46 protein-coding genes and 1 pseudogene (1 of these 47 cut by a window edge) are annotated in these 49,124 nt (G+C 68.2%); 25 read left to right on the forward strand and 22 right to left on the reverse strand.

Features of this window, described 5'->3' with window-relative positions:
• A protein-coding gene (locus LCL87_RS01050) for a hypothetical protein (RefSeq protein ID WP_225015696.1) crosses the window boundary here: on the forward strand, positions 1 to 59 show its 3' end. It extends 1,378 nt beyond the left edge of the window; 59 of the gene's 1,437 nt are visible here — the last part of the coding sequence; the start codon falls outside the window, past its left edge; its stop codon occupies positions 57 to 59.
• Here LCL87_RS01050 and LCL87_RS01055 read toward each other — a convergent pair.
• Complete coding sequence (locus LCL87_RS01055) at positions 8 to 619, reverse strand: AAA family ATPase (RefSeq protein ID WP_225015699.1); 612 nt, start codon at positions 617 to 619, stop codon at positions 8 to 10. The genes LCL87_RS01050 and LCL87_RS01055 overlap by 52 nt on opposite strands.
• A gap of 118 nt (positions 620 to 737) precedes the next feature.
• On the opposite strand from LCL87_RS01055, the gene LCL87_RS01060 reads away from it, so the two are divergent.
• Both LCL87_RS01060 and LCL87_RS01065 read left to right on the forward strand, forming a co-directional pair.
• A complete protein-coding gene (locus LCL87_RS01060; RefSeq protein WP_225015800.1) occupies positions 738 to 1,697 on the forward strand; it encodes a pseudouridine synthase in 960 nt (319 codons plus the stop codon).
• Between the two features lie 216 nt (positions 1,698 to 1,913).
• Positions 1,914 to 2,417: an Rv1352/Rv1906c domain-containing protein gene (locus tag LCL87_RS01065; RefSeq protein WP_225015701.1), complete on the forward strand. Its 504-nt coding sequence runs from the start codon at positions 1,914 to 1,916 to the stop codon at positions 2,415 to 2,417.
• A gap of 46 nt (positions 2,418 to 2,463) precedes the next feature.
• Here LCL87_RS01065 and LCL87_RS01070 read toward each other — a convergent pair whose 3' ends face one another.
• Both LCL87_RS01070 and LCL87_RS01075 read right to left on the reverse strand, forming a co-directional pair.
• Positions 2,464 to 3,852, reverse strand: coding sequence for an FAD-dependent oxidoreductase (locus tag LCL87_RS01070; protein WP_225015703.1), 1,389 nt, complete (start codon positions 3,850 to 3,852; stop codon positions 2,464 to 2,466).
• Between the two features lie 12 nt (positions 3,853 to 3,864).
• Positions 3,865 to 4,752, reverse strand: coding sequence for an AurF N-oxygenase family protein (locus LCL87_RS01075; protein ID WP_225015705.1), 888 nt, complete (start codon positions 4,750 to 4,752; stop codon positions 3,865 to 3,867).
• 1,183 nt (positions 4,753 to 5,935) lie between these two features.
• Here LCL87_RS01075 and LCL87_RS01080 point away from each other — a divergent pair.
• Entirely contained in the window at positions 5,936 to 6,799 is an 864-nt protein-coding gene (locus LCL87_RS01080; RefSeq protein ID WP_225015707.1) for a hypothetical protein, read from the forward strand.
• Positions 6,800 to 6,942: 143 nt separating this feature from the next.
• Here the strand turns inward: LCL87_RS01080 and LCL87_RS01085 are convergent, their stop codons facing one another.
• Positions 6,943 to 7,947 carry a glycoside hydrolase family 43 protein gene (locus LCL87_RS01085; RefSeq protein WP_225015716.1) on the reverse strand — a complete coding sequence of 335 codons (1,005 nt, stop codon included), beginning with the start codon at positions 7,945 to 7,947 and terminating at the stop codon, positions 6,943 to 6,945.
• Between the two features lie 148 nt (positions 7,948 to 8,095).
• Here LCL87_RS01085 and LCL87_RS01090 point away from each other — a divergent pair, with 148 nt between their 5' ends.
• Positions 8,096 to 8,350: a hypothetical protein gene (locus LCL87_RS01090; protein WP_225015718.1), complete on the forward strand. Its 255-nt coding sequence runs from the start codon at positions 8,096 to 8,098 to the stop codon at positions 8,348 to 8,350.
• A 140-nt stretch (positions 8,351 to 8,490) separates the two neighbouring features.
• Here the strand turns inward: LCL87_RS01090 and ychF are convergent, their stop codons facing one another.
• From ychF to LCL87_RS01120, 6 genes are all read right to left on the reverse strand, one after another.
• Positions 8,491 to 9,570 carry a redox-regulated ATPase YchF gene (gene ychF, locus LCL87_RS01095; protein ID WP_225015726.1) on the reverse strand — a complete coding sequence of 360 codons (1,080 nt, stop codon included), beginning with the start codon at positions 9,568 to 9,570 and terminating at the stop codon, positions 8,491 to 8,493.
• Positions 9,571 to 9,644: 74 nt separating this feature from the next.
• Positions 9,645 to 10,058 (reverse strand): CD225/dispanin family protein, encoded by a 414-nt coding sequence (locus LCL87_RS01100; protein ID WP_225015728.1) that lies wholly within the window; start codon positions 10,056 to 10,058, stop codon positions 9,645 to 9,647.
• A 66-nt stretch (positions 10,059 to 10,124) separates the two neighbouring features.
• Positions 10,125 to 10,712, reverse strand: a complete 588-nt coding sequence (locus LCL87_RS01105; protein WP_225015730.1) for a class I SAM-dependent methyltransferase — start codon at positions 10,710 to 10,712, stop codon at positions 10,125 to 10,127.
• Between the two features lie 83 nt (positions 10,713 to 10,795).
• Complete coding sequence (locus tag LCL87_RS01110; RefSeq protein WP_510850677.1) at positions 10,796 to 12,415, reverse strand: MDR family MFS transporter; 1,620 nt, start codon at positions 12,413 to 12,415, stop codon at positions 10,796 to 10,798.
• Positions 12,416 to 12,542: 127 nt separating this feature from the next.
• Positions 12,543 to 12,998 carry a MarR family transcriptional regulator gene (locus LCL87_RS01115; protein WP_225015734.1) on the reverse strand — a complete coding sequence of 152 codons (456 nt, stop codon included), beginning with the start codon at positions 12,996 to 12,998 and terminating at the stop codon, positions 12,543 to 12,545.
• A 75-nt stretch (positions 12,999 to 13,073) separates the two neighbouring features.
• A complete protein-coding gene (locus LCL87_RS01120; RefSeq protein ID WP_225015736.1) occupies positions 13,074 to 13,505 on the reverse strand; it encodes a MarR family transcriptional regulator in 432 nt (143 codons plus the stop codon).
• A gap of 97 nt (positions 13,506 to 13,602) precedes the next feature.
• On the opposite strand from LCL87_RS01120, the gene LCL87_RS01125 reads away from it, so the two are divergent.
• Positions 13,603 to 15,180: an FMN-binding glutamate synthase family protein gene (locus LCL87_RS01125; RefSeq protein ID WP_225015737.1), complete on the forward strand. Its 1,578-nt coding sequence runs from the start codon at positions 13,603 to 13,605 to the stop codon at positions 15,178 to 15,180.
• 12 nt (positions 15,181 to 15,192) lie between these two features.
• Here LCL87_RS01125 and LCL87_RS01130 read toward each other — a convergent pair whose 3' ends face one another.
• A complete protein-coding gene (locus tag LCL87_RS01130) occupies positions 15,193 to 15,690 on the reverse strand; it encodes a hypothetical protein (RefSeq protein ID WP_225015740.1) in 498 nt (165 codons plus the stop codon).
• A gap of 229 nt (positions 15,691 to 15,919) precedes the next feature.
• Here LCL87_RS01130 and LCL87_RS01135 point away from each other — a divergent pair, with 229 nt between their 5' ends.
• A complete protein-coding gene (locus tag LCL87_RS01135) occupies positions 15,920 to 17,083 on the forward strand; it encodes an AI-2E family transporter (protein WP_225015802.1) in 1,164 nt (387 codons plus the stop codon).
• On the opposite strand, the gene LCL87_RS01140 is transcribed toward LCL87_RS01135, so the two are convergent.
• Positions 17,080 to 20,061 (reverse strand): AAA family ATPase, encoded by a 2,982-nt coding sequence (locus tag LCL87_RS01140; protein ID WP_225015742.1) that lies wholly within the window; start codon positions 20,059 to 20,061, stop codon positions 17,080 to 17,082. The genes LCL87_RS01135 and LCL87_RS01140 overlap by 4 nt on opposite strands.
• The gene (locus LCL87_RS01145) at positions 20,058 to 21,251 is read right to left on the reverse strand and encodes a metallophosphoesterase family protein (protein ID WP_225015744.1); all 1,194 of its coding nucleotides are present in this window, start codon (positions 21,249 to 21,251) and stop codon (positions 20,058 to 20,060) included. The genes LCL87_RS01140 and LCL87_RS01145 overlap by 4 nt, the downstream gene beginning before the upstream one ends.
• A gap of 146 nt (positions 21,252 to 21,397) precedes the next feature.
• Here LCL87_RS01145 and LCL87_RS01150 point away from each other — a divergent pair, with 146 nt between their 5' ends.
• Entirely contained in the window at positions 21,398 to 22,294 is an 897-nt protein-coding gene (locus tag LCL87_RS01150) for a DUF6542 domain-containing protein (RefSeq protein WP_225015804.1), read from the forward strand.
• A 12-nt stretch (positions 22,295 to 22,306) separates the two neighbouring features.
• On the opposite strand, the gene LCL87_RS01155 is transcribed toward LCL87_RS01150, so the two are convergent.
• Positions 22,307 to 23,311, reverse strand: a complete 1,005-nt coding sequence (locus LCL87_RS01155; RefSeq protein WP_225015746.1) for a 4-hydroxy-3-methylbut-2-enyl diphosphate reductase — start codon at positions 23,309 to 23,311, stop codon at positions 22,307 to 22,309.
• A gap of 119 nt (positions 23,312 to 23,430) precedes the next feature.
• On the opposite strand from LCL87_RS01155, the gene LCL87_RS01160 reads away from it, so the two are divergent.
• Genes LCL87_RS01160 through LCL87_RS01170 form a run of 3 tightly spaced genes read left to right on the forward strand, consistent with a single transcriptional unit; the run spans position 23,431 to position 25,513 of the window.
• Positions 23,431 to 24,033, forward strand: a complete 603-nt coding sequence (locus tag LCL87_RS01160; protein ID WP_225015748.1) for a lipid droplet-associated protein — start codon at positions 23,431 to 23,433, stop codon at positions 24,031 to 24,033.
• A complete protein-coding gene (gene xseA / locus LCL87_RS01165) occupies positions 24,030 to 25,286 on the forward strand; it encodes an exodeoxyribonuclease VII large subunit (protein WP_225015750.1) in 1,257 nt (418 codons plus the stop codon). The genes LCL87_RS01160 and xseA overlap by 4 nt, the downstream gene beginning before the upstream one ends.
• Entirely contained in the window at positions 25,283 to 25,513 is a 231-nt protein-coding gene (locus tag LCL87_RS01170; RefSeq protein WP_225015752.1) for an exodeoxyribonuclease VII small subunit, read from the forward strand. The genes xseA and LCL87_RS01170 overlap by 4 nt, the downstream gene beginning before the upstream one ends.
• A gap of 17 nt (positions 25,514 to 25,530) precedes the next feature.
• Here the strand turns inward: LCL87_RS01170 and LCL87_RS01175 are convergent, their stop codons facing one another.
• A complete protein-coding gene (locus LCL87_RS01175; RefSeq protein ID WP_225015754.1) occupies positions 25,531 to 26,097 on the reverse strand; it encodes a DUF4245 domain-containing protein in 567 nt (188 codons plus the stop codon).
• A gap of 182 nt (positions 26,098 to 26,279) precedes the next feature.
• Here LCL87_RS01175 and glpX point away from each other — a divergent pair, with 182 nt between their 5' ends.
• From glpX to LCL87_RS01200, 5 genes are all read left to right on the forward strand, one after another.
• On the forward strand, positions 26,280 to 27,320 hold the full coding sequence (gene glpX, locus LCL87_RS01180; protein ID WP_225015756.1) for a class II fructose-bisphosphatase: 1,041 nt from the start codon (positions 26,280 to 26,282) through the stop codon (positions 27,318 to 27,320).
• Between the two features lie 108 nt (positions 27,321 to 27,428).
• A complete protein-coding gene (locus LCL87_RS01185; RefSeq protein ID WP_225015759.1) occupies positions 27,429 to 28,838 on the forward strand; it encodes a class II fumarate hydratase in 1,410 nt (469 codons plus the stop codon).
• A gap of 69 nt (positions 28,839 to 28,907) precedes the next feature.
• Positions 28,908 to 30,497: a serine hydrolase gene (locus LCL87_RS01190; protein WP_225015761.1), complete on the forward strand. Its 1,590-nt coding sequence runs from the start codon at positions 28,908 to 28,910 to the stop codon at positions 30,495 to 30,497.
• A complete protein-coding gene (locus LCL87_RS01195) occupies positions 30,494 to 30,916 on the forward strand; it encodes a limonene-1,2-epoxide hydrolase family protein (RefSeq protein ID WP_225015762.1) in 423 nt (140 codons plus the stop codon). The genes LCL87_RS01190 and LCL87_RS01195 overlap by 4 nt, the downstream gene beginning before the upstream one ends.
• Before the next feature lie 64 nt (positions 30,917 to 30,980).
• Complete coding sequence (locus tag LCL87_RS01200) at positions 30,981 to 31,403, forward strand: carboxymuconolactone decarboxylase family protein (protein WP_225015764.1); 423 nt, start codon at positions 30,981 to 30,983, stop codon at positions 31,401 to 31,403.
• Here the strand turns inward: LCL87_RS01200 and kstD are convergent.
• Both kstD and phoH2 read right to left on the reverse strand, forming a co-directional pair.
• On the reverse strand, positions 31,390 to 33,093 hold the full coding sequence (kstD, locus tag LCL87_RS01205) for a 3-oxosteroid 1-dehydrogenase (protein ID WP_225015766.1): 1,704 nt from the start codon (positions 33,091 to 33,093) through the stop codon (positions 31,390 to 31,392). The genes LCL87_RS01200 and kstD overlap by 14 nt on opposite strands.
• Before the next feature lie 377 nt (positions 33,094 to 33,470).
• Positions 33,471 to 34,781, reverse strand: a complete 1,311-nt coding sequence (phoH2, locus tag LCL87_RS01210; protein ID WP_225015768.1) for an RNA 5'-3' helicase PhoH2 — start codon at positions 34,779 to 34,781, stop codon at positions 33,471 to 33,473.
• Between the two features lie 297 nt (positions 34,782 to 35,078).
• On the opposite strand from phoH2, the gene LCL87_RS01215 reads away from it, so the two are divergent.
• Entirely contained in the window at positions 35,079 to 35,696 is a 618-nt protein-coding gene (locus LCL87_RS01215) for a nucleoside/nucleotide kinase family protein (protein ID WP_225015770.1), read from the forward strand.
• A gap of 51 nt (positions 35,697 to 35,747) precedes the next feature.
• Here LCL87_RS01215 and glyA read toward each other — a convergent pair whose 3' ends face one another.
• Both glyA and LCL87_RS01225 read right to left on the reverse strand, forming a co-directional pair.
• Complete coding sequence (gene glyA / locus LCL87_RS01220) at positions 35,748 to 37,058, reverse strand: serine hydroxymethyltransferase (protein ID WP_225015772.1); 1,311 nt, start codon at positions 37,056 to 37,058, stop codon at positions 35,748 to 35,750.
• A 42-nt stretch (positions 37,059 to 37,100) separates the two neighbouring features.
• Positions 37,101 to 38,369 (reverse strand): DUF885 domain-containing protein, encoded by a 1,269-nt coding sequence (locus LCL87_RS01225; protein WP_225015773.1) that lies wholly within the window; start codon positions 38,367 to 38,369, stop codon positions 37,101 to 37,103.
• Between the two features lie 183 nt (positions 38,370 to 38,552).
• On the opposite strand from LCL87_RS01225, the gene coaA reads away from it, so the two are divergent.
• Entirely contained in the window at positions 38,553 to 39,485 is a 933-nt protein-coding gene (gene coaA / locus LCL87_RS01230) for a type I pantothenate kinase (RefSeq protein ID WP_225015775.1), read from the forward strand.
• Positions 39,486 to 39,538: 53 nt separating this feature from the next.
• Here coaA and LCL87_RS01235 read toward each other — a convergent pair whose 3' ends face one another.
• Positions 39,539 to 40,678 carry a serine hydrolase domain-containing protein gene (locus LCL87_RS01235; protein WP_225015782.1) on the reverse strand — a complete coding sequence of 380 codons (1,140 nt, stop codon included), beginning with the start codon at positions 40,676 to 40,678 and terminating at the stop codon, positions 39,539 to 39,541.
• Positions 40,675 to 42,009, reverse strand: a pseudogene (locus LCL87_RS01240) (flavin-containing monooxygenase). The gene LCL87_RS01235 and the pseudogene LCL87_RS01240 overlap by 4 nt, the downstream one beginning before the upstream one ends.
• Positions 42,010 to 42,156: 147 nt before the next feature.
• On the opposite strand from LCL87_RS01240, the gene LCL87_RS01245 reads away from it, so the two are divergent.
• Positions 42,157 to 42,786, forward strand: coding sequence for a TetR/AcrR family transcriptional regulator (locus tag LCL87_RS01245; RefSeq protein WP_225015784.1), 630 nt, complete (start codon positions 42,157 to 42,159; stop codon positions 42,784 to 42,786).
• 34 nt (positions 42,787 to 42,820) lie between these two features.
• Here LCL87_RS01245 and LCL87_RS01250 read toward each other — a convergent pair whose 3' ends face one another.
• A complete protein-coding gene (locus tag LCL87_RS01250; protein WP_225015786.1) occupies positions 42,821 to 43,588 on the reverse strand; it encodes an isoprenyl transferase in 768 nt (255 codons plus the stop codon).
• Positions 43,589 to 43,766: 178 nt separating this feature from the next.
• Here LCL87_RS01250 and trhA point away from each other — a divergent pair, with 178 nt between their 5' ends.
• From trhA to LCL87_RS01275, 6 genes are all read left to right on the forward strand, one after another.
• Positions 43,767 to 44,435, forward strand: a complete 669-nt coding sequence (gene trhA / locus LCL87_RS01255) for a PAQR family membrane homeostasis protein TrhA (RefSeq protein ID WP_225015788.1) — start codon at positions 43,767 to 43,769, stop codon at positions 44,433 to 44,435.
• 94 nt (positions 44,436 to 44,529) lie between these two features.
• On the forward strand, positions 44,530 to 46,014 hold the full coding sequence (locus tag LCL87_RS01260) for a wax ester/triacylglycerol synthase domain-containing protein (protein ID WP_225015790.1): 1,485 nt from the start codon (positions 44,530 to 44,532) through the stop codon (positions 46,012 to 46,014).
• Between the two features lie 144 nt (positions 46,015 to 46,158).
• Complete coding sequence (locus LCL87_RS01265) at positions 46,159 to 46,350, forward strand: hypothetical protein (protein ID WP_225015792.1); 192 nt, start codon at positions 46,159 to 46,161, stop codon at positions 46,348 to 46,350.
• Between the two features lie 619 nt (positions 46,351 to 46,969).
• Entirely contained in the window at positions 46,970 to 47,128 is a 159-nt protein-coding gene (locus tag LCL87_RS01270; RefSeq protein ID WP_225015794.1) for a hypothetical protein, read from the forward strand.
• Positions 47,129 to 47,229: 101 nt separating this feature from the next.
• Positions 47,230 to 47,352 (forward strand): hypothetical protein, encoded by a 123-nt coding sequence (locus tag LCL87_RS25700; protein ID WP_510850676.1) that lies wholly within the window; start codon positions 47,230 to 47,232, stop codon positions 47,350 to 47,352.
• Between the two features lie 156 nt (positions 47,353 to 47,508).
• Positions 47,509 to 48,549, forward strand: coding sequence for an alpha/beta hydrolase (locus LCL87_RS01275; RefSeq protein ID WP_225015796.1), 1,041 nt, complete (start codon positions 47,509 to 47,511; stop codon positions 48,547 to 48,549).
• Positions 48,550 to 49,124 lie beyond the last annotated feature (575 nt).

Genomic DNA, 49,124 nt, shown 5'->3' on the forward strand with positions numbered 1-49,124 from the left:
AGACACTCTACTTCTCCGACGCCGCAACCGACGGGGTGTTTCGGCTCGCGCTGAGCTGACGCACCGAGAGTACGAAGTCCGCGGAATCGACCGCCGCCGCGACCCGCGCCACCGTCGCGTCCACGTCGAGGCCGCCGGTATCGAGGGCGTGCTTCTCGAGGACGCCGAGGTCCGCGAACTGGCGCCACATCTGCGTGATCGGGGCCGGATCGGTGAGCGCGTCCGGCCCCGTTCGCGCCATCGCGCGCGCGATCGTCGTGGCCTGATCCGGCCGAAGGACGACGTAGTGGCGCGTGGCGTGCACGTCGTCGCTCCCTCCCGGGGTGAAATGGCCGAGCATCCACGGGCCGACGATTCCGTCGACGATCGTGGTGAATCCGCCCCGCGCGTATCCCTCGGCCGCGGCGGCGATGACACCCAGCACCGTCTGGTTCTGCTCGTCCGCCTCCACCAGGTACGGCGGTACGCCGCCGCTGACGATGGCGTGCCAGAAATCATCCGTGTGGAGGTGCACGGCCTTGGGGTATTGCCTGGCGAGCCGCCGTGACACAGCGCTCTTGCCAGCACCGGGCGGACCCGTCACGATGACGATCCGACCGGGAGCCGAGTCCGCATTCACGGGCCCACCGTAGCTCGGCATTCGTCGGCCTGTCTTGCCATTATTCGGCATCCGACCTCGGTCGGAAATCGCCTCGTCGCGACCGCGCCGACGTCGGTGGGATGATGGCCTGGTGCCGATGCCTTCACCGCTGCCCGTCCGAGACGGGGTCGGGCCGACGCGACTGCGGGTCCCGACGTCCGGTCCGTGGGCGACGATCGCCGAGTACGTGATCACGAGATTCGACCACCTGGACGCGGACGACCTGTACCGACGATTCGACGCCGGCGAGATCGTGGGCGCCGACGGCGGCCCGATCGGCCGCGACACGGCGCTCGGCGACCAGGTGTTCGTCTGGTACTACCGCGACCTGCCGGTCGAGGAACCGATTCCGTTCCGGGAGGAGATTCTGCACGTCGACGACGACCTCGTCGTGATCGACAAGCCGCACTTCCTGCCGACCACCCCGGGCGGGCGCTATCTGCGGGAGTCCGCGCTCGTCCGATTGCGGACCCGGCTCGACAACCCCGATCTGACGCCGATCCATCGGCTCGACCGTGCGACCGCCGGCCTGGTGATGTTCTCGGCTCGTCCCGCGACGCGCGGCGCCTACCAGTCGCTGTTCGAGAAGCGTCGGGTCGCCAAGGTCTACGAGGCGGTGTCGGCACTACCGGCCGAGTGGAACCCGGACGCACCGGCGCTGGCCGGTCACGCCGTTCCCGTGGTGTACCGCAACCACATCGAGGCCCGACGCGGTGAGCTGCGGGTCGTCGTCGACGAGTCCCGCGAACCCAACTCCGAGACGCTGATCGAGGTCCGGGGCACCGGGATGAGCGCCTCCGGACGCGCTGTGCTGCACACGATCCTGCGCCCGCACACCGGACGGATGCACCAGCTGCGGGTACACCTGTCGGCACTCGGCGTCGGGATCCTCGGCGACAGTTGGTATCCCGACCTGCTGTCCGAGGCACCGGACGACCACGCCCTCCCACTCCAATTGCTCGCGCGGGAACTGGAATTCACCGATCCACTGTCGGGTGCACGGCGGCGCTTCGTCACCGAGCGGACGCTGAGCGAGGCGCCCGAAGCGGAGCTCTGACACGCGGCACTGCCTGGCCACGTGCACTCGAGGCCGCCGGCGACACCGTGACCCGCGGCGCACCGTTCGGCGAGCGTCGTCGGGCATGTCTTCACTCCGTGCACGTGAACACGCGCACCGTGCACCCGCAGAATCACCCCTCAAAACTGCCCGATAGGTCGACACTGCCCACTACAGTCGCCGGGACCCCCCACGGAACCTCAGGGAGAAAACGGAATGCGCAAGTCCATCGCTGCCGGCGTAGTCGCAGCAGCATCGGTAGGAATCGTCCTCGGCGGCAGCGGAATCGCCTCCGCAGCATCCAAGACCATCCCTGCGGGGACCGGGTTCTACTACGTGAACACCGACATCCGGCCCGGCATCTACACCACCGAAGGTGCACTCGTCGACGGAGACCAAACCTGCACCTGGGTACGCGGAACGATGAAAACGCTCCGTATGGAACCGATCGCATCCGGTATGACCAAGGGCCCGACCACGGTGAAGATCGAGGACACCGACGACGTGTTCATCACCTCCGGGTGCGGTGAGTGGACGCGCGAGACCCAGCTGGACGGCGGCTTCCTCCATTCGCTGTTCGGCTCACTCGACTTCGGCTCCCTGACGGATGGCCTGGTCGGATCGCTCGAGGTCGGTTCCGCAGCAGGGTCGCTCGGCGGTTCCCTCGCCACCGGTTCCATCGTCAACGGATCACTCGCGAACGAGTCGCCCGGCTCCTGATCTCGGCAACCGGCCCGTCGCGCATGCGGCGGGCTTCGACCCGACGTCACACCCGTGAACGGAAATCCGCGGCGAGTTGTGTCACGGTCTCGGCCGCGCAGCCTCGGTTGTCACCGACACCACCGGACGCGCCTCGCTTCGCCCAGCCGACCACGTACAGCCCCTCGAGCGGTTCTCCGGTCTCGTGGGAGATCACCTGTCCGCCAAGGTTCGGCACGACGCCGCGGGCGCCCAGCGGGACTCCGTCGATCGGTTTGGTGGTGAATCCGGTGGCACAGATCGCAGAGTTCGTGTGGAAGGTCCGGCCGGCGGTCGTGGTGACCGCGACGACACCCCGGTCGGTCGCAGCGAGGCCTGCTACCTCCTGCCCGAACGACAGGACGATGCGCAGGGGTCCCACTGCACCGGCCGGAGCGGGGGGCACCCCGCCGACATCGGTGGCGGGCAGACGCGACAACGCACGCAGCAGCGGGCTGTCCGCGGCGGCGCTGGGTGCGCTGCCGGCGCGATCGATCAGCACCTCGGTGTGGTCGAGGTCGAGAAGCTCGTAGAACGCCGAGGGCGTGAAGGCGGCGCCGTCCGCGGCCGACCGCGACAGGATCACAAGTTCGCGGAGTTGTTCACTCGCGGGCACCCGGTCGCGGGTCTTCGCGGCCCACCGGACGACATCGAAGGCAACGTTGCCCGCGCCGATCACGACGCACCGTGGTCCGGCGGGCGCGGGCGGCGGGAAGGTGCCGCAGTTCTCCGCGACCAGGATGTCGATGGCCTGACGGATCTCGTCACCGGCACCGGTGGACGCGATCCGGCGAGGCTGCGAGGCTCCGCAGGCGAGGATCACGGCATCGAATCTCGTTCGCAGCTCGTCAATCGAGATATCCACGCCGACTTCGGTTTCGGGAACAACCGTGACGCGGTCGTCGCCGAAGGGCACATCGAACAGCCGGATCATCTCGCGCACGCCGACGTGGTCCTGGGACACGCCTCGGTGCAGCAGTCCCCCGATCGTGTCGTGCTGCTCGTAGACGGTGACGCGGATCGACGACGACCGCTGCAGGAGCTCGCGAACGGTGTACATCGCGGCCGCACCCGCCCCCACCACGGCGATCTCGCGTCGGTCAGTGGGGCGGGCCAGCGGCAACTCGAAGACTGCGCGCGGCCGGGTGCGCGGCGCCGCGGGTACCTGCGCGAAGAACTCACGGTTACGCGCGGCGTACGGGAGTTCGGTCGAGGTCAGTGCGTGCTCGGGTTTGATGGCCGAGGCCGGGCAGGCCTCGACGCACGCGGTGCAGTCGATACACGAATCGGGGTCGATGTAGAGCGTCTCGGAGGACATGAAGCCGTCCTCGCCGGGGGCGGGATGGATGCAGTTCTGTGGGCACACCCGCACACACGAGGCGTCCTTGCAGCAATGTCCCAGGATGACATGGGCCACGACGACTCCTAGTCAGAGAAGGTTCGACTTTCGGTAGACCCATCGGGCGCCGGGATTGAGCAGTCCTTCCTTGCTCATGAATTCGATGAACGGCTCGGCGGCCCTCCGGAACATCATCCGATGATGTTCGTTCCCATCGATGTTCGCCTTCACGACGTCCCAGTCGAGGCCGAGATCGTCGTACACCCGGCGATTGATCAGGCTCCTCGCGATGAGGTGCATGCCGGCCGCGATGGTCAGGGTGCTGACGAATCGCCTGAAGCGGGAGCGTCCGACCAGGAGATCACGGATCTTCCGACGCGCGAACGCCATGTGCCGGGACTCTTCGACGACGTGAATGTAGGCGGACCGGCGGATGGGTGCGGCGACGTCGTCGCTGTTCATCCAGTCGCGTTGCATGACGTCGAAGACCTCCTCGCCGGCGAGGACGATTCCGTATGCGACTTCGTCCCAAGCGATGTGGCGGAACACCCAGCCGAAGAAGTCCACCGAGCGGTCGCGCGGATAGAAGTGGGACCCGATGCTCTCGACGGCATTGGCGAACATCAACGAGTGCAGGTTCTCGTCCGCGCATTCGTTGAGGAGGAACTTGACGTCCGGTCGTGCCGGATCCGCGCTGTGGCTCGCCCTCAGCAGAGCCACCTGCAGGCCCACTTCGAGCCAGATGCCGATGCCCAGGAAATGCGCGACCTCGCACCTGGTGAGCCGGACCCGCTCCGACTCGGACATACCGTCCCACAACGGGGTTCCGTAAAGGGGCGACCACTGCGGTGTCATACCGTGGCGTTCGTCGTCGCCGGGTTCGGACTGGTAGACCAGAGGACTTCGCGAATCGAACGACAACCGCCTGGCAGATTCCAAAAGGGTCTCGAAAATTGCGTCGCTTTCGGAACCTGCCATCGTGCCCTACTCCTCCGATCACCGTGCCGCTGTGGACACGGGGGTGCCCGAGCTTCCACTCGTACGGGCATGGAACCACACGTTCGGGGTGCTGTCGCGACGGAGCGGCGCCTCGAACATCGACAGCGGTTCGCTGTCGACATCATGCCGGCAGAGCGTAACCCGAATCACACCGATCGAGGGCATGCCTGGCCGATGCAGACGAGAGAACGGCGAGCGCACTGCGAGCAACGGCGTTGATCAAACCTCTGACCAGTGGATCCAGAAGCTGGGGCGGAACGCGAGCAGGTGGCCCGATGCACCGGCACCTGTCGCGGCACGTCGTTTCGAGCTTTACGAGCACTTGACGGTAACCAGGGATCAGCTCGAGGATCCCGATGCGATCTTGAACGAGGCGCGCCCCAGCGGCGGCCTGATCACCGGCGCCGACATCGGCCGCATTCAACAGCGCCGCGCAGCATGCCTGACGCCGTCGTCGCGGAGAGCCACGTCGAGACACTCCGAATTCTCCAGATATCATGGGCCCGAACATGTTCCGGCAAGCTCGAGACCCAAACACTCGATTCTCCGCAGCTGCGCGGCCCGGCCGCCGACCCGCTAGCAGCCATCGGCGAAACCGACTGCACAGCAACCGGACTCGCGTTCACCCCACCCATCAGTCCCGGCACCTTCACGCCACACCTCGCCGGGCGTCACGCACCCGCGCCGCCCTCCGCGCACCCCTGGTTTCGACCCGCCCCGAAGCACCCCCGTCGGCGTGACCGCCTCTGGCGACGGGCGACTGCCCAGAAACCACCGGGCGACCCGATCGACGCAGCTCCTACGAAGGCAGGAGATCACCTCCTCCGAAAGTAGGAAACATGCTCCAGAGCAGCCCTTTCTTCCCGATCCCCGCGCGCCCCCGTGCTACATCTACACACCGAGCCCAATCCAACGAGTTTATAAAGACCGACCAGTCTCCTTGATATCTGTCGGTTGATTGTCTACCGTCGGGACGGTCGCTCGACTGTTCATCGACATGAGCAGAGAACGACGCCTGTGACTTATGGGGGCCACAGGGGGTTGCGTCGGCTGTTGCGACAGTGCAGACGCTTGTAATGACTTGAAGACATCGAGGCGGGACTTCCACATTCCCGCCCCGACGTCGAACCGTGTCCGCGACTCCCAACGAGGTGAGTGAAGTATGTCCAAGAACGCATTCCGCATCGGCTCGGCCGCTGCGATCATCAGCGCCGCCGCGCTCGTCGTGCCCGCGCTCGCCGGAGCCGAGCCGACCGGATCCCTCGGCTCACTCGGCTCGAGCGACGCATCGACCGGATCCGCAGGCTCGCTCGGTTCGAGCGAGGTTTCGGAAGGAGTTGCTTGCGAGCAGCTTTCGACCGAGAACACCCCCAACGGGTGGGGTATCCCGTTCGAGGACGAGAAGCGACAGGTCGCCTACTACACCGCCGAGAATGTGCTCGACACCGACGGCGCCCTGAAGCTCGAGGTCGAGAGCACTGCCAACAGGTCGGTCAGCTACCGCGAGGCCGGCGGCATCAAACTGTCCGACGCCATCAAGAAGGAGATCGGCTTCTCGGAGTTGGCCGAGAATCCGACCGCTTCCTTCCAGCTGCGGCTGACCGGCACATTCGAGAACGAGAAGTTCCCGGACAACGGTTTCACCACCCTGGTCTGGGTGCCGGACGAGAACGCGGCCAATACCTCCGAGGGCGGCGTTCATGCCAACCTGCAGAACGGAAAGTGGTGGAGCACTTCGAACATCGCGGGAGCAACCGGCCGCGCACTCGTGCCGCTCACCGAGATTGCGGCGGCCAACCCGAATGCGGTCGTCGACCACTACGGCGTGAGCATCGGACGCGGCCTCCCGGCCACCTCGACGCTGGTCGACGCCGTGAAGTTCAACGGCTGCACCACCAACTTCGCCAAGAACGATCCGGAGCCTCCGGCCGAGGAGTCGACGGGCTCGCTCGGGTCGCTGGGCTCGCTCGACCTCTTCGGCTCGCTCAGCACCGGTTCACTGGACACGGGTTCGCTCGGCTCCTGATCTGAAGCAGGCAGGACGCTCGGACCCTGCCCGATGATCGGCGGGAATCCCACGGTCGTCGCAGCATCCTCACGATAAGGATGCTGCGGCGGCCGAGTCGTTCCCGAGCTGGCGCCACGGCCCCAGCTCGGTTGGACCGCTGACTATGCCGGCTCTCGGATCACCCCGAAGTGGCGCACCTCCCCCGAAAGGCCGGGGAGCTCTTGCACCGGCGACCAGGTACTCAGCCCATCCGTGCTGTCGGAGTAGAAGTACTTTCCTTCGGTGTACGCGTCGAGGTAGATCCGCCAGGCCCCGTCGGGCAACTGGACGACGGAGGGCCCCTCCACCAGCGTGCCCCAGTTTCCGGGCGGGACGAAGGTGTAGGGACCGGTCACCGACGGGGCGACCGCATGCTCGACGACCTTCGCCGCCTCGTTCTTGGTGAACGCATGGTAGGTCGATCCCACTTTGACCACGGTGGTGTCGATGTGGTCGGCTCCGATGCCGGCGAGCGGAACGGGCAGACTCCACTGTCGGAGAGAGGGTTCCAGCGCCGTCATCAGATACGGCACGAATCCCCCACCTGTCGACATCGACAGGATGACGTTCACGCGGTCGCCCTCCACGAACCATTCGGGCGCCCAGGCTTTCGTGGTGAAAGGTGACAGCGAGGGCCCGTCGGCCGAACCTGCCGACCCCGAGGAGCCCAAGAAGTCCGAGGAGCCCTGCAGGATCGCCGAACCCGTGCCGTCGCCTGTCCCCGGCATCAAGGCGCAGCAGAACGGGACCGGGAGGTCGCCAATGTGCGTCCAGTTGACGCGGTCATTGCTGCGCGCGAAGCCGATGCTCGCCCCGCCGCCGTTCGTGTACGTGATGTAGTACAGCCCGTCCGTGTTCCGAAAGATGCTCGGATCGCGCACAAGACCGGACGGGGGCCGATACGCCGAAGGTCGGACCAGCTGGAACTGGGAGCCGTCCCCGGATTCGAACACATCCATGTCCTGACCGCTGGTGTTGCTGAACGCCACCATCGTGTATCGCCATCCCGACGGCGGTGCGGCCCCACCGGCCCCGGACGCCGCGACCAACAGGCCTGCGACACAGAGCATCACCATCGGTACGGCGAGAAGGCTTCGCTTGGCGAGCGTCACCTCTGCAGCATCCATGACGGCAGTCGCACCACGCCCGGCTTCCGCCACAGGGATTGGCAGATCGTTACCGACGAAGCGATGACGACGCCCGTCGACGAGTTGTCGCGATCGACAAGCTCGCGCTGCCTTCGGGCCGCTCCGGCAACCGATGCATGATGAACCCGTGCCGGAACTATTCCTCCCACTGGTGTGGCTGGTCCTGCTGTCGGCAGCCACTTTCTGGTGCCTGACGAGCCCGTCTGCGCTGTCCGCCACGACAGCCCTGGTCGCGGCCGCCGCGTGGCTCCCCGTGAACGGCCCGGTCGAAGGCCCGGTATTGTTGGTGGTCACGCCGAGCCACGGGCTCACCGCGGCAGATCTGCTGTCGGCGGTCGCCCTGCTGGCTGCCCTCCGGGCCTACCGACGCGTCCGGTCCTGACCACCTCGGCTACCTCGAGACGACCATCCGTTTCGGCACCCAGGAACGACAGAACCCGCAGGGCTGCGGACGAGATGTTCCGAGCCTCTGCGGGTTCTGCTGCGTACCGAGGGCCAAAATTAGCCCTCTGAACAGGGCCTCTAGACGTTGAAGCGGAACTCCACGACGTCGCCGTCCTGCATGATGTATTCCTTGCCCTCCATGCGCACCTTGCCGGCGGCCTTGGCGGCGTTCATGGAACCGGCCTCGACGAGGTCGTCGAAGGAGACGATCTCGGCCTTGATGAAGCCGCGCTCGAAGTCGGTGTGAATGACGCCGGCGGCCTGCGGGGCGGTGTCGCCCTTGTGGATCGTCCAGGCGCGCGATTCCTTCGGCCCAGCGGTCAGGTAGGTCTGCAGGCCGAGGGTGTGGAAGCCGACGCGCGCGAGGGCGTGCAGGCCGGGCTCGGACTGACCGATGGAATCCAGCATCTCCTGGCGGTCCTCCTCGTCCAGCTCGAGCAGCTCCTGCTCGACCTTTGCGTCGAGGAACACGGCGTCGGCGGGCGCGACGGAGGCACGCAGCTCGGCGACCTTGGCCTCGTCGGTGAGGACAGCCTCGTCGGCGTTGAAGACGTACAGGAACGGCTTGGTGGTGAGCAGGCTCAGCTCGCGCAGCAGCGAGAAGTCGAGCTTGTCCTTGACGCTGAACAGGGTCTTGCCCTCGTCGAGGAACGCCTGAGCCTTGAGCGCCTCGTCGTGCTGCGCCTTGAGTTCCTTGTTCTTGCGCGCTTCCTTGTCCAGGCGCGGGAGCGCCTTCTCCAAGGTCTGCATGTCCGCGATGACGAGCTCGGTCTCGATCACCTCGATGTCGGACGCCGGATCGACGCGACCGTCGACGTGCACGACGTCGTCGTCGGCGAAAACGCGGACGACCTGGCAGATGGCGTCGGCCTCACGGATGTTGGCGAGGAACTTGTTGCCCAGGCCCGCGCCCTCGGAGGCACCCTTGACGATGCCGGCGATGTCGACGAACGACACGGTGGCCGGGAGAATGCGCTCGGAACCGAAGATCTCGGCGAGCTTCTTCAGCCGCTCGTCCGGCAGCTCCACCAGGCCGACGTTGGGCTCGATGGTGGCGAACGGGTAGTTCGCGGCCAGCACGTCGTTGTTGGTCAGCGCGTTGAAAAGGGTCGACTTGCCGACGTTGGGGAGGCCGACGATTCCGAGGGTAAGGCTCACGGTATAGGGATTCTACGGCGTCACCGGGCGATGGCGGTGATCGGCCACACTCCGGCGCCGACCACCGCCACCGTTCACCACTGGTAGGTGGTACTCGTACCCGCGTCGTCCACCGAGGCGGCGAACGCCGCGACCATGATGAACCACATGATGATGGACAGCACGAACAGTCCGATGCCGATGCCGAGCGCGATCTTGCCGAGCGTCTTCACCCGCTCCGACGCGTACTGCGCGCCCTGGTAGTCGCCCATCGACCACTTCGGGAAGATCGAGTGCAGGTGGTTGAACGCGGCGAACGCCAGCGGCCAGAAGAAGATGATCGAGGCCACGGCCCACCCGGCGTTCGACGCGGGCGGCTGCGGCTGTCCGCCGTACTGGCCCGGGGCCGGTGCGGTCGGATACTGCTGCGCCGACGGGTACGCCTGCTGCGGGTAGGCAGGTGCGCCGTACTGCTCGGACGGGCCGGCGTTGTAGGTCGGTTCGGACATGGGGTCCCCCCTGGGTTCTGACGAACGTTCTGTCGGCAGAGACCGTAGCCCAAACCGACGCGTCGGTTACAGGTCAGGTTTGCGGGCCACCGTGACCGCCCAACCGGCGCCTTCGTGCCACGGTCGCAGGTCCCACGTCGAGAAGCGGTGCTCGCGCACCAGGCCGACGGCGGCGAGGTCGGCGTCGAACTCGTCGACCGCGTACTCGTAGTCGGTCGCGAACCCGGTGACGAAGATGCCGCCCGGCACGAGATGGTGGGCTATGCGCCCCAGCACCTGACGTTCGGTGCCACGTGCGACGAAGATGAGCACGTTGCCGGCCGCGACGACCGCGTCGAACCGCTCCCCCGGCAGGTCCAGCGTCGCGAGGTCGGCCTCGTGCACGGTGAGGGCGGTCTTCTTGCGCGCCTCCGCGACCAGCACCGGATCCAGGTCGACGGCGGTCACGCGGTGTCCCCGGTTGGCGAGTTCGGCACCGAGTCGCCCTGTGCCGCAACCGGCGTCGAGCACTCGGGCGCCGCGCGGCAGCATCGCGTCGACCGCCCGCGCCTCACCGTGCAGGTCGGTCCCGTCGGCCTCGAGCCGATCGAAGCGCGCGATGTACGCGCGGGAGTCGGATGCGGATCGTTCACGCTGCCATCGAGTGTCGGCCATGCCGTTCACGATAGGTGCAACGCGAAAGCGGGCCGGGTGCGCGTCGTCGACGCCCACCCGGCCCGCTGCCTTCGTGTCTTGCACTACCTGCGCGTCTTCTCCGACGGCTCCGCCGGCACCGGATCCACCAGGACCGGATCGCCCTGGACGATCTCCGCCAGTTCGGCGTCGATGTCCTCACCGGACGCTTCGGCGCGACGCTGCTCGTCGGCGCTGAAGGTGCGGAGCGCAACCTCCTTGATGAAGAAGATCGCCGCCAGGCTGAGCAGCGAGACGATGCCCGAGATCAGGAAGATCCGTGCGGTCGCGTCGCCGTAGGCGCCGCGGACGATGTCCGCGATCGGGCCCGGCAGTTCGTTGAGGTTGGACAGTCCGGCACCCGAACCGCCCGCGTGGCTCATGTCCACGCCGGCCGCCGTCAGACCCTTCGTGGTCAGGTCGGCGACGTGGCTCGACAGGACCGCACCGAGGACGGAGACGCCGGCCGCGCCGCCGAGCGAGCGGAAGAACGACACAACCGAGCTCGCCGAACCCAGATCGTCCGGGCTCACGGTGTTCTGGACCGCCAGCACCAGGTTCTGCATCGTCAGACCCATGCCGACACCGAGGATGAACAGGAAGACCCCGAGCACACCCATGTTGGTGGCGTGATCCATCGTCGAGAGCAGGAAGAAGCCGACCGTCATCATGATCGCGCCGCCGAGGATGAAGCCCTTCCAGCGACCGAACTTGGTGATCAGTGCGCCGGAGACCGCGGACGCCACCATCGAACCGATGACCATCGGCAGCGTCAGCAAGCCTGCAACGGTCGGCGAGTAGCCGCGCGCGATCTGGAAGTACTGGCCCAGGAACACCGCGCCGCCGAAGAGGGCGATGCCGACCGCGACGCTCGCGAGGGTCGCCAGCGCGGTGGTGCGGTCCTTGAACAGGCGCAGCGGGATGATCGGATCCTTGGCCTTGGTCTCGGTGAAGATCGCGAGCGCCAGCAGCGCCACGCCGAGTGCGACGAGCCCGAAGGAGACACCCGACGCCCAGTCGAAGTTCTTGCCCGCCAGCGTCACCCAGATCAGCAGCGTGCTGACACCGGACGCGATGAACAGGGCGCCCATGTAGTCGATGCTGACGTTCTTGCGCACGACCGGAAGATTGAGGGTGCGCTGGATGACGAACAGTGCGATCACCGCGAGCGGGACGCCGACGAAGAACGTCCAGCGCCAGCCCAGCCAGCTGGTGTCGACGATGAGTCCGCCGATCAGCGGGCCCGCGACGGTCGCGATCGACATGACGCCGGCCATCGGACCCTGGTAGCGGCCACGCTCACGCGGGCTGAACATCGTCGCGATGACGATGACGACCAGCGCCTGCAGGCCACCGAGGCCCAGACCCTGGACGGCGCGAGCGCCGATGAGCATGGGGACCGACTGCGACAGGCCAGCGAGCACCGAGCCGACCGTGAAGATCACCAGCGCCAACTGGACCAGCATCTTCTTGCTGACCATGTCGGAGAACTTGCCCCAGATCGGCGTCGTCGCGGTGGACGCCAGCAGCGTCGCGGTGACGACCCACGTGTACTGGTCCTGAGTGCCGTGCAGATCGGTGATGATCGTCGGCAGCGCGTTGGAGACGATCGTCGACGACAGGAACGCGACGAACATGCCGAGGAGCAGACCCACCAGCGCCTGGATGCGCTGCGGATGGGTCATCGGCGCGTCCGCCGCCTGATCAGGCTTCCCGGTGTCCCGGGTAACGGATGTACTCATGCAGAAACCTCACGAATTCTTCGAACGATCTCGAAAACGATTACGTAGAAAATGAATTGACGATTCGGCGTCAGAGCGCCGAAACCTTGGCCCGAAACGACGACTTCAGGTGCGACAACCCATCCACGAGCTGTTGCACCTCCTCGTCCGTCCAATCGGAGATCGAGTCGAGCAGCCACTCGCGCTGGCGCGACCGGTACCGCTCCAGGACGGCGTCCCCCGCGTCGGTCAACGCCGGCAACGTGGCTCGACGATCGGCGGGGTCGGGAACCCGTGTCAGGTACCCGAGCTCCTCCGCATGGGTGATGTGCCGACTCAACGTCGACGGGGTGATCCGCATCCGGTCGGCGAGCGCGTTACAGCGACTGCCCTCGGTCGACGAGACCAGCGACAGCAGCGCGCCCAAGGGCTCGGTGAGGAGTTCGCCGTCGGCCTCCCGCGCCAGATGCCCGTTCAGTTCACGCCCGCGACGGATGACGTCGCGAAGGAGTCCGATCAGGACCTCCGCCGTGTTCGCCTCGGCCACGACACCTCCCAATTAGTTGCGTGGTGCAACCATACTCCAAGATGGTTGCACCACGCAACTAATTATCGAAGAGGCTCAGTCCGCGCTCTCCCCCAGGCGGTGCAACAGGGTGGTGAGCTGCTTGACGTCGGCCGGATCCCACCGCGACAGCCGCTCGTGCCACTGCGCGATGACGGCCTGGCGCTGCGCAGTGAGCCGCTCGCGACCGGAGTCGGTGAGGACCACCAGGCGGGCCCGCGCGTCCTGCGGGTCGGGGCGGCGCTCCACCAACTCCAGCCGGACCAACGCATCGATCTGCCGCGTCAACGTCGACTTCTCCAGACCGAGTTCGCACACCAGCGCGGACATCGGCGCCGCGTCCGTGCGGGCGAGGATCGCCAGGAGCGGGTAGCAGGCCGGGTCGAGCTTCGGATCGATCTGGCGGGCGCGTTCGCGTGACTGGATCCGCCCTCGCCGCCACATGTCGACCAGTTCGGCCTCCAGGTCGGTGATCGGATCCGACTCCATGCGCGCACGCACCCTTCTGTTCGATCGGCGTCGGCGGACACACCGACGCGCAATGCCCGTCAGGGTACGGCCCGACGTCTCCGCCTACCATCGCCGCATGGTCCGTTGGTCGATTGTCGTCTCGGTCTGGCTGGTCGGTCTCGTCGCCACGGCGGCGGCCGTGACAGTGGCGTGGGGGTGGTGGTTCGCCGCGGTTCCCGTCCTCGTGCTGGCCGGCCTCGGCACCCGAGATCTGTTGCAGCGCCGCCACAACATCCTGCGCAACTATCCGATCCTCGGGCACGCGCGGTTCGTCCTCGAGGGCATCCGCCCGGAGATCCAGCAGTACTTCATCGAATCGCCCACCGACGGAACACCGTTCGATCGCGAGACCCGAGACCTGGTGTACGAGCGGGCGAAAGGCACGAAGGACGACGAGCCGTTCGGCACCGAACGCGACGTCCACGCGATCGGCTACGAGTTCGTGACGCACTCGCTGCGCGCCCGCACCGCCCCGACGGCCGCGCCCACCGTCCGGCTGGGCGGGCCGGACTGCACCCGCCCCTACGACATCGCGCTGCTCAACGTCTCCGCGATGAGCTTCGGGGCGCTGTCCGCGAACGCGATCGAGGCACTCAACGCCGGCGCCGCGCGGGGCGGCTTCGCCCACGACACCGGCGAGGGCAGCATCAGCCGCCACCACCGCAAGCACGGCGGCGACCTCATCTGGGAGATCGCGTCCGGCTACTTCGGCTGCCGCACCCCGGACGGCGAGTTCGACCCCGACCGATTCGCGGCCCGGGCGTCCGACGACCAGGTCAAGGCGATCTCCATCAAGCTGTCCCAGGGCGCCAAGCCGGGCCTCGGCGGCGTCTTGCCCGGCGCCAAGGTGACGGCCGAGATCGCCGAGGCGCGCGGCGTGCCGATCGGGCAGACGGTGATCTCACCGCCCGCCCACACCGCGTTCGGCACCCCGTACGAACTGGTCGATTTCGTCGCCCGGTTGCGCGAGCTGTCCGGCGGCAAACCGGTCGGGTTCAAGCTGTGTGTCGGCTCGCGCATCGAGTTCCTCGCGATCTGCAAGGCGATGCGCGAGCGCGACGTCACCCCCGACTTCGTCATCGTCGACGGCTCCGAGGGCGGCACCGGCGCCGGGCCCGTCGAGTTCGAGGACCACATGGGCATGCCGCTCACGGAGGGCCTGATGACGGTCCACAACGCACTCGTCGGCACCGGACTGCGCGACCGCATCAAGATCGGCGCATCCGGCAAGGTGGCCAGCGGGGCGGACATCGTCAAGCGGGTCATCCAGGGCGCAGACTTCACGCTCGCCGCCCGCGCGATGATGTTCGCGGTCGGCTGCATCCAGGCTCAGCAGTGTCACACCAACCGCTGCCCGGTCGGGGTGGCCACCCAGGATCCGCGGCGCGCGCGGGCGCTCGACGTGCCCGACAAGAGCGCGCGCGTGTACCGGTTCCAGAAGGCGACCGTCGCCAGCGCGGCGCAGATGGTCGCGTCGATGGGCCTCGACGGCTTCGACGACCTGCACCCGTCGATGCTGCACCGCCGGGTCGACGGCGTCACCACCCGCACGTACGCCGAGCTCTACGACTGGCTCGAGCCCAAGGAACTGCTCGACCACGCCCGCGAGTCGTGGCGACGCGACTGGGCCGCGGCCGACCCCGCCAGATTCTGACCGCGCCGCCCGCTACGGGCAGGCCGGCCGCACCAACTGCAGGATCCGGTCGACCTGGTCGTCGGTCGGAACCGTGCCGTCGTTGGTCGCGGTCTCCTTGACCTTCGCGGTCAACTCCTCGTCGCTCGCGCCCGACTCCTTCGCCGTGCACGTCTCCTTGACGATCGACTCGATCGACTCGTCGTCGCGGTCGCTCGACAGGTTGGGGTACGCGGTCCGGAAGGTTGCGACGAAGGCCGTCAGCTTGGCGTTGTCCCACGCCCCGCCGATCCCGGACACCGCACTCGACGCCGTCGCCTGGATGCTCGACACGATCCCCGACGCCGTGGACTGGACGCTCGACTTCAAGGCCTCCCCCGGGCCGGTCTCCGGCGTGGACGTGACCGCCGAACTGATCCTCTCCTTGGTTTCCTCGGAGGTGCCGTTGTCGTTCGAGCACGCTCCGAGCGCGAGCACGACGGCCGTTGCTGTGACGATTGCTGCGGTGAGTCTCCCGTTGATTCTCGTCATGCGCCGGATACTACGGACGCCGCGGACGCCGAATGTCGGCTTTAACCGGGCCGTGACCGGATCGATTACTCGCGCCTTCCTCGGAGAAGTGCGCGAGAAATGCGTAGATTCGACGACGACCGCATCAGCCTGCCGGAAGGACCCTCGCCCTGTGAGCGTGAAGAAGACCGACGATTCCAACACGCGTGCGCGTCTGCGGGACCGCGGCGAGGTGATCGGCGCAGGCGGGATGTGGTTGGCGAAGTGGTCGTTGTGTCTCGCCGCAATCGCCATCGGAGCCCTGGTCGTCGGCTGGATTCTCGAGAAGCTGTGGGTGATCGCACTCCCGGTGCTCCTGGCGATCGTCGTGTGCACCGTGCTCTGGCCTCCGACCCGGGCACTCACCAAGCGCGGCATGCCCCCGGCCGGTGCCGCGTCCATCACGCTCCTCGTCTTCTTCGCCGTGGTCGGTGGGATCATCGCGCTCGTCGTGCCGTCCGTCGTGGACCAGGCCCCGGAACTGGCGAACAAGGCGACCCAGGGCATCCAGCAGGTCCAGGACTGGCTGAAGGGCCCGCCGATCAACCTGCAGGACGAGCAGATCGACACCGCGGTCCATGCGCTCACCTCGAAATTGCAGGAGAGCGGTACCGCGATCGCGTCGGGCGTTTTCAGCGGCGTCACCACCGCGGGATCGATGATCGTCACCCTCGGTCTGGTCCTCGTCCTGGCGTTCTTCTTCATCAAGGACGGCCCGCGGTTCATCCCCTGGTTGCACAGCGTCAGCGGAGGGCGCGCCGGACGACACCTCGAAGAGGTACTAGGCCGGATGTGGGACACCCTGGGCGGCTTCATCCGCACGCAGGCGCTCGTCAGCCTCATCGACGCGGTGTTCATCGGCGCGGGTCTGCTGATCCTCGGGGTGCCACTCGCCCCGGTGCTCGCGATCCTGACGTTCATCGGCGGGTTCGTCCCGATCGTCGGTGCGTTCGTCGCCGGTGCCCTCGCCGTCCTCGTCGCCCTGGTCGCGAACGGCCTGACGACCGCCTTGATCGTGCTCGCGATCATCCTCGCGGTGCAGCAGATCGAGGGCAACGTGCTGCAGCCGGTGCTGCAGAGCAAGAGCATGAAACTGCACGCCGTCGTCGTGTTGCTCGCGGTGACCGCCGGCGGCTCGCTCTTCGGCATCGTGGGCGCCTTCCTCGCCGTCCCGGTCGCGGCGGTGGGCGCGGTCGTGATCCGCTACCTCGGCGAGCAGATCGACGAGCGGCTCGAGGAGGATGCCCTCCTCGACGCCGGCGACGCGACCGCGACCGGCGAAGTGAGCACCGAGCGCGTGGAACCCGAGGGCCCGCCCAGCCCGTTGGCGGAAGACTCGGAACCCAGCCCGAATTCGTCGGGACCGAGGGCCTAGCCGGCGATCATCTCCAACGTGGACCCGGTCCGGCCGCGCAGCACGTGCAGCCGGCTCGGGATCCGCTGACGCATCTCGTCGACGTGGCTGACGATGCCGACCACGCGCCCGCCCGCCCGCAGTTCGTCGAGCACACCCATCACCAGGTCGAGGGTGTCGGCGTCGAGCGTGCCGAATCCCTCGTCGATGAACATCGTGTCGAGCACCACGCCACCGGACTCGGCGGCCACGACGTCCGCGAGGCCGAGCGCGAGCGCCAAGGACGCAAGGAACGATTCACCACCCGACAGCGTCTTCGCCGAGCGAACCACCCCGGTGTAGTCGTCGCGGATGTCGAGTCCGAGCCCGCCGCGACGGCCGTGGGAGCCCGCCTCGTCGGAGTGGACGAACTCGTACCGGCCCGCGGACATGCGGCGCAGCCGCACGGAGGCCGACAGCGCGACCTCCTCGAGCCGGGAGGCCAGCACGTACGAGCGCAGCGACATCTTGCGTGAGTTCTGCCCGCGTCCGGCGACGACGTCCGCCAGGCCCGCCAGTTCCTCGTGCTCGGCGAGGACCGGCCCGAGTCCCGTCAGGGTCTTCTCCAACTGGTCGACGTAGTGCTCGAGATTCCGTCGACGCGTCTCCGCCTCGTCGGCCGCGCCCGCGGCCACCTCGATGTGGCGTGCGGCCTCACGTTCGGCGATTTCCGGGGCCGTCAGATCCACCGGCTCCAGGCCGTCGATCGCGACGACGTCGGGTTCGGAGAGCACGGCGCGGGCGGCCGCGAGCCGGTCCCGGGCCGCGGCCAGCACGGACTCGATCTGCGCGATCCGCTGCGCCGGGCGCACCGACTCCAACGCGTCGGCGATCGAGGCGAACCCGGCACCGGTGGCGGCGTCGAGCGCCCGGGCGCGGGCGTCGTGCGCGGCGGTGTCGAGGGCCGCGGCCCGATCGCGGACGTCGAGCAGTTGAGCCGCACGCGTCGTGAGGTCGTCGAAACGCTCCCGCCGGGCCGGCACGCTCGCGTCGTCTCCGGCCGCGGCGAGGAGTCGGGTGCGCAACTCGGCTACCTGGGCCTCGGTGGCCTCGATCCGGGCGCGGAGCGCCGCCTGATCGGTATCGACCGAACGAGCCTGGTCCTCCAACTGCGTTCCCCGGGAACGAAGCTCGTTGACCGACGCTGTCGCCCTCGCAAGGCCGGCTGCAACCTTGCGCGTCTGCTCGACGTCGGCCACCGCGGCGGTGTGAATCCTGCGCAACTCGTCGCGGTCGCCGCCACCAGAGCGTTGGGTCAATCGGTCGACGTGCCGCTCGGCCTCGGCCAGACGTTCCGTCTCGCGTTCGAACGCCGCCGCGGCCCGCTGCTCGGCGCCCCGAGCAGCCTCCTCGTCGTCCTTGGTGACCGTGACACCGGCCGGGCTGGCGGGCGCGGGATGCTCAGTCGAACCGCAGACCACACACTGCTCGCCGTCGACGAGCTGCGCGGCCAACTCCGCGGCCATGCCCGCGATGCGCTGCTCCCGCAGATCCAGCAGCCGGGCCCGTGCATCCTGGTGGGCGTCGCGCGCCTGCGCGACCGAGCCACGGCGATCGTCCAGCATCTTTGTCGCCGTGATCAATTCGTCGGCGGCGGCGGCAGCGTCCGCAGCACGCGCGGCCGCTTCCTCCGATCCCGGCAGGACGCTCTGTGCCTGTTCGGCCCGGCGCAGCAACTCCTCCGCGGCGACCATGTCGTCGGGCAGGCGGGCGCGCGCATCCGCAATCTGCTCGACCTGCCGATCCAAGTCCGCACTGCGGCGGCGCATCTCGTCGAGCTCGCGCTCGCCCTGCGTCATCGTGCGCGCCTCACCGAGCAGCGAATCCAGGCGGACCACCTCGGCCGCCCAGTCTCGCTCCTGGGCTCGGATCGTCGCGCGGTCCGCGTCCGACTGCGGCCACGAGAGCCGCGCCACCAGACCCGCACCGTCCTCGGACACTGTGAGCCGCTCGGCGGCCGCCTGCGCCCGCCGCGCTGCCGCCTCCGCGGCACTCGCCGCCGAATCGGATTCCGCCGCGGCGGATGCGACCACCTCGGCCCGCACCGCGCGCGCCGCCTCGGCCGCCAGCACCTCGCGTTCTGCGCCGCGCTCGTCCAGCTCGGCGATCGCACCACGGGCAGCATCGCGACGCCGCTGCAGGTCGAGCACCCGCCGCGCCTTCGCTGCCGCCGCACGCGCCTGCTCGCCCACGCCCCGCACCCGGACCAGATCCGTGGCGGTCAGCTCCGCGGTCTCGACGGCCTGGTCGAGCAGACGCCGCGCCCAGGCCAGGGGCTCCCCGTCGGCGCCTGCCTCGATCCCCGCCGCCGCCGATACCTTCGCCAACGCCAGATCGACCTGCTTGCGCTGGTCCGCGACCCGCGCGTCACTGGTCTTCTTGCGGTCGACGAACCACTCCTCGACCGTCTTGAAGCGCGTCGTGTCGAACAGCTTCTCGAGCAGCTTGCCGCGTTCCTCGTTGTCGGCGCGCAGGAACTTCGCGAACTCCCCCTGCGGGAGCAGCACCACCTGGAAGAACTGGTCCGCGGTCATGCCCAGCAGACGTTCGATCTCGCGGGCGATGTCCGGGATCCGCGACAGGTTCTCGCCCTCACCGTCCAGCCACGCCAGGGTGGCCTTGGCGTTCTCGGTGATCGTTCCGGTGCCGCGCTTCTTCGCGCGCTGGTACTCGGGACTACGGGTGATCCGGATCCGTCGGCCGCCCACGGTCGCCTCGAGCGTCACCGTCGGGACCGCTCCGGCCGGCGCGTGGTCCGACAGCAGTCGCTTGCCCTCCTTGCGGGCACCGGGCACCGTTCCGTAGAGCGCGAACGCGACCGCATCCAGGATCGTCGTCTTGCCCGCGCCGGTCTGCCCGTGCAGCAGGAACAAACCGTCCGCGCCGAGTTCGTCGAAGTCGACCGTGACGGTGTCGGCGAACGGGCCGAACGCCGTCACCTCGAGGTTGTGCAGCCTCACGCGGACACCTCCGTCACGTCGGCCGGATCGACGGCGCGCGTGGACGACTCGGCCGCGGTGGCACTACGGAGCGCCTTCTCGAACAGACGCACCTCCCCCGCCGTCGCGTCGCTGCGCACGTCGGTCAGGAAGCCCTCCGCGATCTCGAGATCGGAGCGGCCGCGCACCCGGTCGCGGTACCTCAGCTCCGGATTTCCTTCGGGGCGTTGCCATTCCATATGGACTGCATGTGGGAAGCGGGACTGCAGGGCGCGCATGGCGTCGACAGGACGGAGCGCGTCGGTGAGCACCGCCGAAACGTAGTGGTCCTCCGCGGTCGCGAACGCGGCGTCGTGCAGCAGTTCGTCGAGCGTCCCGGTGACCTGACTGAGCCCGCGGACCACGGGCAGGTCCAGCCGCTCCACCGCCGCGAGACCGGTGGCATCGACGTCCACCAGCCACACCGACTTGCGATGGGACCGCTCCCCGAACGAGTACGGCAACGGCGAACCGCTGTAGCGGACGTTCTCGGCGAGCGTCTGCGGTGAGTGCAGGTGCCCGAGCGCCACGTAGTCGACCCCGTCGAATGCCGACGCCGACACCGTCTCCACTCCGCCGACCGAGATCGACCGCTCCGAACCGGTGGCCTCGCCGCCCACGACGAAGGCGTGCGCCAGCAGCACCGAGCGGAGTCCGGGTGCGACCGCGCGACGTGCGTCGAGGTCGGCCCGGATCCGCGTCATCGCGACGTCGAGGATCTCGGCGTGCGACCGCGCCTGCGGCACACCCAACTCGGCTCGGGTGATCTCGGGCTCGAGGTACGGGATGCCGTAGAACGCGACCGGGCCGTGCTCGTCCTCGAGCACCACCGGAACATCCAGCGCCGACACCCGGGTCATCAGGTGCAGCCCACCGGCCGCCGCGAACGCCGCACCCGCGCCCAGTCGCACCGGCGAGTCGTGGTTGCCCGACGTCGCGACGATCACCGCCCCTGCCGCCCGGATGGCCTCGAACCCGCGGTTGCAGACCGCGACCGCGTCGGCGCTCGGGATCGACCGGTCGTACACGTCCCCCGGCACCACGACGACGTCGACGCCGCGCTCCGCGACGACGGCCGCGATCGCGTCGAGTACCCGCGTCTGGTCGGCCAGCAGGTCGACACCGTGGAAGGTGCGGCCGATGTGCCAGTCGGACGTGTGGAGGATCCTCATGCGGAAGCACGCTAGAGCACCCGTCCGACAACGCGCGGCGCGCCTGTCGGGGATTTCCGGGCCTTCGACGGCGGCGCCACCGAGGCACCCGGCCGACGAACGACTACGCTCGAAGTGTGTCAGCAACCCAACGCGCTCGATCCGGGGTGCCCCTCGACCAACGTTCCGCACTGCCCACGGTTCCCGGCATACCCGCTTGGGGCGCCGTCGCCGTGGCTGCCGGAGCTACCTTCCTCGGGTTCGCCTTCGACGCCGTCTCGGGCAACGAACTGACTTCGGCGTTCTCCGCCATGTACTTCCTGGGCTGCGTCCTCGCGGTGCTCGCGGTCCGCAAGCGCGGCCTGTTCACGGCCGTCGTACAGCCCCCGTTGCTGCTCTTCGTCGCAGTCCCGCTGGGCGCGCAGTTCCTCGCCGACGGCGGCGGCACCGGCCTCAAGGACATGGCGATCAACGTCGCGTACCCGCTCGTCAACCGGTTTCCGTTGATGCTCGCGGCCACCGTCGTCGTCGGCCTGATCGCTGCGGCGCGCGTGTTCCTCGTCCAGTCCCGGACCGGCACGCCGGCACGCTCGCGGGACCGCCGCGCGGACGCCCGGCCCGCGCGTCCCCGTCGTGAACGAAACGACCGCACCGCCTCGCGGGACGACCGCACCACCGTGTTCGAACCGGTCGCCGACGACCGTCGCGCACCCACCCGGACCGGAAGGCCGCCTCGGCCGTCCCGGCCCGCGCCGGAGCCCGCGACCGCGCACATCCCCGCCGGCCCGCACCAGGGACGCGCATACGACGACGCATCCCCTCACCGCGACTACGGTCACCGCGAACCGGTGCGCTCCGAGGGTGCGTACCGGGAGAGCGTCCACCGGGAACCGATTCCGCGCGGTCCGCGCCGCGAGGCCCCGTACCGCGAGCCGGTTCAGCGCGAGCAGATTCAGCGTGATCCGGTGGCGACCCGTCCCCGCCGGACCGCCGAGGTTCCGGCACACCCGATTCCGGAGGTTCGCTACCGCGATCGCCAGGATCAGCCCCCGTTCGAGGGCTGATCCCGCGAGGTCCTACGTGCGTGCCGCGCGCAGTTCGCGGGGCAGCGCGAAGACCAGCGTCTCGTTGGCCGTGGTGACCGACTGCACGTCCGCGAAGCCCTGCTCGGCGAGCAGGTCGATCACACCGCGAACCAGGATCTCCGGCACCGAGGCGCCGGACGTGATGCCGACCGTCCGCACGCCGTCCAGCCACGCGAGGTCCACCTCGCGGGCGTAGTCGACGAGGTACGCGGCCTGGGCACCCGCACCGAGCGCGACCTCGACCAGACGGACCGAGTTCGACGAGTTCCGCGAGCCGACGACGATGACGAGATCACACTCGGGCGCCATCGCCTTCACCGCGACCTGACGGTTCTGGGTGGCGTAGCAGATGTCGTCGCTCGGCGGATCCTGCAGCTTCGGGAACTTCTCCCGCAGGCGCTCGACGGTCTCCATCGTCTCGTCGACCGACAGTGTCGTCTGCGACAGCCAGATGACCTTGTCCTCGTCGCGGACCGTGATCGAATCCACCGAGTCGGGGCCGTCGACGATCTGCACGTGCTCGGGTGCCTCGCCGGCGGTGCCCTCGACCTCCTCGTGGCCCTCGTGGCCGATCAGCAGGATGTCGTAGTCGTCGCGGGCGAACCGCTTCGCCTCCTGGTGCACCTTGGTCACCAGCGGGCACGTCGCGTCGATGGTGTGCAGGCTCCGCTCGGCGGCCGCGGCGTGCACGGCCGGGGACACCCCGTGCGCCGAGAAGACGAGGACCGAGTTCGCGGGCACCTCGTCGGTCTCGTCGACGAAGACGACGCCCCGCTCGGCGAGCGTGTCGACCACGTGCCGGTTGTGCACGATCTCCTTGCGGACGTAGATCGGCGCACCGTGCTTCTCGAGCGCCTTCTCGACGGTCTCGACCGCCCGGTCGACGCCCGCGCAGTAGCCGCGCGGCTCAGCGAGGAGGACCCGCTTGCCACCGCCGGCCGCATCCGCGCCGGCCGATCGTGCGATACCCAGATTGAGAGGAACTGCCGAAGACATGCCCCCAGCCTACGGTGCACACACTCGACGAACCGCCGAGCACGGGCTCGCGCGCCGGGCAGCGGGGCCTTCGGCGCCGTCGGCTACCAAATGAAGCGCCCGTGAGGCAGTCTGTGACCATGATTCGTCCCCCGTTCATGGCGCGCGTCGCCGCCGGTGTGGCCATCACGGCCTACGAAGAGGCGCTCAAGCTGCCGTCCACGGCCATGACGCTGCCGATGACCGCGGTCAGTCAGGTACTGCAGACGACGATGCGGATGCAGCAGTCGATGACCGCGCTCGCCATCAAGGGTGACCGTGCCTTCTGCCTCCTCGACCGCACCGAGGAGGAACCGGAGTGGGCGGTCTTCGACGAGGACCGCGCCGACTTCGGCACCGACGGTGAGGTGGATGTCGACGATTCCGAGGGCGCAGACGACGCCGAGCGTCGCTCGACTCCGGGCCGATTCGCCCTGTACTCGATGACTCCCGGCGACGACGAGACTCCCGCCACCCCGGCGCCCAGCGAGAAGGACACGCCCGCCACCGGCGACGTGTCGGTTCCCGAGATCGCCGAGGAACTCGACTATGCCGCCCTCACCCTCGCCCAGTTGCGGTCGCGCCTGCGGTCGCTGTCGGTCGAGGATCTGACGGCACTGCTCGAGTACGAGGAGCGGACCGCGGCCCGGGCACCGTTCCAGACGATGCTCGCCAACCGCATCACCTCCGCTCGCGCCAAGTGACCTCCGAGCGCCCCGCTTCCGGCGGCCCGTCGCCCAGTTCGGCCGAGCAGCCCTGGCCCGTGCGGACCGTCTCGACCAAGGTCGCGCAGTGGATCGACCGCCTCGGCAGCGTCTGGGTCGAAGGCCAGATCACCCAGATCAACGCCCGGCCGGGGACGCGCACGGCGTTCCTCGTGCTGCGTGATCCGTCCGTGGACATGTCGCTCTCTGTGACGTGTTCGCCGCAACTACTGCGCGACGCCCCGGTCCCGCTGACCGAGGGCAGCCGCGTCGTGATGTTCGGCAAGCTGTCGTTCTACACCGGCCGCGGCACGGTGTCGCTGCGGGTCACCGAGATCCGGGCCGTCGGCATCGGTGAGCTCCTCGCCCGGATCGAGCGTCTGCGGGCGCTCCTCGCGGCCGAGGGCCTGTTCGATCCCCGCCTCAAGCGCCCGTTGCCCTTCCTGCCCGGCACCATCGGACTCGTCACCGGTCGGGCCAGCGCCGCCGAGAAGGACGTGCTCAGCGTCGCGCAACGCAGGTGGCCGGCAGTACGGTTCGAGGTCCGCAACACCGCGGTACAAGGTCCGACGGCGGTCCCGCAGATCATCGAGGCGCTCGAGGAACTCGACCGCGATCCCCGCGTCGACGTCATCATCCTGGCCCGCGGCGGCGGCAGCGTCGAGGACCTGCTGCCCTTCTCCGACGAGACTCTCTGTCGCGCGATCGTCGCGTGCACGACGCCGGTCGTGAGCGCGATCGGTCACGAACCCGACAGTCCACTCAGCGACCACGTCGCCGATCTGCGGGCCGCGACCCCCACCGACGCCGCCAAGCGCGTCGTGCCCGACGCGGTCGCGGAGCAGGCGCTGGTGTCCGACCTGCGGGGGCGGGCCGGCGCGGCACTGCGGAACTGGGTGGCCCGCGAGGAGCATCTCGTCGCGCAGCTGCGCAGCCGCCCGGCGCTCGCCGATCCGCTGTCCGGGATCGACCGCCGGGCCGAGGAGATCGAACGTCTCCGCGGCACCGCTCGCCGGGACGTCACCCGCACGATCGACGTGGAGTCGACCACCGTCGAGCACCTGCGGGCGCGGCTGGCCACGCTCGGCCCGGCCGCGACGCTCGCCCGCGGTTACGCAGTGGTGCAGCGCGTGTACGGCGACACCGAGCCCGAGGTGCTGCGGTCGGTGGACGACGCGCCGCCCGGCACGCAGATCCGAGTCAGATTGGCCGACGGCGCGGTGCGCGCCGCCGTGATGGGAAGAGAGTCATGAGCAACACAGATGTGGCCGAACTCGGATACGAGGCGGCACGGGACGAACTGGTCGTCGTCGTGAAGACCCTCGAGCTGGGCGGCCTGGACCTGGACGAGTCGCTCGCGCTGTGGGAACGCGGCGAGGCGCTCGCCAAGCGTTGCGAGGAGCACCTCGCGGGCGCTCGCAAGCGGGTCGAGGACGCGCTCGCGCATGCCGACGACGAGGCCGGCACCGACGACGAGTGATCGTCGGCGCCGGTCGCCTAGCGCTGCAGCGGCTCGACGTCGATCGCCGTCGCGAGCTGCTTGAAGTCTTCCGCCGGCGCGGGACCCGTGATCAGGACGCGGGCGTCACCGAAGTCGGAAACCCAGATCGCCTCCGACTCGCCGTCGTCGAAGACATCCCACTGGCGGCTACCGATCCGCTCGGTGCCGCTCTGGATCCGCGTGTCACCCGCGACGAACGGGACCAGCGTCTCCACGGTCGCATCGCTCTGCGTGAGCTGGATGTACCGGCCGACCTCGGTGATGAAGCCGATGTTGCTCGAGTCGCCGCCGCCGTCACCCGAGACGATGCTGCGGCTGCCCGAGTTCGACTGCCAACCCTCCGGGATCTCCGGCTTCCGGATCGGGAAGCCGAGCTCGCGCGAGTCGTACTTGAAGGCCGCGTCCGCGTCGAAGCTGGGCACCGGACCGGGCTTGGGCCCGCCCGGGCTGAACTCGCATTTGCTCGCGACGCCCGCAATCAGCAGACACGCCAGGACCAGCGGGATCAGGGACCACAGCATGTCGTGGCCGTTCTGCAGAATGCGGGGCTTCTTCTCGGGCACGTTGTCCAGTATTCCTGTTCCCGGCTCCGGGTGGCCCACCAGGCCACGCATCGTCGGGTTCTGAGACAATCACCCTCGAGATTCGTCCACCGAATCGACGGCACGACCGCACCGCGGTCGACCGCACCGAAGTGTCGGCCACCACATTGCGCCGACCTTGACTGCAGCAGGAGGCACTGCCCATGACGGCCAGCACCCCATCGAGTCGCCGCGAGGCCCCGGACCGCAACCTCGCTCTCGAGCTGGTACGCGTCACAGAGGCCGCCGCCATGGCGGCCGGCCGCTGGGTCGGACGGGGCGACAAGGAGGGCGGGGACGGTGCCGCCGTCGACGCCATGCGCCACATGGTGAGCTCGGTCTCGATGCAGGGCGTCGTCGTCATCGGTGAGGGCGAGAAGGACGAAGCCCCGATGCTGTACAACGGCGAAGAGGTCGGCAACGGCGACGGCCCGCTGTGCGACGTCGCGGTCGACCCGATCGACGGCACGACGCTGATGAGCAAGGGTGCACCCGGCTCCATCGCGGTCCTCGCGGTCGCCGAGCGCGGCGCGATGTTCGACCCGTCGGCCGTGTTCTACATGGACAAGATCGCCGTGGGCCCCGAGGCTGCCGACGTCATCGACCTGGCCGCCGGTGTCGCGGAGAACATCCGCCGCGTCGCGAAGGCCAAGAACCGCTCGGTCTCCGACACGACGGTCACGATCCTCGACCGTCCGCGTCACGCGGACATCATCCGGGAGATCCGCGAGACCGGTGCGCGCATCCGCCTGATCTCGGACGGCGACGTCGCCGGCGCGATCGCGACGGCCCGCCCCGATTCCGGCGTCGACATGCTGCTGGGCACCGGCGGTACCCCCGAGGGCATCATCGCTGCGGCAGCGCTGCGCTGCATGGGCGGCGCGCTGCAGGGCCGTCTGGCCCCGACCGACGATGCCGAGCGCCAGAAGGCGATCGACGCCGGCCACGACCTGGACCGCGTCCTGCGGACCGAGGAACTGGTCACCGGCGAGAACATCTTCTTCTGCGCGACGGGTGTCACCGACGGCGACCTGCTCAAGGGTGTGCGCTACTACGGCGGCGGCGCGACGACGCAGTCGATCGTCATGCGCAGCAAGTCCGGCACCGTCCGCATGATCGAGGCGTACCACCGCCTCGAGAAGCTGCACGAGTTCTCGTCGATCAACTTCGACGGCGTCGACGGCGCGCAGCCCCCGATGCCCTGATCGACCACCTGTAGTTCCAGCTGAAGGGTCCCTTCGCGCGCTGCGAGCGCACGAAGGGACCCTTCAGCTCTTTCCGCGGCGAGGCGCCCGCGGTGGCAAGCTGGATCCATGAGCGACAGCAGCGATCCGCAGTTCCGCATCGAACACGACACGATGGGCGAGGTCCGCGTCCCGGTCGACGCGCTGTGGCGCGCCCAGACACAGCGCGCCGTCGAGAACTTCCCGATCTCCGGCCGCGGCCTCGAGCGCGCCCAGATCCGCGCGATGGGGCTCCTGAAAGCCGCCTGCGCACAGGTCAACAGGGATCTCGGGCTGCTCGATCCGGACAAGGCCGACGCGATCGTCGCGGCCGCCAACGAGATCGCCGACGGCCGGCACGACGACCAGTTCCCGATCGACGTGTTCCAGACCGGGTCCGGGACGAGTTCGAACATGAACGCCAACGAGGTGATCGCGAGCCTCGCCGCGAAGGCCGGTGTCACCGTGCACCCCAACGACGACGTGAACATGTCGCAGTCGTCGAACGACACGTTCCCGACGGCCACGCACGTCGCCGCGACGGAGGCGGCCGTCAAGGATCTGGTCCCCGCCCTCGACCACCTGCGGCTCGCGTTGTTCGACAAGGCGGAGCAGTGGAAGACGGTGGTCAAGTCCGGCCGCACGCACCTGATGGACGCCGTTCCGGTCACGCTCGGCCAGGAGTTCGGCGGCTACGCCCACCAGATCGAGGCAGGCATCGAGCGGGTGCTGGCGACGCTCCCCCGCCTCGGCGAACTCCCCATCGGCGGCACCGCGGTGGGGACCGGACTCAACGCACCCGACGGCTTCGGACCGCGCGTCGTCGCGGAGTTGGTGCGCGCCACCGGCCTGGACGCACTCTCGCCCGCCCGCAACAGTTTCGAGGCGCAGGCCGCCCGGGACGGACTGGTCGAGGCGTCCGGTGCGCTGCGCACCATCGCGGTCTCGCTGACGAAGATCGCCAACGACGTCCGGTGGATGGGGTCGGGCCCGCTGACCGGGCTCGGCGAGATCCGGTTGCCGGACCTGCAGCCGGGAAGCTCGATCATGCCCGGCAAGGTCAATCCCGTTCTGCCGGAAGCGGTCACGCAGGTCGCCGCCCAGGTCGTCGGCAACGACGCGACCGTCGCGTGGGGCGGTGCGGCCGGCGCGTTCGAGCTGAACGTGTACATCCCGGTGATGGCGCGCAATCTGCTCGAGTCGTTCCGACTGCTGGCCAACGTCTCCCGGTTGTTCGCCGACCGCTGCATCGCCGGACTCGAGGCGAACGAGGAGCACCTGCGTACGCTCGCCGAGTCGTCGCCGTCCATCGTCACCCCGCTCAACTCGGCCATCGGCTACGAGGAGGCGGCCGCCGTCGCGAAACAGGCACTGAAGGAAAAGAAGACGATTCGGCAGACCGTGATCGATCGCGGCCTGATCCACGACGGACTCACCGAGGCCGAACTCGACCGTCGCCTGGACGTGCTCGCGATGACCAAGGCGGACCACGACGACTGATCCCGCCACGGATTCCCCGACGGGGCTCCGCGCACGCGCCTACGATCCGACTGACGAGAAAGGCCGGACATGCGCCCATTCCCCCGCCGCGTGCTCGCGGCCCCGCTCGCGGCGGTCGCCCTCGTCGCGGGGTGCAGCCAGGACGTCGACTCCACGACGCCGACGGTGATCGGCGAGGCCCCGCAGAACCCCGCACAGGTCGCCGGTGTCCCACTGCCGGAGGGTTCGGTCGCCGACGCGGTCGCGCAACTCGACGGCCTGGCCGAGAAGCTGATGGATTCGTCGGGCATTCCGGGCATGGCGGTTGCCGTCGTCCATGGCGGTCAGACGCTGTACGCGAAGGGTTTCGGGGTGCGCGCGGCCGGGACGTCGGAGAACGTTGACGCCGACACGGTCTTCCAGCTGGCGTCGTTGTCCAAGCCGATCGGGTCGACGGTCGTCGCGCGTCAGGTCGCCGCGGGCGTGGTCGACTGGGACACCCCCGTGGCCTCGAAGCTGCCGGGGTTCGCCCTGGCCGACCCGTACGTAAGCTCGCACGCGACGGTCGGCGACCTGTACGCGCACCGGTCGGGCCTGCCCGATCACGCCGGTGACGAACTCGAGGACCTGGGCTACGACCGTCAGCAGATCCTCGACCGTCTGCGCTTACTGCCACTCGCGCCGTTCCGAGATTCGTACGCCTACACCAACTTCGGGGTCACCGCCGCGGCCGAGGCGGTCGCGGACGCGTCGGGCAGCGACTGGGCGAGTCTGTCGGAGCGACTGCTCTACCAGCCACTGGGCATGTCCCACACCAGTTCCCGCTTCGCGGACTATGCCGCGCAGGAGAACCGAGCGGTGGGGCACGTGAAGGTCGACGGGCAGTACACCGCGAAATACGTGCGGGAACCGGACGCGCAGTCCCCCGCGGGCGGCGTCAGCTCGTCGGTGAACGACCTGACGGCGTGGCTGAAGATGCTGCTGGCGGACGGTGAGGTCGACGGCCGGCCGTTCGTCGCCGCGGACGCGTTGCAACCCGCCATTTCCCCGCAGTCGGTGTCCTCGGCCCCGACGACACCCGACACCCGGGCCGGCTTCTACGGCTACGGTTTCAACGTGGGCACCAGCCCGGCCGGACGCGTCACGCTCAGCCATTCGGGTGCCTTCGCGCTCGGGGCGGCCACCAGTTTCCTGGCGATCCCGTCGGCCGATGCCGCGATCGTCGTACTCACCAACGCGGCCCCCGTCGGCGTTGCCGAGACACTGAGCTCCGAGTTCGCCGATCTGGTGCAGTTCGGGGAGATCCGGGAGGACTGGGCCAGGCTCTTCGAGCAGGTGTTCGCGAAGATGGACGCGCCCCAGGGATCGCTGGTCGGGCAGCCGCCGCCCGCCGATCCGGCACCGGCCCGTCCGCTGCCGAGCTACACGGGCAGCTACGCCAACGACTACTTCGGCGCGGCGCAGGTCGCCGAGCGGGACGGTCAGCTGATCCTCACGATGGGACCGAAGGGGCTCGCGTTCCCGCTCACCCACTGGGACGGCGACGTCTTCACGTTCGAACCCGACGGCGAGAACGCGCCCGCCGGCACGATCTCCAAGGCCACCTTCACCGCAGACACCGTCGTGCTCGAGTTCTTCGACGCCGACGGACTCGGCACCTTCACCAGGAGCGCACCGTGAGCACCCAGCCAGACGCATCGGTACAGGTCGTCGAGGACTTCTTCGCGGCCCTGGCCGACCGGGACGTCGACCGCGCCACCCGCTACCTCACCCCGGACATCGTGTGGCAGAACACGACACTCCCGACCCTGCGCGGGCTGCCCGCGGTACGTCGGGCACTCTCGCTCGCGAACCGGCCGGCGCTGCGGTTCGAGGCGGAGATGCAGAACATCGTCGGCGACGGCGAGACGGTGCTCACCGAACGGATCGACACACTGTTCGTGGGCCCGCTGCGCTCGACGTTCTGGGTGTGCGGCACCTTCGAACTGCGCGACGGCCGGATCGCGGTCTGGCGGGACCGGTTCAGCTGGGGCAACGTGGCTGTGGGCACCGTCACCGCGACGGCCCGCTCCCTCCGGCACCGCGGACGACGCGAGTAGGCTCCCTCAGCGTGCGGTATCGGCGATACGTGCCGCGAGAACCCCACACAGGAAGCCGACGGCGATGACCGAACAGCACCAGGACACCTCCCCCGCTTCGCCCGCGTTCCGAGCCGGCCTCGACGTCCGGACCGAGGTGATGGGTGCCGACTTCGTCGAGCGGGCGTTCGAGCGCACCCGCGGCACCGACTCCGAGGACATCCAGGAGTTCATCACCGAACACGTCTGGGGATCGGTGTGGACCCGGCCGGGCCTGGACCGCCGCAGCCGCAGCCTGATCAACCTCGGCATGCTCATCGCGCTGCGCGCCGAGAACGAACTGCGCGGCCACGTGCGCGGCGCCCTCCGGAACGGGCTCACCCGCACCGAGATCGTCGAGACCGTGATCCACGCGAGCGCGTACTGCGGCGCCCCGGCCGGGCTGGCCGCGATGCGCGTCGTGCAGGAGGTTCTCGAGGCCGAGCTGGGACCGCTCAGCGAGGACTGAGCGGACGCCCCGCCTTGGCGGCGATGTCCAGCGCCGCAAGGTAGCCGAACACCAGCGCCGGCCCGATCGTGGCGCCGGGCCCGGCGTAGGTGTGCCCCATGACGGGGGCGCTGGTGTTGCCCGCGGCGTACAGCCCGTCGATCACCGAGCCGTCCTCGCGCAGCGCCCGCCCGTCGACGTCGGTGACGATGCCACCCTTGGTCCCCAGGTCGCCGGGCACCATCTGAGCGGCGTAGAACGGCGGTTTGACGAGTTCCCCCAGGCTCGGGTTGGGCTTGTTGGTGATGTCGCCGTAGTAGTGCTCGTACCGGCTCTCGCCGCGGTGGAAGTCCTCGTCGGTGCCGCTGCGCGCAAAACCGTTGAACCGCTGGATGGTTGATGTGAGCGCGTCGGCGGGAACACCGATCTTGTCGGCGAGCGCCTCGATGCTCGACGCCTTGACGATCGCGCCGCTCTCGAGCCACTTCCGCGGCAGCGGGCTGCGCGCGGTGACACCCGCGAACAGGTAGCGGTCGCGGTAGGTCTGGTCGAAGATCAGCCACGCGGGGAGGTTCTCGCCGGGACCCTCGCCCTGGCCGAACTCGCCGCCGTACATCCGGTGCGTGGCCTCCACGTACGGAAGCGACTCGTTCATGAACCGCTCGCCCCGGTCGTTGACCATGATGCTGCGCGGCAGCGACCGCTCGGCGAGCGCGAACCACGGCCCCTTGGGCAGCGGAATGGACGGCGCCCACCACGCGTCGTCCATGAAATCGATTGCGGTACCGACCTTGAGCCCGGCATTGATACCGTCGCCGGTGTTGCTGGGGGCCCCGATGGTCCAGTCCGCGCCGATCGGCGCGCGCTGGTACTTCTTGCGCATCTCGTCGTTGGCGTCGAATCCGCCGCAGGCCAGGATCACGCCGTACTCGGCCCGAAGAGTTCGCTTCTCGCCGTCGGATTCGACGACGACCCCGGTCACCCGGCCGTCCTCGACGACGAGGTCGACCAGGGCGGTGTTCAGCCGCACCGGGATTCCGGCCCCGCGCACGCCGAGCATGAGTTCGGCCATGAGGGCCCCGCCCATCCCGATCAGCTTCTGCCGCCGGGCCTTCGCGACGAACGTGCGCATCCCGACCCGGATCATCCGAACCGGGCCGCGCCAGTGCCGCAGACCCGTGCTGAGCCAGCGGTAGTCGGACTGCTTGACGACCACGTTCAGCGGAGCCTTGCTGTACGGCGGGTGCAGCGTGGCCAGATCGTCGCCGAGCGCACGGGCATCGAACGGCTTGGGCTCGCACGAGCGACCCGTGGACAATCCGCCGGGCGCCTCCGGGTAGTAGTCGGAGTAGTTCTTCACCCACTCGAGCTTCAGCGGCGAGTTGTCGATGAGGAACTGCAGCGCCTCCGGGCCGCGATCGATGTAGGTGTCGATCCGGGCCGGGTCCACGCCGGGACCGATGATGCTGTGCAGGTAGCGGCGGGCCGCCTCGATGTCGTCGGCGGGAGCCTCACGCTGCAGCACCGAATTGCCCGGGATCCAGACGCCGCCACCGGAACGAGACGTGGATCCGCCCCAGTACTGGGACTTTTCGACGATGATCGCCTTGAGCCCCTTCTGCGCGGCGGTGATCGCGGCGGCCATGCCGGCGCCGCCCGCACCCACCACGACGACGTCGAACTGTTCGTCTCGACCCGTGTCCTGCGCCATGACCACCCCTCGGTATCCGCCCACGATCAGTGAAATCAAATCTAGAACACGTTTCAATATTGAACAACGATTTGAGGGCGATACCGGCAGCACGCTGGTTCGACTTCGCCCCGACGAGGCGATCGCAGGGTGAAATCATGGATGAAATGCCCGCTGTCGACCCATTTCGGTTTTCCCGGCGACCGCAACCGCCGCTACCGTCGGAGGCGCTGCTTCTCCTCTGTCGAAGCAGTCGCGGCACTCGCCCACCCCCCGACGCGGGCGAGCGCTGCACCGCCGGGCGGTGGGTGCGGTCACGCCGACCGCAGCCACCGTCCGGCCACCTCCCCCTCGGAGGCCGTCCGGTGGCCGCGAATGCCCACCCCCGGCGGAACCACTCAGGCCGTCGGCCCGAACTCCTCGAGCATCTCAGTCACCAGAGCCGCGATCGGCGATCGCTCACTGCGGGTGAGGGTCACGTGCGCGAACAGCGGGTGCCCCTTGAGCTTCTCGATGACTGCCGCGACACCGTCGTGCCGGCCGACCCGCAGGTTGTCCCGCTGCGCGACGTCGTGGGTGAGCACGACCCGCGATCCGGTGCCGAGCCGGGACAGCACCGTGAGCAGCACGTTGCGCTCGAGGGACTGCGCCTCGTCCACGATCACGAACGAGTCGTGCAGTGAACGACCACGAATATGCGTGAGCGGCAGCACTTCCAGCATTCCGCGGCCGAGCACCTCCTCCATCACCTCGGGGCTGGCGAGCCCGTCGAGGGTGTCGAAGACGGCCTGCGCCCACGGGCCCATCTTCTCGCTCTCACTGCCCGGCAGATAGCCCAGTTCCTGCCCACCCACCGCGTACAGCGGACGGAAGACGACGATCTTGCGGTGGCTGCGCCGCTCCAGAACGGCCTCGAGCCCGGCCATGAGGGCCAGTGCAGACTTGCCGGTGCCCGCTTTGCCTCCGAGCGAGACGATCCCGACGCTCTCGTCGAGCAGCAGATCCAGCGCCACCCGCTGCTCGGCGGACCGGCCGTGCAGACCGAACGCCTCCCGCTCGCCGCGCACCAACTGCACCCGCTTGTCCGGCGTGACGCGACCGAGCGCGCTCGACCGGCCGCCCAGCAGACGAATACCCGTGTGACACGGCAGTTCCCGTGCCTCGTCGAGGTCGACGACACCCTCGGAGAACAACTGGTCGATGAACTCGGAGCTGACGTCGAGCTCCGTCATTCCGGTCCAGCCGGACGGGACCACGTCGTGCGCGCGGAACTCGTCGGCGGGCAGCCCCACCGCGCCGGCCTTGACGCGGAGTGGGATGTCCTTGCTGACCAGCACCACGTCCTTGCCGTCGGCGGCGAGATTGAGAGCGCAGGCCAGGATCCTGGAATCGTTACTGTCCGTTCGGAATCCGACCGGGAGTACGGAGGGATCGGTGTGGTTGAGTTCCACCTGGAGCGTGCCGTTCTCGGTGCCGATCGGCACCGGACGGTCGAGACGACCGAACTCGAGACGGAGATCGTCGAGCATCCGCAGCGCTTCGCGGGCAAACCATCCCAGCTCGTGATGGTGGCGCTTGTCCTCGAGCTCGCTGATCACGATCAGTGGCAGCACCACCTCGTGTTCGGCGAATCTACTGACAGCCCACGGGTCGGAGAGCAGGACCGAGGTGTCGAGGACGTAGGTGCGGACGGAGCTGATTGCGGTCACGTGAGGCTCCTCGTTCGTCTGCGTGGCACCCGCGCAAACCTGTTCGCTGGACCGGTCCGGGCCCGAGTGTCAGATGACACGAGGGCCGGGTGCCGGCCCCCTCGCACTGAATGTTCCAGTCACGATCAGGACCTCCCGTACAAGCAGCTTCGCCTGCTGCCTGTTACGCGCGACGCTACGCCTGCCGTCGAATCCTCCGGTGCACGCGCGCGGCGTGTCGAGTGAAGTCCACGTGAACGGCAACTCACGGGAAGATCCGCGCGCCTCGGGCCGAACCTGGTCCGCCACACTGGGTCGATGACGACCACCTTCCGCCCCGTCGCACCGGACGCACTGACCGGCCTGGTGGCCGACCGTGCCGCCGCCGCGCCGGGTGTCCGGTCGGTCGCGATTTCCGGCGCCGATGCGACGGACCCGGTGGAGTTCGCCGAGCGGGTGGCAGCCCGCCTGCGGCTCTCCGGTCGTCCCGCTGCGGTGGTGTCGCTGCACGACTTCGTCCGACCGGCCTCGCTCCGCCTCGAGCACGGCCGTCGCGACGACTACAGCTACCGAACCGGCTGGTTCGACTATCCCGCGCTGCAGCGCGAGGTCGTGACGGCGCTCCGTGAGCGACGGCGGTGGCTGCCCCGGCTGTGGGAGGAAGCCACCGACCGTTCGGCACGGGCGTCGGTCGTCGAGGCCGGCCCCGGTCAAGTGGTCCTTCTCGCCGGTCCGATGCTGCACGGACGCGACCTCGGCACCGACGTCGTCGTGCGGCTGATGCTCTCCCGCAGTGCCCTCGAACGCCGCACCGCGTCCGACGACCTGTGGACGATCGATCCGCTGCTCGAGCACGATTCCGCGAGTGACACCGCAGCGGACATCATGGTGCGCTACGACCACCCCGACCGCCCGGCTGTGTCGGACCGACCGTGAACACGACGACGGCCCGCACCCCGAGGGGCGCGGGCCGTCGTGAACCGAAGATCAGGCCTTGGGCAGCAGGCCCCAGTTCTCGAGGCCGTCGTACAACGGGAAGTCCTGGGCCAGCTTGGAGACGCGGGCACGCAGGGCCGGGACGTCGGCGTCGGCGCCGTTGGCCAGCGCGGTCGCGATGATGTCGGCGACCTCGGTGAACTCGGCATCGCCGAAGCCACGGGTGGCCAGGGCCGGGGTGCCGATGCGCAGGCCCGACGGGTTCATCGGCGGACGCGGGTCGAACGGCACCGCATTGCGGTTGACGGTGATACCGATCTCGTGCAGCAGATCCTCACCCTGCTGGCCGTCGAGCTGCGAGTGACGCAGGTCGACCAGGACCAGGTGGACGTCGGTGCCACCGGTGAGGACCGAGATGCCGTTGCCGGCGACGTCGGCGCCACCGAGACGCTCGGCGAGGATCTTCGAGCCGGCCAGGGTGCGCTCCTGGCGGGCCTTGAACTCGTCGGTGCCGGCGATCTTCATGGCGACGGCCTTCGCGGCGATCGCGTGCATGAGCGGTCCGCCCTGCTGGCCGGGGAACACCGAGGAGTTGAGCTTCTTGGCCCACTCCTTCTTGGCCAGGATCATGCCCGAGCGGGGGCCACCGAGGGTCTTGTGGACGGTGGTGGAGACGACGTCGGCGTGCGGGACCGGCGACGGGTGCAGACCCGCGGCGACCAGACCGGCGAAGTGCGCCATGTCGACCCACAGCTTGGCGCCGATCTCGTCGGCGATCGAGCGGAACGCCGCGAAGTCGAGGTGACGCGGGTACGCGGACCAGCCGGCGATCAGGACCTGCGGCTTCTCACGCAGCGCGGTCTCGCGGACCTGGTCCATGTCGACGACGTGGGTGTCCTCGCGGACGCCGTACGACGCGACCTCGTACAGCTTGCCGGAGAAGTTCAGCTTCATGCCGTGGGTGAGGTGACCGCCGTGGGCGAGGTCCATGCCCATGAGCTTCTCGCCCGGGTTCATCAGCGCCATCAGCACCGCGGCGTTGGCCTGTGCGCCGGCGTGCGGCTGGACGTTCGCGAACTCGGCACCGAAGACCTCCTTGGCGCGGTTGCGCGCCAGGTCCTCGACGACGTCGACGAACTCGCAGCCGCCGTAGTAGCGGCGACCCGGGTAGCCCTCGGCGTACTTGTTGGTGAGCACGCTGCCCTGGGCCTCGAGGACGGCGCGGGGAACGAAGTTCTCCGACGCGATCATCTCGAGGGTGTCACGCTGACGCGACAACTCACCCGCCATCGCGGTGGCGACCTCGGGGTCCAGTTCGGCGAGGGACGCGGTGTTCACGTCGGTGGCAGGCACAGCAGTCATCAGCGAATCTCCAGGCTGGATTGCGGAAGTATCCCCTCCAGTCTAAGGACGACGCCGTTCGCTCCCCAAAGCGGCTCCGTCGGCGGCCACCAGCTCGTCCCGGAGCGCGCCCGGGGTGAGCGGCTCGTCGAGCAGTCGCCGGAACCGCTCGGAGCGTTCCGGGCCGACGGGCGCACGGTCCAACCAGGCGCCGAGCAACCGGTAGCCCTCGACGTACGTGCTGATGTAGGCCCGCCACAGCGGCGACGACAGGAACCGAAGGCTCTGCTTGGCCCGCTCGGGACTCGACAGCGTCCAGCGCTGCAGGAACGCGGCGACGTCGTCGGCGTCGGCGCCGCGGTCGTGCAGCATGAGCGCGGCATCCTGGCGCACCGCCAGCAACCCGCTCGACGCCGCCGACAACTCCTCCGCCCGGTCGCCGTCGAACCGCAGCCCCAGGTCGGCGTAGATCTCCTGCGCCCAGCGCCCCCAGCCCGAACCCGATTCACGGCCCGCCGTGGTGCCCACGATGGACGCCAGCGCCAGGTCCGCGAGCCCCTCCGCCATGAGGCACTGCGGGGTGTTGACGACGAACAGCGTCTGTTCGAGCTGACCGGCGCCGACGAGTCCGGCCTCCTTGCGGCAGTGCTCGGTGTGGTGGCCCGGGTAGGACTCGTGCGCGATCAGCCGCGGCAGGTTCGACATGTGCTGGTCGAGGTCGGAGTTGATCGCGACGGTGGACCGGTAGCCGCCGAGGTAGTAGTTGAAGCCGGACCACGGCTTGTCGCCGACCACCTCGTAGTCCACCCGCTCGGTCTCGGGCAGCGTGTACTCGGCGCGCACCCGGTCCCGCAGGGCGCTGTTGAACGCCTCGACGCACGCGCCCAGCCGATCCGGCGGGATGCGGTCGGCCGCGCGGTGCGCCTCCATCCGTTCCGCGAGCGTGCCCGGACCGGGCAGGACGGCGTCCATCCGCCGGTGCGCCTCGCGGTACTCGTCCTCGCTGCCCGGTTCGATCCGCACGTCGAAGTAGGCGGCGACCTCGTCGACGAAACCGATGTCGTCGCCCGCGAACTTGCGGGCCGAGCACTCGAGCGCGGTCAGGTGCGCGTCGAGGAAGCGCGTCCGTTCCTCGGAGAAACCGGCTCCCGCGAGTTCCGCCCGCAGGGTTCGGGCGTCGGCGACGAGCCGACGCGGATCCGGACGAGACTCGTTCTCCACCTGGCGACGCAGGGCCGGGTCGCCGGTGTAGGCGTCGACGAAGCCCTCTTCCAGGCGGTCGAACCGCAGCCCCAGCAGGAGGTAGTCGCGCACCAATGCGTCCGGTTCCATGATGGGGACAGTAGTCCGTCACCTGTGGTTACACCGGTCCGTCACCCACGGTTTCCACCGCGAGGCGGACCCGGCGCAGCGGGCTCCTGTGGTTGCGAGCACAATTTGCGTCATGCACCTGCCTTCCCCCAGCACGCGCATGCGCCGATCGCAATCGAGGCGACTCTTCCGAGAGGTGCAGCGATGGCACGGGTGAGCGAATCCAGCCCCTACGTCGAGTTCGACCGCAAGCAGTGGCGCAAGCTCCGCAAGTCGACGCCGCTCGTCCTCACCGAGGAAGAACTCGTCGGCCTCCGCGGCCTCGGCGAACAGATCGACCTCGACGAGGTAGCCGAGGTCTACCTCCCGCTCGCGCGTCTGATCCACCTGCAGGTCGCCGCCCGTCAGCGGCTGTTCGCGGCCACCGCAACGTTCCTCGGGGACAAGCACCCCGACCGTCAGGTGCCGTTCGTCATCGGCGTCGCGGGCAGCGTTGCGGTCGGCAAGTCGACCACCGCCCGCGTGCTGCAGGCCCTGCTCGCCCGCTGGGAGCACCACCCGCGCGTCGACCTCGTCACCACCGACGGCTTCCTCTACCCCACCGCCGAACTGACCCGCCGGGGCATGATGCACCGCAAGGGCTTCCCGGAGAGCTACGACCGCCGCAAACTGCTGCGGTTCGTCACCGAGGTCAAGTCGGGCGCCGAAGAGGTTGCGGCCCCGGTGTACTCGCACATCTCGTACGACGTCATCCCGGGCCAGTACCACCTCATCCGGCAGCCCGACATCCTCATCATCGAGGGCCTCAACGTACTGCAGACCGGCCCGCGACTGATGGTCTCGGACCTGTTCGACTTCTCGATCTACGTCGACGCGCGCATCGAGGACATCGAGGCGTGGTACATCAAACGTTTTCTGGCGCTGCGTAAGACGTCGTTCGCGGATCCGAACGCGCACTTCCATCACTACGCGGCACTGTCGGACGAGCACGCCACCCTCGCGGCCGAGGACATCTGGAACTCGATCAACCGGCCGAATCTCGTCGAGAACATCCTCCCGACCCGTCCGCGCGCAACACTGGTGCTGCGCAAGGACGCCGACCACACCATCAATCGCCTGCGCCTGCGCAAGCTCTGATCGGGTCGCGGGTGTTCTTTGCGTCCCCCTCCAGACGCAAAGAACACCCGGGTCTACAGGCCCGCGTACGCCTGCGCGACGTAGCCCTCGGTGCGCGGCGCACCGAGGAGTTGCGGGGTCATCTTGTTCATCACGTACGCGAACGTCATCCGGCGATCCAGGTCGTTGACGACGATCGAGCCGCCGTACCCGGTCCACCAGCACACCCGACCCTCAGGGATCGACGGGTGGATCGCCGGCGCGGGCAGCGCGTAGCCGAGGCCGAATCGCAGTGCCGCGCCGAGTACCTGGTCGACGCCGTCGGACTGGACCTCGAAGATCCGGTCGATCGTCTCGGGCCGCAGCAACTGCTCCCCCGACGCCGTCCGGCCGCCGTGCGAGACGACTGATTGGGCGAGCGCCACAGACCGCGCATTCCCGTGCCCGTTGGCGCCGCCGATCTCGGCGCCGCGCCACATCCGGCTCGACGTCTCCGGCACCGGGATCACCGGGTTGGCCATCGTCTTGACGAAGACTCCGTCGGGCGGCAGTGCCGCATAGTCGAATCCGGTGGGCGGCGGCGCGATCAGCGGGGCGACCCGCGGATCGACGTCGGTCGGGACACCGATGAGATAGTCGGCCCCGCACGCCGCCGCGACCTCGATCGCGAAGAACTCGCCCAGACCGATACCCGTGATCCGGCGGACCATGCCGCCGACCAGGTGCCCGAAGTTCGTGGCGTGATAGCCGGACGCGGTGCCGGGCTCCCACCACGGCGCCTGCTCCGCGAGCAGATCCTCGCCGCGGACGGCGTCGCAGATGTCGGCGAGGGAAACCGGTTGCTGCCACCCGCTCACGCCCGACGTGTGGCCGAGGACATGGCACACCAGCACCCCGTCCTTGCCGTTCGCCGCGAACTCCGGCCAATAGCGGGCGACGGGAGCGTCCAGCTCGAGTTGCCCGCGGTCGACGAGCAGCAACGCGGCGAGCGTGGTCATGGTCTTGGTCAGCGAGTACGTGTTGGCGACGGTGTCCTTGACCCAGGGCGCGCCGGTGTCGACGTCCGCGACCCCGCCCCACAGGTCCACCACCGTCTCGCCGTCGGCCACCACGCACACCGACGCACCGGCGTCGGTGCCGTCGTCGAGGTTGCGCTGCAACAGGTCTCGCAGACCCGAGAACGCGGGGGCGGCGAACCCCTCGACGGCCGTCACCGCGCGCCGACCGGCGTCTGCTGCGCCCGCTTCTCGCCGGTGGCGATCTCCTTCTTCAGGTCCCGCACGTACCGCGCGAAGTCGACCTGGATGGTGTGCCGCGGCGTCTGGTAGTACTGCGCGAGGCTGGCCGCGTCGTCGATCCCGATGATGCGGCGCATCTCGTCCTCGGCGGGCGGCTCGTACGCGCCGGTGAGCACGCCGGCGACCAGCTTGCTCTGTTGCTCGGCCAGATTGACGATCGTCGGCGACGCCTGCGCGAGCCCCATGAAGAACAGGTTGTCGACGCCCGGCTGCATGATCCGCTTGAACAGCGGAAAGCGGTGCTGCGCATCCGGTTGCAGCGACGGATCGTCGAAGAACGGGAAGCTCATGTTGTAGCCGGTGGCGCACACGACGACGTCGGCGGGAATCCGCCGACCGTCGACGAGCCGGACGTGATCGCCGTCGAGCGACTCGATCGCAGGAACGCACGTCAGGTCCCCGGAACCGGCCTTGGCGAGGAAGTCGATGCTCACCGACGGGTGCGCGCCGAGCGGCTAGTGGTCCGGCTCGGGGAGACCGTAGTCCTGCATCTGCCCCAGCGACTTCTTGATCTTGCGCCGCGCGATAGCCAGTCCCAGCTTCTTCGGCATCCACGGCGGCATCATCATCTTGTCGGCCGGCTTGCCCTCGCGGTACTTGGTCAGCACCCAGACGCCGCGTCGGGCAGATACCCACACGTGCTTCGCGATCGACCGATGCGACAGCTCCGAAGCGATATCGAGCGCCGAATTGCCCATGCCGACCACCACGACGTTCTTGCCGCGCATGTCGATGGGGTCGAACACGTTGAGGTAGTCGTGGCTGTGGATGATCGAACCGTCGAACGTGCCCGGGTACTCGGGCATCCGCGGATCCCAGTGGTGCCCGTTGGCCACGACGAGCGCGTCGTAGGTGCGGGTCTCGCCGGTGTCGAGCGTGACATCCCAGGTGCCGTCCGCGTTCCGCTGCGCCTTCTCCACCATCGTCCCGAACGTGATGGTCTCGCGCAGGCCGAACTTCTCGACGTAGTCGCGGAAGTAGTCGTGCATCAGCGAGTGGTGCGGGAAGTGCGGCCAGTCCGTGGGGACCGGGAAGTCCTCGAACTGCAGACGAGTCGACGACGTATCGATGTGCAGGCTCTCGTAGCACGACGACATGCCCGTGGGGTTCTTGTAGTACCAGTTGCCGCCGACGTCGTCGGACGCCTCGAAGCAGTCGTAGGGGATGCCGTGGTCCTTGAGCCTCTTGGCCGTGGTGAAGCCGGAACAGCCGGCGCCGATGATGCACACCTTGGGTAGCTGGGGCATTGAAGCTCCTTTCCCACAATCGGATTGCGGCAGGCAACAGATGGGACGTGATCCACGTCATAGAACCGGACTCGCTGACATACTGTCAAGCGAATGTTCGCGGGGGTGGAATCGGGCGCCTCCGTACGATGCGAGCGGAGGTGTGCGATGAACGAGACCGAAGCAGTGCCCGCCAGGAAGACGACACTGCGGGACGAGCAGAAGCGACTGACACGTCGACGCCTCCTCGACTGCGCGCGGGACCTGTTCGCCGCGAACGGCTATGCGGCGGTCAAGATCGACGACATCGCCTCCGCGGCGGGCTGCAGCCGGGCCACGTTCTACCTGCACTTCACCGGTAAGACCGACATCCTGCGCAAGATCGGATCCGAGTCGATGGACCCGCGCGCCGCATCCGTCTACGCCGATCTCGACGACGTCCTGGGGACCGGTTCGCGCACCGAGTTCACCCACTGGGTCGAGCGCGCCATCGACTGGTTCGAGCGCAATCGCGCGATCCTGCCGGCATGGGACGAGGCCCTGGTCCTCGAGCCCGATTTCCGGGAGCCCGCCCGGGAAGCCATCGCGGCGCTACCGGACGCGATGCCGACCTACCTCACCCGCTGGGGCACCGATCGCGAGCAGGAGGCGCGGCTCCGGATCGAACTGCTCGTCACACAACTCGAGCGGTTCTTCACCCGCTGGGCAGTGCAGGGCACGATCGAGATCCCCCGCGACCAGGCCGCGGAGGTCCTCACCGACATCTGGTTCCCCGCCCTCACCCCACCGGCGAACTGACGACGGTCAGGCTCCACTGCGTCGATGACGGCGGCTACGCACCGAAGCGACGGTGCCGCGCGGCGTAGTCGCGCAGCGCCCTCAGGAAGTCGACGCGCCGGAACTCGGGCCAGTACGCCTCGGTGAACCAGATCTCCGAGTACGCGCTCTGCCACAACAGGAACCCCGACAGCCGCTGCTCCCCCGACGTGCGGATCACCAGATCAGGGTCGGGCTGACCCGACGTGTAAAGGTGACCGTCGATGCCCTCGACGCTCATGGCCTTGACGAGGTCGTCGCCGGTCAGCCCCTCGGCCAGCTTGTCGCGAAGCAGGGACTGGACGGCGTCGGCGATCTCCTGCCGGCCGCCGTAGCCGACGGCGACATTGACGTGCGTGCCCGTGCGGCCCCGCGTGCCCTCGGCAGCCTCTCGCAGCCGCCGCGCCTGATCCTCCGGCAGCAGGTCGAGCGTGCCGACGATCTTGACACTCCAGTTCTTGCCCGGCTTCGAGATCTCCTCGACGACCTCGGTGATGATCTCGAGGAGCGTGTCGAGTTCCTCGGGCTCGCGCCGCAGGTTCTCGGTGGAGAGCAGGTAGATGGTGGCCATCTCGATCCCGGCCGCATCACACCAGCGCAGCAGTTCCGCGATCTTGCGGGCGCCCATCCGGTGCCCGTGGCTGACGTCGGCGAACCCATTCTCCCGCGCCCAGCGGCGATTGCCGTCGCACATCACCGCCACATGGCGCGGATGCTGTAAACCGTCGAGACGGCGCAACAGCCGTCGCTCGTAGATGCTGTACAGCAGGCCGCGCAACTTCACCTGGACATCACCACGGGATCAAAGACTACGCCGCGAACGCGTCCCACCGGCGCCGAGCACCCGAGTGTCGCGCATGCCTCACTGCCGACACCCTTCCAGGTTACGGAACCGTAGGTTACTGTTGCGTAGGTTTTGCGGAGACTGTCCCATCGAGCGGAACAACAGACAGGGGCACGGAATGACGGCACTCGGACTCGACGACCTCCCGGTCAAGCCCCGCATGCGCGGATGGATCCACGCATGGTCGCTGGTCGTCGCGATCCTCGCGAGCGCCGTGCTCGTCTCGCTCGCCTTCTCGATCGAGGGCCCGCGCGCCGGGATCGCGACCCTCGTCTACGGCATCACCGTGTGCGGCCTGTTCGCGGTGAGCACGACGTATCACCGGATTCACTGGCACACGGTCCGCGCACGGACGTGGATGAAGCGCGCAGACCACTCGATGATCTTCCTGTTCATCGCCGGCAGCTACACCCCGTTCGGCCTGCTGGCGCTGCCACCGCGCACCGGCGCCGCCCTACTGACGGTGGTGTGGTGCGGCGCGCTCGCCGGCGTCGCGTTGAAGATGCTGTGGCCCACCGCCCCTCGATGGGTCGGCGTCCCGCTCTATCTACTGCTCGGCTGGGCGATCATCCCGGTGGCCGGCGAACTCGTCCGCGAGGCCGGTGTCGCCCCGATGGTCCTGCTCGCCGTCGGAGGCGTCCTCTACAGCGTCGGCGCGATCCTCTACGCGACCAAATGGCCGAATCCGTGGCCGCAGACATTCGGGCATCACGAGTTCTTCCACGCCGCAACCGCTGTCGCGGCCGTGTGCCACTTCGTCGCGGTCTGCCTCGTGGTGTTCGGGTAACCCCGCTCCCCGAAATCCCACCAAGCTCCGTAAAACGGTCTCGAAGCCCGCCCGGTCTGCCTACCCTGATCTGATCTGACCGGGGAGGAGCAGTGTGACAACCACCGAACGACCAGTAGGCGGAATCTCCAGGCTGGCACCGCAAGACGCCGAGTTCGTCTATCACGAGACCGAGGGTCATATCTCGAACTCGACGGGCATCTATCTGTTCGACACCACCGCCGAGGCCGCGCCGATCACCCAGGCCGAGGCCATCGAATGGATGCGCGAGCGGCTCGGATACAGCGGGGTCTTCACGCGACGCCTGCGGCACGTCCCGATGTCTCTCGACTACCCGGTGTGGGTCCCCGACCCCACACTCGACCTCTCGAATCACGTGATCGTGGAACGCGTCGACGGCCCCGGATGGGACGCGCTGCGCCACCACATCGCGAGATTCTCAGGCAAGCCACTGGACCTCACCCGCCCGCCGTGGCAGTTGCATTTCATCACCGAGGTCACCGGCATCGAAGGCCTACCCGACCGGATGACGGTCGCCGTGCTTCGCTGCCACCACAGTTCCGGGGACGGCCTCGCCGCACGAGACTTGGCGTTGCGCATCTTCGGCAGGAACGAGACCCATCCGCCGCTTCCACGGGAGACCGGAAGCTGGTTCGCGCCGGTCGAGTTCGTGAAGGCGCTCGGCCGGATCCCGGCAGGCTGGAGCGACTTCAGGCAGGGACTGACAGTCACCAAGGAAGCAGCAGACCGGGTGACCGAGCAGGTACGCGCCGGAACGATCGCGCCGCCCGGACCGAGACGCCCGGCAACCCGCTTCAACCACAAGCTGAGCGGTGACCTCACTTTCGACGTCGTGAGCTTCTCGCCGGACGACATCCGCACCGTCCAATCGGCAGTCGAAGGCGCGACATTCAACGACGTTCTCCTGGCGACGATCTCCGGGGCACTGGCCGCCTACCTGTCCGAGAAGGGTGAAACGCCCCCGGGCTCGCTGGCGGCGGTAGTGCCGATGTCCCTACGCGGCACGCGACCCGGAGTTGCGGACCAACCGATCGACAACCGCGCGAACCATCTCGCGTTGATGAGCGTTGACTTGCACACCGATGTCGGTGATCCGCTCGAACGGTTGCGCACGATCAACGCGTCCGTCCGCGCCGAGAAGAACCGCCACCGCAATCCCGACGTCCAGACCGCAGCCACCCGGATCGAGTCGTCGCCGGCCTGGCTGCTGCAACTGGTCGGCAAACTCATGCACCTACGCAAGCAACCTGAAGGCACCGTCGAAACCGTCAACACCATGGTCAGCAACATCCCGTGGACCGGCGACGATCTCGTTCTGCGCGGCGCACCCCTCGCCCGCAGTTTCGGAATCCTCGGGGTCATCGACAACGTCGGATTGCGACATCTGATCGTGTCGCATCACGGCGACGAGATCGAGATCTCGTTCTGTGCCGATACCGCGATGATGCCGGATACGGACCGATATCGGGAACTGCTGACCGCGTCCTTCCGCGAGTTGGTCAAGTGTTCAGAAAGCCCTGACCACAAGCGTTTCCGCGATTCACAACAAATTTCATGAAACCGACCCAATGCCTTGAACCGCTTGTTACCGTTCCGTATGTCAGGGGGCGAATAACCCAGGGCGGGGACTGCGGTATTCGATCCGAAACAGGTGAATCCGGATCTCTACCCGATCACTACACGACATCTTCAGGAGGACACTATGGGTTCACTCCAGGGAATCATGGGCGCGCTCGTCGAGGGCGGTTTCGGCTCGCTGGGCGCCGACGGGCTGCTCGGCACGTTCATCGGCTCCGCCGAGTCGGCCATCCAGGGCGGACTCGGTTCGCTCGGCGACCTGGTCGAAATCGGCTTCGGTTCGATCGAGAGTTTCTCGGCCGCCCCGCCGAAGTAATTCACAGCAAACCGAATTCCGGCTTCGACTCCAGATCTAGATGCTTCTGAGTCGGCAGTGAATCAGTTCCGAAGCCACACTCACCCCAGGTAAGGAGAATCATGGGATCCGTATACGAAGCCCTCGGCGTCTTCACCGGCAGCGCCGGCCCCGCGATCACCAAGGTGGTCAACTCCCTCTTCGCTCTGAGCGGCGGCACGAATCCGATGGAGAAGTAACTCCGTCGGCATCGATGCCACGACAGAAACGCCTATCGGGGCTCGCGCGAAAGCGCGGGCCCCGATATGTATGTGCGGAACACCCGCCCTGACGCACCTCCCTGGCGCAGTCAGCGTCAGCAGCGTTCCACTGAGGAGCGCGAATCCAAGACTCGAACATTCGGTCGGACAACATGATCGGGCACAAAGACCCTAGCTGCGACCGCCTTGCGGTCAAACATTCGACCAATTTACGAAACTGGTACAAACGTCGCAACGAAACCTCTATGTTTCGCCACTTGATCTTGATAGCGTCTCCGCCTGTCAAGTCGCGACTGCTCGCGACCGCTGACTGGTGCCCAAATCCAGGGCTCGCACTCGGGGATGGGGCCAATCATGGAACACGAAATCAGGAGGCGCACATGTCAGCTCTCGTCAACCCGTACCTCGGCGTGATCAACCACGTTCTGGCGGTCCTCTCCAGCGCGGCAGCAGCACCGTTCGGTTCGATCGGTGGCGCACTCGAAGACGGCGTCGCCGGCATCACTGCGAGCCTCACGGCCACCGGCTCGCTGGGCTGATCTCCCAGAATCACCTTCAGCCTGCGGGAATCGACTTCGCTCGCCGCGAACCGCTTCTTCGCGGGCTATCGAAAACACTCACCCGATTACTTAGGAGCATCATGGGGTCCATCGAGGCACTCAACAACCTGTTCGTCGGCAGCCTGCACAACAACCTCGAGAGCATCGCTGCCATCCTCTCCGCACTGAGCGGCGGCAACGTCGGCAGCACCATCCTGACGTAAGCATCGTTATTTCACACGGCGCCGTGCCTTCAGGTGCGGCGCCGTGTGGCATCTATACGTATCCCGGCCCATCTCCTAGACTCCTGGCGCGGCGCACGGTCGGTCCTGACGTCCGCCGGACCTCCTGCTACGCCGGCGTAAAGGACATCGAAAACCATGAGTCGCGGCAGTATCCACCAGCACAGCATGCGCACAACGCGATTCGCGTGCGCCCTCGCGTTCACCGCCGCACTGGCGACGGTCTCCGTAGCCACCGCGCCCGCATCCTTCGCCGGGGGCGTGCCCGCGCAGGCCGCGGCGTCGCAGGACGGTAAGGCCTCGATCGTCGCGTCCACCAACGTTTCCGATCGCCTGGTCCTGATGACCGTCGCGTCGCCGGCCATGGGCCGCGACGTCCCGGTGTACGTACTGACCCCGGCCGACCGGAGCCAGCCCCGCGGAGTCCTGTACCTGCTGGACGGCAACTCGGGGAAGCCCGAGAGCACCAACTGGCTCGACCCGGCCAAGGGCAATGCGCAGGAGTTCTACGCCGACAAGAACATCAACGTGGTGCTGCCGGTCGGCGGCACCGGCAGCCTCTACCAGGACTGGGCCCAGGACAACCCGAAGTTCGGGCGTGTCCAGTGGGAGACGTTCCTGGCGAAGGAGCTTCCCCCGCTGGTCGATGCCCAGTTCCAGACCAACGGCCGCAACGTGATCAGTGGAATCTCCTCCGGCGCACAGGGCGCCCTGATGCTCGCCGCGCGCTACCCCGATCTGTACGACGGCGCCGCGGGCTACAGCGGCTGCTATCTCACCGAGGGCCCGATCGGTAAGACTCTCACCGATCTGATCGTGTTGAACGGCAACGGCAACGCCGACCTCATGTGGGGACCGCAGGGCGGGGCAGCCTGGACCGACCACGACATGTTCCGCAACGCGCACCGCCTGGCCGGCAAGAAGGTCTATCTCTCCTCCGGCAGCGGACTCCCCGGCCCGTACGAGACCCTCGACAAGCCCGGACTCGCCGACACCGTCGTGGTCGGCGGCCTCCTCGAGGCCGGGTCGAACCTCTGCACCGATCAGCTCGCACAGGCGCTTCGGGACGCCGGCGCCGATGTCACCCGCAGCGCGCAGCCGGTCGGCGTCCACGCGTGGGGCTACTGGCGCGACGAGCTCGGCCGATCGTGGCCGACGATCGAGTCCGCCCTCCGGTAACAGTTGAACCCACTGTCGACCGAACAATTGGTATCGACAGGACGAACCGACCGTTCGTTGCTAGGGTGCGACAGGTACGCGCAATTGCGCGTGCAGAACTCGGCACTCGCATTTCTGTTGGGACCCCGACAGGAACGTGTGGCCGCAAACTGTCGGGAGAAAGAAATGGGTTCCTTAGCGAGCATCTTCGATTCCGTCCAGTCGATCGACCTGGCGGGAAGCACGGTCAAGGCCATCCTCGATTGGCTGGGTGGCGTCGTCACGAGCAGCGAAGCCTGACCCGGCCCACGCCTCGCCCGATGACCTGTGTGTGATCGCGTCGCGATCACGACCCGATTCGCATCATTCGACTGGCAGTGCCTCCCGTGGAGGCCTGCAAACAATCCGGAGGTTGGAAAATGAGCTCGCTTGCAGACCTGGTCAAGATCCCCGTGATGAGCATCGATGCCATCGGCGTCGGCCTGCTCAACTCGTTCCGTAACTTGATCGATTTTGCCGGCCTCGCCCTCAGCTGAGGTCACGCCGCAACGAGTACGTCAGCGAACGCCGTGGGCCCGTGCGTGTCTGCACGGGCC

It is taken from the genome of Prescottella equi, assembly GCF_020171745.1.
In the GTDB taxonomy this organism is placed as follows: domain Bacteria; phylum Actinomycetota; class Actinomycetes; order Mycobacteriales; family Mycobacteriaceae; genus Prescottella; species Prescottella equi_A.

What these genes read in the sequence shown, in the direction of transcription:
- LCL87_RS01065 (WP_225015701.1), top strand. Translation starts at nt 1,914, where the DNA reads ATGCGCAAGTCCATCGCTGCCGGCGTAGTCGCAGCAGCATCGGTAGGA.
- LCL87_RS01270 (WP_225015794.1), top strand. Translation starts at nt 46,970, where the DNA reads ATGTCAGCTCTCGTCAACCCGTACCTCGGCGTGATCAACCACGTTCTG.
- trhA (WP_225015788.1), top strand. Translation starts at nt 43,767, where the DNA reads ATGACGGCACTCGGACTCGACGACCTCCCGGTCAAGCCCCGCATGCGC.
- LCL87_RS01100 (WP_225015728.1), bottom strand. Translation starts at nt 10,058, where the DNA reads ATGTCCGAACCGACCTACAACGCCGGCCCGTCCGAGCAGTACGGCGCA.
- LCL87_RS01200 (WP_225015764.1), top strand. Translation starts at nt 30,981, where the DNA reads ATGACCGAACAGCACCAGGACACCTCCCCCGCTTCGCCCGCGTTCCGA.
- coaA (WP_225015775.1), top strand. Translation starts at nt 38,553, where the DNA reads ATGGCACGGGTGAGCGAATCCAGCCCCTACGTCGAGTTCGACCGCAAG.
- LCL87_RS01060 (WP_225015800.1), top strand. Translation starts at nt 738, where the DNA reads ATGCCTTCACCGCTGCCCGTCCGAGACGGGGTCGGGCCGACGCGACTG.
- LCL87_RS01265 (WP_225015792.1), top strand. Translation starts at nt 46,159, where the DNA reads ATGGGTTCACTCCAGGGAATCATGGGCGCGCTCGTCGAGGGCGGTTTC.
- LCL87_RS01135 (WP_225015802.1), top strand. Translation starts at nt 15,920, where the DNA reads ATGTGGTTGGCGAAGTGGTCGTTGTGTCTCGCCGCAATCGCCATCGGA.
- LCL87_RS01160 (WP_225015748.1), top strand. Translation starts at nt 23,431, where the DNA reads ATGATTCGTCCCCCGTTCATGGCGCGCGTCGCCGCCGGTGTGGCCATC.
- LCL87_RS01225 (WP_225015773.1), bottom strand. Translation starts at nt 38,369, where the DNA reads ATGGAACCGGACGCATTGGTGCGCGACTACCTCCTGCTGGGGCTGCGG.
- glpX (WP_225015756.1), top strand. Translation starts at nt 26,280, where the DNA reads ATGACGGCCAGCACCCCATCGAGTCGCCGCGAGGCCCCGGACCGCAAC.
- LCL87_RS01170 (WP_225015752.1), top strand. Translation starts at nt 25,283, where the DNA reads ATGAGCAACACAGATGTGGCCGAACTCGGATACGAGGCGGCACGGGAC.
- LCL87_RS01155 (WP_225015746.1), bottom strand. Translation starts at nt 23,311, where the DNA reads ATGTCTTCGGCAGTTCCTCTCAATCTGGGTATCGCACGATCGGCCGGC.
- LCL87_RS01085 (WP_225015716.1), bottom strand. Translation starts at nt 7,947, where the DNA reads ATGGATGCTGCAGAGGTGACGCTCGCCAAGCGAAGCCTTCTCGCCGTA.
- LCL87_RS01110 (WP_510850677.1), bottom strand. Translation starts at nt 12,415, where the DNA reads ATGACCCATCCGCAGCGCATCCAGGCGCTGGTGGGTCTGCTCCTCGGC.
- LCL87_RS01080 (WP_225015707.1), top strand. Translation starts at nt 5,936, where the DNA reads ATGTCCAAGAACGCATTCCGCATCGGCTCGGCCGCTGCGATCATCAGC.
- LCL87_RS25700 (WP_510850676.1), top strand. Translation starts at nt 47,230, where the DNA reads ATGGGGTCCATCGAGGCACTCAACAACCTGTTCGTCGGCAGCCTGCAC.
- LCL87_RS01185 (WP_225015759.1), top strand. Translation starts at nt 27,429, where the DNA reads ATGAGCGACAGCAGCGATCCGCAGTTCCGCATCGAACACGACACGATG.
- LCL87_RS01275 (WP_225015796.1), top strand. Translation starts at nt 47,509, where the DNA reads ATGAGTCGCGGCAGTATCCACCAGCACAGCATGCGCACAACGCGATTC.
- glyA (WP_225015772.1), bottom strand. Translation starts at nt 37,058, where the DNA reads ATGACTGCTGTGCCTGCCACCGACGTGAACACCGCGTCCCTCGCCGAA.
- LCL87_RS01145 (WP_225015744.1), bottom strand. Translation starts at nt 21,251, where the DNA reads ATGAGGATCCTCCACACGTCCGACTGGCACATCGGCCGCACCTTCCAC.
- LCL87_RS01105 (WP_225015730.1), bottom strand. Translation starts at nt 10,712, where the DNA reads ATGGCCGACACTCGATGGCAGCGTGAACGATCCGCATCCGACTCCCGC.
- LCL87_RS01130 (WP_225015740.1), bottom strand. Translation starts at nt 15,690, where the DNA reads ATGACGAGAATCAACGGGAGACTCACCGCAGCAATCGTCACAGCAACG.
- LCL87_RS01120 (WP_225015736.1), bottom strand. Translation starts at nt 13,505, where the DNA reads ATGGAGTCGGATCCGATCACCGACCTGGAGGCCGAACTGGTCGACATG.
- LCL87_RS01075 (WP_225015705.1), bottom strand. Translation starts at nt 4,752, where the DNA reads ATGGCAGGTTCCGAAAGCGACGCAATTTTCGAGACCCTTTTGGAATCT.
- LCL87_RS01215 (WP_225015770.1), top strand. Translation starts at nt 35,079, where the DNA reads ATGACGACCACCTTCCGCCCCGTCGCACCGGACGCACTGACCGGCCTG.
- LCL87_RS01245 (WP_225015784.1), top strand. Translation starts at nt 42,157, where the DNA reads ATGAACGAGACCGAAGCAGTGCCCGCCAGGAAGACGACACTGCGGGAC.
- kstD (WP_225015766.1), bottom strand. Translation starts at nt 33,093, where the DNA reads ATGGCGCAGGACACGGGTCGAGACGAACAGTTCGACGTCGTCGTGGTG.
- LCL87_RS01125 (WP_225015737.1), top strand. Translation starts at nt 13,603, where the DNA reads ATGGTCCGTTGGTCGATTGTCGTCTCGGTCTGGCTGGTCGGTCTCGTC.
- LCL87_RS01190 (WP_225015761.1), top strand. Translation starts at nt 28,908, where the DNA reads ATGCGCCCATTCCCCCGCCGCGTGCTCGCGGCCCCGCTCGCGGCGGTC.